The sequence below is a fragment of the Streptomyces sp. NRRL WC-3742 genome (genome assembly GCF_000720635.1).
GTDB lineage: Bacteria > Actinomycetota > Actinomycetes > Streptomycetales > Streptomycetaceae > Kitasatospora.
Genome location: NZ_JOCF01000010.1, coordinates 1 through 56518 on the forward strand (window position 1 = coordinate 1; position 56518 = coordinate 56518).

54 protein-coding genes, 1 tRNA gene, 1 pseudogene and 1 riboswitch (1 of these 57 cut by a window edge) are annotated in these 56518 nt (G+C 73.2%); of the genes and pseudogenes, 22 read left to right on the plus strand and 34 right to left on the minus strand.

Annotation, left to right across the window (positions count from 1 at the left end):
- Both IH61_RS0108225 and IH61_RS49515 read right to left on the minus strand, forming a co-directional pair.
- Positions 1–1148 (minus strand): acyltransferase family protein (locus IH61_RS0108225; RefSeq protein ID WP_158844805.1); only part of this gene is annotated, 1148 nt, incomplete at its 3' end.
- A 237-nt stretch (positions 1149–1385) separates the two neighbouring features.
- Complete coding sequence (locus IH61_RS49515) at positions 1386–2504, minus strand: glycosyltransferase (RefSeq protein WP_031067209.1); 1119 nt, start codon at positions 2502–2504, stop codon at positions 1386–1388.
- Between the two features lie 289 nt (positions 2505–2793).
- Here IH61_RS49515 and IH61_RS42700 point away from each other — a divergent pair, with 289 nt between their 5' ends.
- Entirely contained in the window at positions 2794–3339 is a 546-nt protein-coding gene (locus IH61_RS42700; RefSeq protein WP_031067211.1) for a hypothetical protein, read from the plus strand.
- A 529-nt stretch (positions 3340–3868) separates the two neighbouring features.
- On the opposite strand, the gene IH61_RS0108240 is transcribed toward IH61_RS42700, so the two are convergent.
- Both IH61_RS0108240 and IH61_RS0108245 read right to left on the minus strand, forming a co-directional pair.
- The gene (locus tag IH61_RS0108240) at positions 3869–4507 is read right to left on the minus strand and encodes a response regulator (RefSeq protein WP_031067214.1); all 639 of its coding nucleotides are present in this window, start codon (positions 4505–4507) and stop codon (positions 3869–3871) included.
- Positions 4504–5682 (minus strand): sensor histidine kinase, encoded by a 1179-nt coding sequence (locus IH61_RS0108245; protein ID WP_051836545.1) that lies wholly within the window; start codon positions 5680–5682, stop codon positions 4504–4506. The genes IH61_RS0108240 and IH61_RS0108245 overlap by 4 nt, the downstream gene beginning before the upstream one ends.
- Before the next feature lie 385 nt (positions 5683–6067).
- Here IH61_RS0108245 and IH61_RS0108250 point away from each other — a divergent pair, with 385 nt between their 5' ends.
- From IH61_RS0108250 to IH61_RS0108280, 7 genes are all read left to right on the plus strand, one after another.
- Positions 6068–6628, plus strand: a complete 561-nt coding sequence (locus IH61_RS0108250; protein WP_031067218.1) for a GlcG/HbpS family heme-binding protein — start codon at positions 6068–6070, stop codon at positions 6626–6628.
- Positions 6629–6831: 203 nt separating this feature from the next.
- A complete protein-coding gene (locus IH61_RS0108255) occupies positions 6832–7260 on the plus strand; it encodes a YunG family protein (RefSeq protein ID WP_051836551.1) in 429 nt (142 codons plus the stop codon).
- Between the two features lie 143 nt (positions 7261–7403).
- Positions 7404–8288: an NAD(P)-dependent oxidoreductase gene (locus tag IH61_RS0108260; protein WP_031067224.1), complete on the plus strand. Its 885-nt coding sequence runs from the start codon at positions 7404–7406 to the stop codon at positions 8286–8288.
- A 162-nt stretch (positions 8289–8450) separates the two neighbouring features.
- Positions 8451–9032, plus strand: coding sequence for a flavodoxin family protein (locus tag IH61_RS0108265; RefSeq protein ID WP_031067226.1), 582 nt, complete (start codon positions 8451–8453; stop codon positions 9030–9032).
- 205 nt (positions 9033–9237) lie between these two features.
- Positions 9238–10329 carry an LAETG motif-containing sortase-dependent surface protein gene (locus IH61_RS0108270; RefSeq protein ID WP_031067229.1) on the plus strand — a complete coding sequence of 364 codons (1092 nt, stop codon included), beginning with the start codon at positions 9238–9240 and terminating at the stop codon, positions 10327–10329.
- A 123-nt stretch (positions 10330–10452) separates the two neighbouring features.
- Positions 10453–11673, plus strand: a complete 1221-nt coding sequence (locus tag IH61_RS0108275) for a hypothetical protein (protein WP_051836623.1) — start codon at positions 10453–10455, stop codon at positions 11671–11673.
- 79 nt (positions 11674–11752) lie between these two features.
- Positions 11753–12526, plus strand: coding sequence for a MerR family transcriptional regulator (locus IH61_RS0108280; protein WP_031067233.1), 774 nt, complete (start codon positions 11753–11755; stop codon positions 12524–12526).
- 71 nt (positions 12527–12597) lie between these two features.
- Here IH61_RS0108280 and IH61_RS0108285 read toward each other — a convergent pair whose 3' ends face one another.
- A complete protein-coding gene (locus tag IH61_RS0108285; RefSeq protein ID WP_234327077.1) occupies positions 12598–13707 on the minus strand; it encodes a helix-turn-helix domain-containing protein in 1110 nt (369 codons plus the stop codon).
- Between the two features lie 240 nt (positions 13708–13947).
- Here IH61_RS0108285 and IH61_RS0108290 point away from each other — a divergent pair, with 240 nt between their 5' ends.
- Together IH61_RS0108290 and IH61_RS42705 are read left to right on the plus strand one after the other, a co-directional pair.
- Positions 13948–14625 carry an RNA polymerase sigma factor gene (locus IH61_RS0108290; protein WP_234327078.1) on the plus strand — a complete coding sequence of 226 codons (678 nt, stop codon included), beginning with the start codon at positions 13948–13950 and terminating at the stop codon, positions 14623–14625.
- Positions 14622–15986 carry a hypothetical protein gene (locus IH61_RS42705; RefSeq protein ID WP_051836553.1) on the plus strand — a complete coding sequence of 455 codons (1365 nt, stop codon included), beginning with the start codon at positions 14622–14624 and terminating at the stop codon, positions 15984–15986. The genes IH61_RS0108290 and IH61_RS42705 overlap by 4 nt, the downstream gene beginning before the upstream one ends.
- A gap of 51 nt (positions 15987–16037) precedes the next feature.
- On the opposite strand, the gene IH61_RS0108300 is transcribed toward IH61_RS42705, so the two are convergent.
- Together IH61_RS0108300 and IH61_RS0108305 are read right to left on the minus strand one after the other, a co-directional pair.
- A complete protein-coding gene (locus IH61_RS0108300; protein WP_031067246.1) occupies positions 16038–17537 on the minus strand; it encodes an aminopeptidase P family protein in 1500 nt (499 codons plus the stop codon).
- 126 nt (positions 17538–17663) lie between these two features.
- A complete protein-coding gene (locus IH61_RS0108305; protein WP_078910933.1) occupies positions 17664–19169 on the minus strand; it encodes a PP2C family protein-serine/threonine phosphatase in 1506 nt (501 codons plus the stop codon).
- A 638-nt stretch (positions 19170–19807) separates the two neighbouring features.
- Between IH61_RS0108305 and IH61_RS0108310 the strand changes: the two genes are divergently transcribed.
- The gene (locus IH61_RS0108310; protein ID WP_031067253.1) at positions 19808–20443 is read left to right on the plus strand and encodes a bifunctional DNA primase/polymerase; all 636 of its coding nucleotides are present in this window, start codon (positions 19808–19810) and stop codon (positions 20441–20443) included.
- A gap of 197 nt (positions 20444–20640) precedes the next feature.
- On the opposite strand, the gene IH61_RS0108315 is transcribed toward IH61_RS0108310, so the two are convergent.
- The 4 genes from IH61_RS0108315 to IH61_RS0108330 all read right to left on the minus strand — a co-directional run bounded on the left by IH61_RS0108315 (position 20641) and on the right by IH61_RS0108330 (position 24944).
- Positions 20641–21624: a DUF5926 family protein gene (locus IH61_RS0108315; protein ID WP_031067256.1), complete on the minus strand. Its 984-nt coding sequence runs from the start codon at positions 21622–21624 to the stop codon at positions 20641–20643.
- 138 nt (positions 21625–21762) lie between these two features.
- Positions 21763–22197: an ATP-binding protein gene (locus tag IH61_RS0108320; protein WP_324607588.1), complete on the minus strand. Its 435-nt coding sequence runs from the start codon at positions 22195–22197 to the stop codon at positions 21763–21765.
- 396 nt (positions 22198–22593) lie between these two features.
- The gene (locus IH61_RS0108325) at positions 22594–23418 is read right to left on the minus strand and encodes a glycerophosphodiester phosphodiesterase family protein (protein WP_234327079.1); all 825 of its coding nucleotides are present in this window, start codon (positions 23416–23418) and stop codon (positions 22594–22596) included.
- 104 nt (positions 23419–23522) lie between these two features.
- A complete protein-coding gene (locus IH61_RS0108330; RefSeq protein ID WP_078910935.1) occupies positions 23523–24944 on the minus strand; it encodes a purine-cytosine permease family protein in 1422 nt (473 codons plus the stop codon).
- Positions 24937–25084, minus strand: a riboswitch (TPP riboswitch). Its footprint overlaps the gene before it by 8 nt.
- A gap of 233 nt (positions 25085–25317) precedes the next feature.
- On the opposite strand from IH61_RS0108330, the gene IH61_RS0108335 reads away from it, so the two are divergent.
- Together IH61_RS0108335 and IH61_RS0108340 are read left to right on the plus strand one after the other, a co-directional pair.
- Positions 25318–27228, plus strand: coding sequence for a S1C family serine protease (locus IH61_RS0108335; protein WP_234327080.1), 1911 nt, complete (start codon positions 25318–25320; stop codon positions 27226–27228).
- A gap of 80 nt (positions 27229–27308) precedes the next feature.
- Positions 27309–27396: transfer RNA gene (locus tag IH61_RS0108340), tRNA-Ser, on the plus strand.
- A 139-nt stretch (positions 27397–27535) separates the two neighbouring features.
- Here IH61_RS0108340 and IH61_RS0108345 read toward each other — a convergent pair.
- From IH61_RS0108345 to IH61_RS0108440, 21 genes and pseudogenes are all read right to left on the minus strand, one after another.
- Positions 27536–28915 (minus strand): tyrosine-type recombinase/integrase, encoded by a 1380-nt coding sequence (locus tag IH61_RS0108345; RefSeq protein ID WP_031067269.1) that lies wholly within the window; start codon positions 28913–28915, stop codon positions 27536–27538.
- Positions 28916–28973: 58 nt separating this feature from the next.
- Complete coding sequence (locus tag IH61_RS0108350) at positions 28974–29165, minus strand: helix-turn-helix transcriptional regulator (RefSeq protein ID WP_031067275.1); 192 nt, start codon at positions 29163–29165, stop codon at positions 28974–28976.
- 172 nt (positions 29166–29337) lie between these two features.
- Complete coding sequence (locus tag IH61_RS0108355) at positions 29338–30603, minus strand: DUF3631 domain-containing protein (RefSeq protein WP_031067277.1); 1266 nt, start codon at positions 30601–30603, stop codon at positions 29338–29340.
- A gap of 79 nt (positions 30604–30682) precedes the next feature.
- Positions 30683–31552, minus strand: coding sequence for a DUF3631 domain-containing protein (locus IH61_RS0108360; protein ID WP_051836558.1), 870 nt, complete (start codon positions 31550–31552; stop codon positions 30683–30685).
- Positions 31549–32487 (minus strand): bifunctional DNA primase/polymerase, encoded by a 939-nt coding sequence (locus IH61_RS0108365; protein WP_031067283.1) that lies wholly within the window; start codon positions 32485–32487, stop codon positions 31549–31551. Before IH61_RS0108365 ends, IH61_RS0108360 begins: the two co-directional genes overlap by 4 nt.
- Positions 32488–32547: 60 nt before the next feature.
- Positions 32548–32910, minus strand: a complete 363-nt coding sequence (locus IH61_RS0108370) for a hypothetical protein (RefSeq protein WP_234327093.1) — start codon at positions 32908–32910, stop codon at positions 32548–32550.
- The gene (locus IH61_RS48300; RefSeq protein ID WP_234327081.1) at positions 32907–33956 is read right to left on the minus strand and encodes a hypothetical protein; all 1050 of its coding nucleotides are present in this window, start codon (positions 33954–33956) and stop codon (positions 32907–32909) included. The genes IH61_RS0108370 and IH61_RS48300 overlap by 4 nt, the downstream gene beginning before the upstream one ends.
- A gap of 298 nt (positions 33957–34254) precedes the next feature.
- A pseudogene (locus tag IH61_RS48305) lies at positions 34255–34485 on the minus strand (DNA cytosine methyltransferase); the annotation flags it as partial.
- A complete protein-coding gene (locus IH61_RS48310) occupies positions 34482–35063 on the minus strand; it encodes a hypothetical protein (RefSeq protein ID WP_051836564.1) in 582 nt (193 codons plus the stop codon). The gene IH61_RS48310 and the pseudogene IH61_RS48305, both read right to left, overlap by 4 nt.
- 117 nt (positions 35064–35180) lie before the next feature.
- Entirely contained in the window at positions 35181–35621 is a 441-nt protein-coding gene (ssb, locus tag IH61_RS0108385) for a single-stranded DNA-binding protein (protein ID WP_051836566.1), read from the minus strand.
- A 10-nt stretch (positions 35622–35631) separates the two neighbouring features.
- Positions 35632–35814: a hypothetical protein gene (locus IH61_RS0108390; protein ID WP_031067294.1), complete on the minus strand. Its 183-nt coding sequence runs from the start codon at positions 35812–35814 to the stop codon at positions 35632–35634.
- Positions 35815–35827: 13 nt separating this feature from the next.
- Positions 35828–36238, minus strand: a complete 411-nt coding sequence (locus IH61_RS40565) for a hypothetical protein (protein ID WP_037971973.1) — start codon at positions 36236–36238, stop codon at positions 35828–35830.
- A 37-nt stretch (positions 36239–36275) separates the two neighbouring features.
- Positions 36276–36464 carry a hypothetical protein gene (locus IH61_RS0108400; protein ID WP_031067297.1) on the minus strand — a complete coding sequence of 63 codons (189 nt, stop codon included), beginning with the start codon at positions 36462–36464 and terminating at the stop codon, positions 36276–36278.
- A gap of 204 nt (positions 36465–36668) precedes the next feature.
- Entirely contained in the window at positions 36669–38789 is a 2121-nt protein-coding gene (locus IH61_RS0108405) for a hypothetical protein (RefSeq protein WP_031067300.1), read from the minus strand.
- Positions 38790–38878: 89 nt separating this feature from the next.
- Complete coding sequence (locus IH61_RS0108410) at positions 38879–40594, minus strand: hypothetical protein (RefSeq protein WP_031067303.1); 1716 nt, start codon at positions 40592–40594, stop codon at positions 38879–38881.
- Positions 40595–40685: 91 nt separating this feature from the next.
- A complete protein-coding gene (locus IH61_RS0108415; RefSeq protein WP_031067305.1) occupies positions 40686–41108 on the minus strand; it encodes a hypothetical protein in 423 nt (140 codons plus the stop codon).
- 18 nt (positions 41109–41126) lie between these two features.
- On the minus strand, positions 41127–41513 hold the full coding sequence (locus IH61_RS0108420) for an RNase adapter RapZ (protein WP_031067307.1): 387 nt from the start codon (positions 41511–41513) through the stop codon (positions 41127–41129).
- A 20-nt stretch (positions 41514–41533) separates the two neighbouring features.
- Entirely contained in the window at positions 41534–41743 is a 210-nt protein-coding gene (locus IH61_RS0108425) for a hypothetical protein (RefSeq protein WP_031067311.1), read from the minus strand.
- A 17-nt stretch (positions 41744–41760) separates the two neighbouring features.
- Positions 41761–43260 carry a DUF2637 domain-containing protein gene (locus IH61_RS49520; RefSeq protein ID WP_051836567.1) on the minus strand — a complete coding sequence of 500 codons (1500 nt, stop codon included), beginning with the start codon at positions 43258–43260 and terminating at the stop codon, positions 41761–41763.
- 101 nt (positions 43261–43361) lie between these two features.
- Complete coding sequence (locus IH61_RS0108435) at positions 43362–43748, minus strand: WhiB family transcriptional regulator (RefSeq protein WP_051836569.1); 387 nt, start codon at positions 43746–43748, stop codon at positions 43362–43364.
- A complete protein-coding gene (locus IH61_RS0108440; RefSeq protein ID WP_051836570.1) occupies positions 43748–44014 on the minus strand; it encodes a hypothetical protein in 267 nt (88 codons plus the stop codon). Before IH61_RS0108440 ends, IH61_RS0108435 begins: the two co-directional genes overlap by 1 nt.
- A gap of 918 nt (positions 44015–44932) precedes the next feature.
- On the opposite strand from IH61_RS0108440, the gene IH61_RS0108445 reads away from it, so the two are divergent.
- The 7 genes from IH61_RS0108445 to IH61_RS0108475 all read left to right on the plus strand — a co-directional run bounded on the left by IH61_RS0108445 (position 44933) and on the right by IH61_RS0108475 (position 52400).
- Entirely contained in the window at positions 44933–45721 is a 789-nt protein-coding gene (locus tag IH61_RS0108445; RefSeq protein ID WP_031067321.1) for a GntR family transcriptional regulator, read from the plus strand.
- A gap of 2 nt (positions 45722–45723) precedes the next feature.
- Positions 45724–46476, plus strand: a complete 753-nt coding sequence (locus IH61_RS0108450; protein WP_031067323.1) for a glycosyltransferase — start codon at positions 45724–45726, stop codon at positions 46474–46476.
- 284 nt (positions 46477–46760) lie between these two features.
- A complete protein-coding gene (locus IH61_RS0108455) occupies positions 46761–47588 on the plus strand; it encodes a MerR family transcriptional regulator (protein ID WP_031067325.1) in 828 nt (275 codons plus the stop codon).
- A 73-nt stretch (positions 47589–47661) separates the two neighbouring features.
- On the plus strand, positions 47662–48855 hold the full coding sequence (locus IH61_RS0108460) for an MFS transporter (protein WP_031067328.1): 1194 nt from the start codon (positions 47662–47664) through the stop codon (positions 48853–48855).
- Between the two features lie 132 nt (positions 48856–48987).
- Positions 48988–50352 carry an FAD-binding oxidoreductase gene (locus tag IH61_RS0108465; protein ID WP_031067330.1) on the plus strand — a complete coding sequence of 455 codons (1365 nt, stop codon included), beginning with the start codon at positions 48988–48990 and terminating at the stop codon, positions 50350–50352.
- A gap of 465 nt (positions 50353–50817) precedes the next feature.
- A complete protein-coding gene (locus IH61_RS0108470) occupies positions 50818–51147 on the plus strand; it encodes a hypothetical protein (protein WP_031067333.1) in 330 nt (109 codons plus the stop codon).
- 491 nt (positions 51148–51638) lie between these two features.
- On the plus strand, positions 51639–52400 hold the full coding sequence (locus IH61_RS0108475) for a pyridoxine/pyridoxamine 5'-phosphate oxidase (RefSeq protein ID WP_234327082.1): 762 nt from the start codon (positions 51639–51641) through the stop codon (positions 52398–52400).
- Positions 52401–52416: 16 nt separating this feature from the next.
- Here the strand turns inward: IH61_RS0108475 and IH61_RS0108480 are convergent, their stop codons facing one another.
- On the minus strand, positions 52417–53391 hold the full coding sequence (locus IH61_RS0108480) for an EamA family transporter (RefSeq protein WP_078910937.1): 975 nt from the start codon (positions 53389–53391) through the stop codon (positions 52417–52419).
- 152 nt (positions 53392–53543) lie between these two features.
- Here IH61_RS0108480 and IH61_RS0108485 point away from each other — a divergent pair, with 152 nt between their 5' ends.
- Both IH61_RS0108485 and IH61_RS0108490 read left to right on the plus strand, forming a co-directional pair.
- The gene (locus IH61_RS0108485; protein WP_051836574.1) at positions 53544–54416 is read left to right on the plus strand and encodes a DUF1906 domain-containing protein; all 873 of its coding nucleotides are present in this window, start codon (positions 53544–53546) and stop codon (positions 54414–54416) included.
- A gap of 182 nt (positions 54417–54598) precedes the next feature.
- Positions 54599–56260: a long-chain fatty acid--CoA ligase gene (locus IH61_RS0108490; protein WP_031067344.1), complete on the plus strand. Its 1662-nt coding sequence runs from the start codon at positions 54599–54601 to the stop codon at positions 56258–56260.
- A 94-nt stretch (positions 56261–56354) separates the two neighbouring features.
- Here IH61_RS0108490 and IH61_RS0108495 read toward each other — a convergent pair whose 3' ends face one another.
- Positions 56355–56518, minus strand: partial view of a PAS domain-containing protein gene (locus tag IH61_RS0108495; RefSeq protein WP_051836576.1) — the end only. It continues 3271 nt past the right edge of the window; the window shows 164 of its 3435 coding nt (coding positions 3272–3435); its start codon lies beyond the right edge, outside the window; its stop codon occupies positions 56355–56357.

Consider the following 56518-nt stretch of genomic DNA (forward strand, 5'->3'; position numbering starts at 1 on the left):
GCGGTGGGGGGCTTCGGGTGGCGGGTGAGGGCCTGGTCGAGGTGGCGGCGGAGGGTGCGGCCGAGGGGCTTCTCGACCACGCGGTGGATGATCCAGGCCAGGAGGAGCATCGAGGCGGTGGTGAGGGCGAGCCGGCCCCACGGGCCGAGCCAGGGGGCGTGGGCGGTGAGTTCGCCGGCCATGGGCAGGCCGAGGCTCTGGTGGATCAGGTAGAAGGGGTAGGTGAGCGCACCGGCGGTCATGAGCCAGCGCCAGCGGATGCGGGCGAGGGGGCCGACGGTGGCCAGGAGCAGGAGGGCCAGGAAGGCGGTCAGCGCGGCGGCGGCGACGGTCCAGGAGCAGAGCGACTGGGAGCCCCATTCCCGGGAGTGGCCGGCCAGCCGGTTGGGGAGCACGGCCATTTCGTAGCACCAGGCGAAGCCGAGGACTACCCAGAGCATGAGGTTCTGCCCGAAGCGGTACATGAGGTAGACCGCGATGCCGGCGACGAACAGGCCGGCGTACTGGCTGAGGACGAGGTCGTCCAGGAACTTGCTCTTCGTCTCCGAGGTGATGAGTGCGGCGGCGAGCCAGATCACACAGAACCCCATGACCCGGTGGTAGGTCGTGCCGAAGGCCAGGAGGACGGCCATGAGGAGGTAGAAGTGGGCCTCGACGGCGAGGGTCCAGGCGACGCCGTCCAGGAGGCTCGCGTGGAGGGCGTCGGGGAACATCGTCAGGTTGGCCAGGACGACCCGGGGGTGGATCACCGAGGAGACGTCGTGGGTCTGCATGGGGATCAGCGCGATCCTGGCGACGATCAGGACGACGGCGGCCCAGTAGGCCGGGTAGAGCCTGGATATTCGTGAGGCGGCGAACTGTCCTGCCGTGCGTCCCCAACTGCTCATGCAGATGACGAATCCGCTGATGAGGAAGAACGCCTCGACGCCGAGCCAGCCGTACATCGACGCGTGGTGCAGCGGGTAGGCGAACTCCTTCGGGGACGGCCCCCACAGGGCGGGCGAGATCGCGCTCAGGTAGTGGAATCCCGCGACGGCGAGCGCGGCGATCAGCCGCATGCCGTCGAGGACGGCCAGCCGGGCTCCTGCCGGTGCGGGGTCGGGGTGGGCCCGCTGGCGGGTGGGCGGTGTCGCGGGCGCATGGAGCACTGGCGGGAGTCCGATCATGTCGACACGCCCGCTCTCGCCCGGGACCGCGGACGAGGGTCGTGGGCGTCAGAGAACTGTGCTGCCTCTCAGCCGTCGTGCGGGCACGCCACCCGCAGGCTGATCAACCGTGCGCTTATCTTATGACAGCCAAAATCGACGAAAGCCTGGGTGGCAGCACACCCGGCGCAGCCGAAGCGCGAGGGGGCCGCGGGCGATCCGCGGCCCCCTCGGGGCAGGTCAGGCCCGGCCGGCGAGGGCTTCGAAGGTCGGGACGAGCGAGGCCGGGGTGGGGAGGGCGAGGTTGTCGGCCTGGACGGACTTCGCGGTGGCCCGGAGCTCGGGGTCGTTGAGGAGCCGGTCGAGGGTGGCGACGTCGACGGTGTCGGAGGTGGAGCGCAGGGCGATACCGGCGGCGGTGAGGGCCTCGGCGACGATGAAGTTGTCGGCGCCCTGGGGGAGGACGAGCTGGGGCAGGCCCTCGTTGAGGCTGGTCAGGGTGGTGCCGGCGCCGCCGTGGTGGACGACGGCGTCGGTGTGCCGGACGAGCTCGACCAGCGGGATCCACGGCATCGGGCGGACGTTGGCGGGCAGCGTGCCGAGCGGCGAGATGTCGGCGTCGCCGACCGCGAGCAGGAACTCGGCGTCCACCTCGGCGGCGGCCTCGATCAGCCGGGTGACCCCGCCCACGCCCTCGACGCGGGCGACCACCGAGCCCAGGGTGACCAGGACTCGCCGCTTCTCGGACGGGCGCAGCACCTCGATGGGTACCACGCCGGTGCCGTTGTACGGGAGGTAGCGGGCGCGCAGCCCGTCCGGGTCGCCGCCGAACGGGCCGACGTTGATCGCCGTGGAGTCGGCAGGGCCGGCCACGCCGTGCTGCTCGTAGAGGTCGGCCTGGTGGCGGGTGAAGAGTTCGATCATCTCGCGGCCGGACGGAATGCCGTAGTTCTGCATCACCAGCGGGATCTTGAGCTTGGCGGCCACCAGCGGGGCGGCGGTCTGGAAGGTGGCGTGCACCAGCAGGTCGGCGCCCCAGCCGGAGGCGGTGGCGAGCAGGTCGTCCACGGTGGTGCGGCCGGCGTGCACGAAGCCGGCGGCGGCCAGGTCCTTCAGCTCATCGGTGGAGAGGCTGGCGTTGCCGTAGGTCATCGGGCCCTGGCGCCACTCGATGAACAGCTCCTCCAGGGTGCGGCCGTCGCCGATCTCGACGACGGGGAAGCCGGAGGTGGTCATCGGGTCCAGCGGGCGCTGCCCGGCGAACAGGACCTCGTGCCCGGCGGCGCGCAGCGCCTGGGCGAAGGGCACCATCGGGAAGACGTGGCCGGCCGAGGCCGGGCCGGTGAAGAGTATGCGCATGGTCGTCTCCTCCCGCGCCGGGTCGGGGCGCGGCGTCTGGGGTGTCTGTATCTGATGCGTGCATCGAATGGGTAACAGGGCAGTCTCACCCCGCTAAATGACGTTCCGTCAATTCGCAATCGATCACAATGGTCGTTAATCGGCCGTTCTGTGGCGGGACTTGTCATTCGGGTGAGAGTGTGCTCAAAAGGGTGGGTGGCGGCGGTGGAACTGCCCGTCTGCGGCCGCCGTCCAAGCAGTGACGGAATCCCTGCCCGGGTTGAACGCCGGGAGGAGTGCGGAGGGACCAGTGCAGTCAGGCGGCGCCGAGCTCAACCTCGGTTTCCAGGGCGGTCGTTGTGGAGGTACGTCCTACGGGGGAGCGCCGGGCCGCCCCGGCCGGCCCCCGGTCGGGAGGCTGGGCGCCGCGGAGCGCTGCGAGGCGCTGCTCCAGGAGACGCTGGACGCCGTCGAGCCGCCGCTCGCCTGGCGGGCGGGGGTGCCCGCGGCGGGGGTGCGGCTGCCGCGGCCGGGGCGGGAGTCGGAGCCCTGCTGGTACGTGGGCCGGGGGCGGGACGTGCTGACGGTGGTGTCGCTGCCGCGGCGGGCGGAACTGGCGGGGGCGGTGGAGCGGCACTGGCGCCGGCGCGGCTGGACGATCACCGGGCTGGGAGACGGGCCCGCCCGTCCGGGAGTCGCCGCGGCGACCGGGGACGGCTACCGACTGGCGCTCCGCTTCGGCGAGTTGGGCGAGGTGCGGCTGCTGGCCGGTTCCTCGGACGCGGCCTGTTCCGGGCACGGGCCCGTGGCGCTGCCCGAGGTGTGCTGCCCGTACTGGAGCGCCTCGGGATGGTGACGCTCGAGGCGACATCCGAGGGCTGAGACCGGGGGAGGCGCGGGACGAGTCCCCCCGGACCCGTCCCGCGCCGCCACGTCGCGCGGCTTCGGCACTGCCGCTCCCCCCGACTCCCCGGCAGCTCCCGCCGGCCCCCCTGACCGCGCTCTCCGGCGAGAGCGACCGCACAGGCCCCCGGCGAGCCCCTACCCCCCGAGGCGTCGTTGGATTCACGGTAACAAACCGCATGGTTGGTTTGTCAATAGCGATATCCACGAAACTTCCACAACCGCGCGGGCAGCTCCGGGAGCCGCGAAGGGCGCCGGGCCAGCGGGCAAACCCCGGCGCGGCCGTACGGCGTCAATCGGGCGGGCTCGACCGGCCGAGTGCGGCGCGTACGGAATCCGACACTCCGAGCATCATGTCAGCACGCACCGACACCGCGCGAGCACGGATGGGAACGGCGGGGAACGGCTGGGAAGGGCGGGAAACGGCGAGGAACAGCGGGAACGGCGAGGAACAGCGGGAAGCGGAACGGGAGCGGCAGACGTCAGCGCAGCAGCCGGCGCTCCTTGGCCACCGCCACTGCCCCCGCCCGGGTGTCCACGCCCAACTTGTCGTAGATCCGCCCCAGGTGCGTCTTCACCGTCGCCTCGCTGATGAACAGCGCCCGCGCGATCTCCCGGTTGCCGAGCCCCTGGGCGAGCTGTTCGAGGATGTCCTGCTCCCGCTCGGTGAGCTGCGGAGCGGGCGCCCGCATCTGCGCCATCACCCGGGAGGCGACCGGCGGCGAGAGGACCGTACGTCCCTGCGCGGCGGCGTGGACGGCGGCGAACAGTTCCTCCGGCCGCTCCGCCTTGAGCAGGTAGCCGGTGGCGCCGGCGGCGATCGCCCGGCTGATGTCGGCGTCGGTGTCGTACGTGGTGAGCACCAGCACGTGCGGCCCGCCCGGAGCGGCGGTGATCCGCCGGGTGGCCTCGACGCCGTCGATGCCGTCGCCGAGCTGGAGGTCCATCAGTACGACCTGCGGCTTCAGCCTGGCGGCCAGCGCGACGGCCTCCTCCCCGGTGCTGGCCTCGCCGACCACCGTGATGTCGCCCGCGCTGGCGAGCAGGGCGAGCAGCCCGGCGCGGACCACCGCGTGGTCGTCGCAGACCAACAGCCGTACGGGGGAAGGGACGCCGTTCATCGTTGCTCCGATCGCTGCTCCGTGCGCTGCTCCGTGCGCTGCCCCAGCGGGATGGCGGCGGAGACGACGGTGCCTTCGCCGGGGGCGCTCTCCACCGTCAGCGTGCCACCGAGCTGCCGCAGCCGGGCGCGCATCGCCGGGAGCCCGTACCCGCGACCGCCGCCGGAGCTGCCCGCCGCCGGGTCGAAGCCCTGCCCGTCGTCGGCGACGTCCAGCACGGCCTGGTCGCCGAGGAAGGACAGCGTGATCGCGGCGGCCGAGGCCCCGGCGTGCTCCCGGACGTTGGCCAGCGCGCCCTGGGCGATCCGCAGCAGCGCCGCCTGCGCGGCCGTGGGCAGCGGGACGGGCGCGCCGTCCAGGTGGAACCGGACGGGCAGGCCGCTTTCGGCCGACTCCCGCCCGGCCAGCGCCCGCAGCGCCTGCTCCAGGCCCCGGCCCTGCGCCAGTTCGGCCGGGGCGAGGTCGTGGACGAAGCGGCGTGCCTCGGCGAGGTTGCGGGCGGCCACCTCGGCGGCGGTGCGGACGTGGGTGCGGGCGGTCGCCGGATCGGTGTCCCAGGTGCGCTCGGCGGCCTGCAGCAGCATCTGCTGGCTGGAGAGGCCCTGCGCCAGGGTGTCGTGGATCTCCATCGCCAGGCGCCCACGCTCGGCCAGGGTGCCCTCCCGCCGCTCGGTGGCGGCGAGTTCGCGACGGGTGCGGACCAGGTCGGCGATCAGCGCCCGCTGCCGGGCGGCCTGCCGGGCCATGAACAGGAAGACGCCGGTGGCGAGCGCGGCCACGGCGGGCGGCAGCAGGACGAGCGTGGCGTCCGCGCCGCCGGGCAGCCGGATCTGGGCGACCACCACCAGCACCGTCAGGGCGGCGACCAGCGGGATCGCCGCCTTCCCGGGGAGGGCGCGCAGCGCGCTGTAGATCAGTGGGACGGCGCACCACGCGAAGCTCGGCGCGAGCAGGACCAGGACCACCCAGAGCGCCACCACCACCGCCAGCGGCCAGAGGCGGCGGCGGCCCGGTGCGGGCGGGTGGCGGTGGGCGAGCCAGGAGCCGGTGGGCTGGACGACGGCCAGGGCGGCGCTCAGCCCGATCACCCAGGGGACGAGGGGGCTGTCGGCGTGGTGGGTGAGGTAGCGGGTGAGCGCGGCGGCGAGCAGGAGGAGGAAGGCGGAGTCCAGCATTACCGCCAGCCGCCCGGCGTCCGGGTCCCCGAGCGCGCGGGGCCCGCTGGCGTCTCCTCCGGCAGCGTCTTCTCCGGAGGTGTGCTCGGCGGGCTCGGGCTGCGGCACGGGGTCTCCAGGACGAACGGCGGGCGCTCGGCGCCCTGACCAGCGCCGATCCCTCGATGGTGACCCGAACGGCCCGGGCGCGCATCAGCCGATCGGTTGACGGGTCCGTCGACCGTCCCGCTCGGACGGTCGCGCCGGACCGTCGATGCCCGGAGCCCGTACCCGGCCGGAGGATCGAAGCAGAGCCGGGCGGTCCCCCCCGCCGCCCGGCCCGGACCCCCTCCCCTCCACCCGTCGACCGCGCAGATCCGCCGAGGAGCACCCCGTGAAGAACACCCTGAAGAACACCTCCGTCCGCACTCGCGTGCTGACCGGTACCGTCGCCGCCGCCGCGCTCGCCGCCGCCACCGTGGGCGCCGTCTCGGCCAGCGCCGAGACCTCCGAGACCCCGGCCGCGCCCGCCGCCGTCAAGATCGACGTCCAGAACAAGAACCTGGCCCAGTCCACCGGGCTGAACCTCGACGCCGCCACCCGCGCCGCCCAGGCCACCCTGGACGCCGCGACCAAGGCCGGCCAGCACGTGTCCGTCGCCGTCGTCGACCGGGACGGCGTCGTCCGCGTCCTGCTGAAGGGCGACGGCGCCGGCCCGCAGGCCACCGAGTCGGCCCAGCGCAAGGCGTTCACCGCCGTCTCCTGGAACGCCCCGACCTCGGAGCTGGCCAAGCGCCTGGCCCAGGCCCCGAACCTGAAGGACATCCCGGGCACCCTGTTCCTGGCCGGCGGCGCCCCGGTGCAGTCGAAGGGCGCCCCGGTCGCGGGCATCGGTGTCGCGGGCGCCCCGAGCGGCGACCTGGACGAGCAGTTCGCCCAGGCCGGTGTCGCGGCGCTCGGCAAGTAGGCGCTGGGCCGGCAGGTAGGCGCTGGGCACGTAGGCCCTGCGGCCCCGGAGGCCCGTACCGCGCACGCGGAACGGGCCTCCGGGCTGCCGTCCGTCGAGCCCTCCACTCGTTCGGGTGAACGCCGGGAGGGTCGCCGCAGAACAGCGGGTGACCCTTCGAAAAGCCGGTGTCGTTGTCAGTGCCGCGTGGCAGGCTTCCCGGTATGACGGCGTGGACCCTCAACGACATCGAACGCGCGATCCGCTCCTCCTGGGACGTCGACACCTGTGCGCCCGAGGATCTGGCCCACTGGCGTCCCGACAACCCCGCCCGCGGCCAGTGCGGAGTGACGGCGATGGTGCTGCACGACCTGCTCGGCGGCGAGCTGATGATGGGCGAGGTGCACGTCGGCGGGGTCCGCACCGACCTCCACTGGTGGAACCGGTTCGCCACCGGCGTCGAGATCGACCTCACCCGCGAGCAGTTCGGGCCGGACGAGCACGTCAGCCCGGGCCGCCCGGTCGCCCGCCCGGCGCGCCCGGGCCGGCTCCAGGCCCAGTACGAGCTGCTGCGCCACCGCGTCGTCACCCAGCTGGAGCACGGCGCCGCCGCCTCGGACCGCACCTGGCCGCCCGCCCGCGCCGTCGCCTGAGCCCTGAACCTGACTCCTGAGCCTGGCCCCTACCCTTACCCCTTACCCCTGGCCCTGATCCTGATCCCTGAGACCGAGCCGCCCCGGCACGTCCGTCTGACGTACAGTCGGCCGCGGACCATCCGTGGGCGAAGGGGTGTGCGATGACCAGGCAGTTGATCGGCTTCGTGGGGCTGGGCGCGATGGGCCGGGGCATGGCCGGCAGTCTGCTGCGGGCCGGTCACGCCGTACGGGTGTGGAACCGCTCGCCCGAACCGGTGGCCGCCCTGGTGGCCGAGGGCGCCGAGGCCGCCGGCACGCTCGCCGAGGTGTTCGCCGCCGACATCGTGGTCTCGATGCTCGCCGACGACACGGCCTTCGAGCGCCTGCTGCTGGACTCCGGGCTGCTGGCCGGCGCCGAGGCCACCCTGCACGTCAACATGGCCACCGTCTCGCTCGCCCTCGCCGAGCGGGCCGAGGCCCTGCACGCCGAGCACGGCGTCGGCTACGTCGCCGCGCCCGTCCTCGGACGGCCCCCGGTCGCCGCCGCCGGGCAGCTCAACATCCTGGCCGCCGGTGAGCCCGCCCTGCTGGAGCGCGCCGAGCCGCTGTTCGCCGCGATGGGGCAGCGCACCTGGCACTTCGGCGACCGGCCGAGCCAGGCCAACACCACCAAGATCAGCGTCAACTTCCTGCTGGCCTGCGCGATCGAGTCCATGGCCGAGGCGTGTGCCCTCGCCGAGGCCAACGGGGTGCGGCCCACCGACCTGGTCGAGCTGCTCACCGGCACCCTCTTCCCCGGGCCGATCTACGGCGGGTACGGCGCGATGGTCGCCGAACGCCGCTACGAGCCGGCCGGGTTCCGGCTGCCGCTCGGGCTCAAGGACGTGGGCCTCGCCCTCGACGCCGGCGCCGCCTCGACCGTCCCGCTCCCGTTCGGCAGCGTCCTGCGCGACGCCTTCCTGGACGCGCTCGCGCACGGCGACGGGGACAAGGACTGGGCGGCCGTCGCCGAGGTCGCCCGCCGCCGCGCGGGGCTGCCCGCCTGACGCGGGCCGACACACGCCGGAAACAGCCGGAATAAGCGGCGCGCGACGGCTGCTCGCACCTCCGACCGTCCGATGAGGACAGTTCCACGAGAACCGTCCGGTGAGGACCGTCCGACGAGAACGGTCCCACCAGGACCGTTCCACGAGACCGGGGGAGTACCGATGACCGATCAGCCGTCCGCCGCCGCTCGGGCGCCGCGCAGTTTCCTGTTCCTCGACGCGAGCACCCGCGAGGAGGGCAACACCGTGCGCCTGGCCCGGCACGCCGCCGAGGCGAGCCTGCCCGCCGGGGCCGAGCAGCGCTGGCTGCGACTGGACGACCACCCGTTGCCGCCCTTCGAGGACCGGCGGCACGACGGGGACGGCGTCTACGCCGAGCCGACCGGCCACGCCCGTACGCTGCTGGACGCCACCCTGGCCGCCACCGACCTGGTCTTCGTCGCGCCGGTGTACTGGTACGCGCTGCCCACCAGCGCCAAGCTCTACCTCGACCACTGGTCGGGCTGGATGCGGGTGCCCGGGTTGGACTTCAGGCCCCGGATGGGCGGGCGCACCCTGTGGGGCGTCACCGTCCTGGCCGGTACGCCGGAGAAGGCCGAGCCGCTGGTCGGCACGCTCCGGCTGTCGGCCGAGTACATGGACATGCGCTTCGGCGGCGTGCTGATCGGCAACGGCAGCCGGCCGGGGGACGTGCTGGGCGACGAGCGGGCGCTGGTCGAGGCCAAGTCCTTCTTCGCCGGCTGACCCTGGGCAAAAGCCCTTTCGCCGGACGGAGTTGGACGTATCGGGCACCCCCGCGCCGCCCGCGGGCCGTGGAACGCAACCCGCCTTCCTGAGTGGCCGGAACGTTCGGTACTCTCCTCGAACTTCAAGCTTCGCGGGGGGCGTAGCGCCTGTCGGGCCACCCTTCCGCGCCCGGGCCTCGCCCGGACACTTCCGTGAGGTCTCCTTGTCCATACGTCGCAGTCTCGCCCTCGTAGGCGCCGCCGCGCTCACCTCCTCGCTCGTCCTGGCCGGCGCTCAGGGCGCCGTGGCCGTGGGCGCCACCGCCAGCCCTTCCGCCGCCGCTCCGCAGGCCGACAAGTCGGCCGCCTCGAAGCTGAACCTGTCGCTGGACGGCGTCCCCGGCTCGTTCATCGCCGGTGGCAAGGGCCGCATGTTCACCTACGAGGTCGAGAACAAGACCAAGCACGACTTCGTGCTCTACCCGCTGCTCAAGTTCAAGAGCCGTGCGGGCGAGCTCCACCCGACCGACCTCAAGGTCGAGTACCAGCTGCCCGGCGAGGACTGGCGGACGGCCGTGGTCGCCCCCGACGCGAGCGGCAGCAAGAAGGACGCCGTCCTGATCCTGCTCGGCGGCCTCGACGACAGCGGCAACCCGCAGCCCGACGCCCTGCTGGGCCTGAACCGCGGCAAGACCCTGAAGATCGACATCCGGGCGACCTTCACCGAGGACGCCCCGCTCGGCAAGGCCGGTGTCGTCCCCGCCGCCTACTCGGCACAGCTCGACGACGACACCCACCTGCCCGTCGACAACGGCAACCTGAGCTGCGAGGGCGGCTCCCGGTTCGTGATCAAGGCCCAGGGCGACGGCGGTGGCGGCGGCAAGCCGAGCCCGACCCCGACCCACTCCGGCAAGCCCAGCCCGACCCCGTCGCAGACCGGGACGCCGACCCCCAGCGGGACGACCACCCCGACGGAGACGGTGACCCCGACGCCGACCCAGAGCGCCACCAAGACGCCCACCACTCCGGCGACCACCCCGGCGACCACCCCCTCCCCGGCCGCGAGCACCACCGGCGACGCCGGCGGCCCGATCGACTTCCCGGTCGAGCCCCCGGTCATCACCCCGCCGAAGCTGCCCGCCGACGCGGTCACCAAGGCCAAGTCCAAGGCCGACGCCGGCGACAAGGCCCTGGCCCAGACCGGTGGCGGGGACAACACCACCGTGATCGCCGCCGCCGGTGCCGCCGTCCTGGCCGCCGGTGCCGGCACCCTGGTGGTCCTGCGCCGTCGCAAGGCTTCCGGCCAGCAGGGCTGATCCAGCGCCCCCCGTCCGCGACCCCCGCTTCACAGGAGCGGGGGTCGCGGACGGCACAGACCGTTCTCCGCGGTCACATAGGATGTCCGGCCGAGGGGGGCGGATCGGCGGGGAGAGGTATTGGTGCGGGGAGCACGCACGGCACGGACCACCACCGACTACGAGGCGGCGACCGGGCGGATCGCGGGGCTGCCGCTCCGTAGACACCACGTCCTGCTGGTCGCCTGGACGGTCCTGTGGTTCCTCCTGGTAGAGCCCAGCGGGGGCTTCTCCTGGCACTACCTGCGCCAGGGCGAGCAGCTCCTCTTCTCGGGCCAGCCCGACGGCGGACTCTCCCTCTACGCCCACCACCCCGAGCTGCAGATCGGCCCGGTCAGCCTGGCCGCCGCCCGGCTCACCGCCCCGTTCTCCCCGCACACCGGCGAGCTGCTCGCCGAGGCGGTCAGCGCCGGGCTCGGCCTGGTGATGCTGGTCCTGATCGGCCGCACCGCCGCCCTCCACTACCTCGGCACCGGCACCAACCACCGCCGGCTCCAGCAGCGCCTGCTGATCGCCGGGCTGGCGTTCATCCCCATGTGGGTCGAGGTCTCCGTCCGCTTCGCGCACCTGGACGACGTCCTCGCGCTCTTCTTCACCACCCTCGCCGCGCACGCGCTCGCCCGCGGCAAGCCCGTCCAGGTCGCGCTGTTCCTCGCCCTGGCGGTGGACTCCAAGCCCTGGGCGATCGCCTTCGCCCCGCTGATCCTCGCCCTGCCCCGGCGCACCTGGCTGCGCGCCGCGCTCTGGTTCTGCCTCCTGGTGGCCGTCGCCTGGCTGCCGTTCTACCTGGGCAACCTGGACACCTTGGCGGCCGCCAAGTTCACCATCCCCAACCAGCCCGCCTCCGCGCTGCGCTGGTTCGGGGTGACGGACCCGTCCACCCCCTGGTGGGACCGCCCGGCCCAGTTCGCGCTCGGCATCGGCCTCGGCTGCTTCGCGGTGTGGCGCGGCCGCTGGCCGGCCGTGGTGCTGCTCGGCGCGGACGCCCGCATCCTGCTCGACCCGAGCGTCTACACCTACTACACCGCCTCCATCCTGCTCGGCACCCTGCTCTGGGACGCGATCGGCCAGAAGCGGCTCGTCCCCTGGTGGAGCTGGATCGCGCTGGCCGCGCTGTACGGGGGCACACTGCTCCTGCCGACGGACTCGGCCCGGGGCTTCGCCCGGCTCGCCTTCGTGGTGGTCTCGGCGCTGTACGTGCTGTTCTGGCCCACCCAGCGCACCCGCCGCCCGCGCCCGTCGGCGGAGGGCGCGGGGACGCGCCGGGGCGCCCGCCGCCGCGAGCGCGTGCTCGTCGACGCCTGAGATCTCCCGGGAAAAGGCGGCTTGACCCTCACGCGACGTGAGGCGCGAGGGTGGAGCCAGCGACGAAGGGAGGAACCCCATGAGCAACGAGGGCCACTCGGTCGGCGCCGTGGCGAAGATCGCCAAGGTGACCGTCCGCACCCTGCACCACTACGACGAGATCGGACTGCTGTCCCCCGCGGGCCGCACCCGCGCCGGCTACCGCCGGTACACGGACACCGACCTCGACCGGCTGCAGCAGATCCTCTTCTACCGCGAACTCGGGTTCCCCCTGGAAGAGATCGCGGCGATCCTGGACGACGGCTCGGTCAGCCCGACCGAGCACCTCCGGCGCCAGCACCAGCTGCTGACCGACCGGATCAGTCACCTCCAGGAGCTCGCCACAGCCGTCGAACACGCCATGGAGGCACGCAGGATGGGCATTCAGCTGACCCCGGAGGAGAAGTTCGAGATCTTCGGCGAGGGCTACCAGGAGAGCTGGGAGCAGGAAGCCGAACAGCGCTGGGGGAACACCGAGGCGTGGGCCGAGTCCCAGCGCCGCACCGGCGGCTACGGCAAGGCCGACTGGCAGCGGATCCAGGCCGAGATGACGGAGCTCAACACCCGTCTGGCCGCCGCCGTCACCGCGGGCGAGCCGGCCGACGGCACGCTCGCCGTCGACCTCGCCGAGGAGCACCGGCAGCACATCTGCCGCAACTTCTACGACTGCACGTTCACCATCCACCGCGGACTGGCGAGCCTGTACGTGTCGGACCCCCGGTGGACCAAGACGTACGAGGACCTCGCCCCGGGCCTGGCGCAGTGGCTGCACGACGCCATCGTCGCCAACGCGGACCGGCGCGAGCAGGCGTGAACCCGCTCGAGCGGGCGTGAAACGGGCCGCTCAGGCGTGAAGCCGCCCGAGCAGGGGTTGAACCGGGCCGCTCAGGCCACCCCGCGCCCGAAGGAGCGCCGGTAGGCGGTCGGGGAGGTGCGCATCACCCGGCCGAAGTGGTGGCGGAACGTCGCGGCGCTCTCGAAGCCGACCGCTGCGGCGACCTCCTCCACCGTCCCCTCCGGGGCCTCCAGCAACGGCAGGCTGGCCGCGATGCGCTGGGTGACGACCCAGCGCATCGGGCTGGTGCCGTTGCGGGCGGTGAAGTGCCGCAGGTACGAACGGTCCGACATGCGAGCGGCCGAGGCCAGCTGCGAGATGGTCAGCGGGGACGCCAGGTGGTCCAGGGCCCACTGCATGCTGCGGACGATCCCGTCGTCCTCCGGCTCCACGGCGGGCACGGCCGCCTCGATGAACTGGGCCTGCCCGCCGTCCCGGTGCGGCGGCACCACGAACCGCCGGGCCACGCTGTTGGCCACCTTGGCGCCGTGGTCCCGCCGCACCAGGTGCAGGCACAGGTCGATCCCGGCGGCGCTGCCCGCGCTGGTCAGCACGTCGCCGCCGTCCACGTACAGCACGTCCGGGTTGACCCGCACGGACGGGTGACGCTGCTGCAGCAGCTCGGCGTACCGCCAGTGGGTGGTCGCCTCCTTGCCGTCCAGCAGCCCGGCGGCGGCCAGCGCGAAGGCGCCCGAGCAGATCGACACGATCCGGGCGCCGCGCTCGTGCGCCGTCCGCAGCGCCTCCACCAGTTCGGGTGACACGCCCCCGCTGAACGCGTTGCGCACCCCCGGCACCACCACCGTGTCGGCCGCCGCCAGCTCGTCCAGCCCGTGCCGGGCCGTCAGGGCGAAGCCGCCCACCGCGTCCAGCGCCGTGCCCGGCCGGTCGGCGCACACCTTCAGCCCGTACCAGGGCGCCGCCAGCAGCCCGCCCAGCTCGGGTCGCGCCAGGCCGAACACCTCCACCACCACGCCCAGTTCGAACGGCGCCATGCCCTCGAAGGCGTACACCGCGACGTCGTGCACGGGCTCGGGACGCCGCCCGATGGTGACGGCCACCGGCCGGGGACGGGAGCCGGCCCCCGCGCCGTTCTGCTCGGTCGCCTCGGTCGCCTCGGTCGCCTCGGTCGCCTCGGCTGTCCGGGCCATCCCTGCCATGCGGAAACCCCCTGCTCACGGGTGGCGGAATCCCGGTGAGTGTAGCCCTCGCGGCCACCCCGGAAATCTTCTTCGAATCCGCCCGCAACCTCGACGGCCGCCGTACGTCCATCAGTAGGGGGGCGAAGGAAACCGGGCCGGGAGCGGCTGCGAGGATCTCGCCGATCATGTTCGCGATCAAGGGGTCCGACGGTCCGGCGCACGACGCCGTCACCGTCCTGGGGGAAAGCGGAACCGAAGATGTCCATGGTCATGGGGCCGATCTCCGCGCCGGGGTGGGCGCGCGGCTTCTCCGTACGCGGGACGGTAGCCGCGCTGTTCGGCGTGCAGGAGGCCGGCGAGCCGGTCACCGGCGCGACCACCGACCAGCAGGCGGCGCAGCGTCGTTCCGGGTTCCGGCTGCTGCGCGGCGGTCGCAGGCCCACCGAGGAACGGCCCACCCTGACCGACCTCTACCACGCCCACCGCCTGGGCCTGGTCCGGATGGCCGTCCTCCTCGTCGACCACCAGGACCTCGCCGAGGACGTGGTGCAGGAGGCGTTCACCCAGCTCTACCAGCGCCACGGCGAGCAGCTCGACGACCTCGACAACGCCCTCGGCTACCTGCGCACCTCGGTGGTCAACGGCGCCCGCTCGATGCTGCGCCGCCGCAGGACCGCCCGGGAGTACGTGCCCCCGCACGAGGCCGACGCCCCCTCCGCCGAGGACCACGCGGTCCTCAACGACGAGCACCGCCGCGTCCTCGTCGCCCTGCAGGAATTGACCTCCCGCCAGCGCGAGGTGCTGGTGCTGCGCTACTGGTCCGACATGTCGGAGGCGCAGATCGCCGAGACCCTGGGACTCTCCCGGGGCGCAGTGAAGTCCACCGCCAGCCGGGCGCTGGACGCCTTGGAAAAGCACCTGGAGAAGGTTCGATGACCGACAAGTCCGTTCCCCCGAACGGCGATGACGGCGGTTCGGCCGAGACTCCGACCGAACGGCTGCTCCGCGAGGCGATGAACGCCCGGACGTCCCTGATCACCGCCCACGACCTGCGCCCCGCCGCGCCCCCGAAGTCCCGGATCCGGCGGCTGCGCCCGGTGTACATGGTCACCGTGCCACTGCTCGGCCTCGCCGCCGCCGCGGCCATCGGCGTGGTCACCCTCAAGGGCAGCCCCGTCGCCGACCACCGCACCCCACCCCCGGCCGCCACCACGTCGGCCTCGCCGACCCCGGTCCCGAGCACGAGCCCGACGGTGACCCCCACCCCGACCTCGACCCAGACGGCCACGGAGACCCCGGCCGGCAGCCCCGAGACGGCGGTCCCGGAGGCCGACCCCACCCCGGCGGGCACGGCGTACACCTTCCGGGGTGTGAAGCTGAGCATCCCGGCCGGCTGGCGGGCGGCCCCCACGGACCCGGCGAACTTCCACCTGTGCCTGCTGAGCCCGGGGGCGCCGAAGAACGCCACCGAGCGGGACTGCCAACCGTACGGGGTGGATCTGGCGGTCTTCGATGCGGAGTCGGGCATCTGGCCGACGACCGGCGACCTCGACGACCTCGGTGGCTGGGGCCATCAGCCCTACTGCCCCGTCTGGGGGAATCCGCACTCGGTGGTCGGTGGTGAGCTGGACTACGGCTCCGCCCCCGTGAAGAGCACGCCCACCGTCTCCGGTCGCGCCGCGCGCAAGTCCCAGTGGCAGGCGAGTTGCGGCGGGGTGACCTTCAAGTCGCAGTTGTGGGCGCTTCCCAAGGATCAGGTGTTCGTCTCGGCGGTCGGCCTCAAGGCCGACTACCAGGAGGACCTGCAGTCGATCGTGGACAGCCTCGACGTCAGTGGCCACCCGGCGCCGTACTCGAACACCGTCAGCGTGACGCTGACCGGTCTCAGGCCCGGACAGCAGGTGACGAACGACGGCACGCCCGTGGAGTTCACCGCGACGTTCAAGAACACCGGAACCAAGAAGGTCACCGGGGCCAGGGCCGTGGTCAGCATCCGCAACTACCCGGGCTCGCCGCCCGGGCGGCTGCCCAAGGGGACCGTGGACTTCCAGGACGGCACGACCTGGAAGTCCGTCAATGCCCTCGGCGCCTTCTCCGGCACCGATCTGAACGTCAATGCGCCGGTCGACCTTGCCCCGGGGCAGAGCGTCACGATCAGCTACCGGCTGAAGCTGGCTCCGGAGGACGGCGCGGGCACCCTCCCGGTCAACGTGACCCTGGTCGTTCCCGCCCCCGACTCCGGAAGCTACACCGTGCCCGGTGACACCCTCGTCAACGTCCAGGTCGTCACCAAGTAGCACGCGCGAGAAAGGCCCGGCTCCCTCAGGGGCCGGGCCTTCCTTCGCAGGTCAGGCCAGGGAGGCCATCCAGGACTCGATGTCCTCGGCGCGGCGGGGCAGGCCCGCGGAGAGGTTCTCGTTGCCGTTCTCGGTGACGAGGATGTCGTCCTCGATGCGGACGCCGATGCCGCGGTACTCCTCGGGCACGGTCAGGTCGTCCTGCTGGAAGTACAGGCCCGGCTCGACGGTGAGCACCATGCCGGGCACGAGCAGCGCGTCGACGTGCTCCTCGCGGCGGGAGTGGGCGCAGTCGTGGACGTCCAGGCCGAGCATGTGGCCGGTGCCGTGGAGGGTCCAACGGCGCTGGAGGCCCAGCTCCAGGACCTTCTCGACGTCGTACACCGAGGCGTCCAGCAGGCCCCAGGCGAGGAGGCGCTCGGCGAGGACGCGCTGCGAAGCCTCGTGGAAGTCGCGGAAGCGGGCGCCCGGCTTCACGGCCGCGATGCCGGCCTCCTGGGCGTCGTACACGGCGTCGTAGATCTTGCGCTGCAGGTCGTCGAAGCGGCCGTTGATCGGCAGGGTGCGGGTGACGTCGGCGGTGTAGAGGGTATGAGTCTCCACGCCGGCGTCGAGCAGCAGCAGTTCGCCGGGGCGCACGTCGCCGTCGTTGCGGACCCAGTGCAGGGTGGTGGCGTGCGGGCCGGCAGCGGCGATGGTGCTGTAGCCGACGTCGTTGCCGTCGACGCGGGCGCGGCGCCAGAAGGTGCCCTCGATCCAGCGCTCGGAGGTGGCGACGGCCTGGCCCAGCTCGCGGACGACGTCGGTGAACCCCTTGACGGTGGCGTCGCAGGCGGCGCGCAGCTCGCCGATCTCCCACGCGTCCTTGACCAGGCGCAGGCCGCTCAGGAACTCCTTGAGCTCGGCGTCCTTCTCCTCGTCGGTCGCGTCGGCGAGCGCGGCCTCCAGGCCGGCGTCGTAGCCGCGCACGATGCGGGTGGGCACGGCGGAGTCGGCGGCGAGGGCGGTCAGCTCCTCGGAAGCCGTGCGGACGTCGCGGGCGGGCAGGCCGAGCAGCTGCTCCTGCTCGGCGAGGCTGTGCCGGCGGCCGACCCAGAGCTCGCCGTGGCCGTCCAGCCAGAACTCGCCGTTCTCGCGGTTGGAGCGGGGCAGCAGGTAGAGGGCGAACTCGTGGCCGCTCTCGCCGGCGGGCTCGGCGACGAGCACCGCGTCCTCGGTCTGGTCGCCGGTGAGGTGCACGTACTCGCTGGCGGCGCGGAAGGCGAAGTCGCAGTCGTTGGAGCGGACCCGCAGGTTGCCGGCCGGGACGACCAGGCGCTCGCCGGGGAACGCGGCGGAGAGCTTCGCGCGGCGTTCGGCGGCGTACGGGGCCTGGGCGACCGGGGCGAGGCCGTGCAGCTCGGTGTCGGCCCAGCCGGACTTCATCGAGGCGGACAGCTCGTCGGAGATCTCGCCGTAGAGCCCGTTCTTGCGGCCCTTGAACGTCTTCGGCTCCTCGCCGCCCTCGGCCTCGGGGTTCTCGGCCAGTGCGGGGGTGCGGTCCTCGGTCACGTACAACGCCTCCTTGGGGGTGGTACCGCCGCCCTCGGGGGGAGGTGTCGGATCGCGACACGCGCGGGCGGCCGTGCGTTCCATGGTACGGACGCGCGACCGCCCTTTCGTTCCGGGTTCGAACCCTCACTCGAAGCGGGCCGCCAGCAACATCAGGTCGTCGGTGGCCGGCGCGGAGTCCGGGGCGGGGCAGACGGCCAGCAGGTGGGCGCAGAGCCTGGCCGGGTCGATCCGGACGTCGCGCGGGGCGTCGGCGGCGGCCCGGCGCAGGTTGGCCTGCCCGGCGTGCAGGGTCGGGCCGCAGCGGCGGGCCAGGCCCTCGGTGTAGAGCAGCAGGGTGTCACCGCGCTCGGCGGTGAACTCGACGCCGGGCGCCTCCCAGCAGGCCAGCATGCCGAGCGGCGCGGAGAGCGAGGTCTCGACGAACTCGGCGCCCGCCCGGCCGACCAGGATCGGCGGGCAGTGCCCGGCCCCGGCGAGGGTGATCCGCCGCTCGGCGGGCTCGACCCAGGCGTAGACGGCGGTGGCGGTGCGGGTGGGTTCGGTGGTCTTGAGCAGCAGCTCCAGGTCCCCGAGGACGGAGACCGGGTCCTCGCCCTCCAGTACCGCGTACGCCCGCAGCGCCGCCCGGACGCGGCCCATCGCGGCGGCGGCGCCGGGCGCGGAGCTGGGGCCCGCACCGGGGCCGTCGCCGGAGACGGAGCCGACGGTGAGGCCGATCGTGCCGTCCGGCAGCGGGATGGCGTCGTACCAGTCGCTTCCGCTGGAGCGCTCCAGGCCCGCGGGGACGAGCCTGGCGGCCAGGCGCAGCCCGGAAGTCTGCGGGAGGTGGTCGGGCAGCAGGCCCCGGCGCAGCGCCTCGGTGGTGCGCAGGGTGCGGTCGGCCTCCAACTGCTTGGCCAGCAGCGGGGCGGCGAACTCGCAGTAGAGCCGGGCCATCTCGCGCCGGCACTCGCTCGGGTCGGCGGGGCCGTCCCAGAACCAGACGGCGGCGGCGAGCGGGCCCTCCTCCTCGGTGGCGAGCGGCAGGCCGTAGCAGCCGCCGAGGCCGAGGTGGACGGCGAGTTCGCGCAGCCGGTCGCCGGTGGTCGGGTCCTCGCCGAGCTCGGGGGAGTACAGCTGTTCGGGCCGGTCGCGTTCGCGCAGCAGCCGGGCGAGCAGGCTCTGTTCGGTGGGGACGGTCTCCAGCGCGCCGAGGCTGGCGCGGTCCAGGCCGAGGCCGACGGGCTGGCCGGGGCCGCCGCCGGGCGTGCGGGTGACGAGGACGCCCCGGCGGGCGCCGAGCAGCGCGGCGACGGAGGCGAGGACGGCGTCCAGCGTGGCGGTGAGGCCGCGGGCGCGGGCGAGCCGTTCGGTGTGCTCGTGCAGGCTGGTGATATCGGACAGGCGTCCGGCCAAACGGTCCTGCAGGGCCGCGGACCGGTCCGTGCGGTCGTCCGCGCAGTCGGGATCGTCCGCGCAGTCCGGATCGTCCGGATCGTCCGGGTCATCCGGATCGGCCGGGGTGTCCGGGCCCTCCGGGGTGTCGGCGGCGCCGGGGAAGCTCGGCGGAGGGTCGAGGACGGTGAGCCCGCCTGCGCCGGCGGGCTCGACCGGCTCGGGGGGTGTCGTCGGCGGGTGGGAGTCGGTCATGCCGCCACTCCTGACGCGGTGCTACGTGCCATGCGAAACCCCCAGATAAGGCCAATGTGGAGCGAGTACGGCCTTAGGGCGCGTTTCGCCTCGATTCGCTACTACTCGTCATTGATCGACAGCAATGCCACCACTTCTACACAGGCCATTCGGGGCATGTCCAGATCCGGGACGAGGCGGATGGCCGGTTCCACGGGGTTCGCGACCCGGACGGGGGGCGCGCACGGTTCGTGTGCGCGCCGGGCGGGCCGTGAGGCATGGAGCGGGCCGGTGACGGGCAGAACCGCAGGGACGGTCCGGGCGGCCGTCCGGATCGTATGTCCGTGCCGCCCGACCGCCGGGCTGGCCGGAAGTCTCTCACTCGTACGGTGGAACCAAGCGCGCCCGGGCGGCGTCCATCCGGGCGCATACGGGATTCTCGTTCCAAGGGCTGTTCCAGTGCGCGGCCCCTCTCAAGTCGTGCTCCGCCCCTGCCCCACGTCGCAGCCGCGCCGCCCGCCGTGCCGACCCTCCCCCAGCCTCCGGCCGGGGGGACCCCCAACCGCCGTACCGGTTCCGGGGCCGTGCCACGGGCCGAGCGACGAGTTCCGAGGGGTGTCGGCGGGGCGAACCGAGCGGTCAGGGAAAGGACGAGCGCCATGCGTGAGAACCCGGAGGACCGGTCCGACGAGAGCTCCACCCGGCTGGTCGCGGCCCTGACGGCGGCCGTCGACCACCGCTGGCCCGTGGTGCCGGGCGCGGTACTGCGCGGGCGCCGGTGTTCCTGCGGCGACCCGGACTGCGTCGTCCCCGGCGCGCACCCGCACGACCCGTCGCTGCTGACGGCCACCACGGACGCCCGGATGGTGCGCTGGTGGTGGGAGCGGCAGAGCCCGGACGCGCCGGTGCTGGCCGCCACCGGCTCGGCGGTCTCGGCGGTCAGCCTGCCGGCGGCGGCCGGCGCGCGGGCGCTGGTCTTCCTGGCCGCGCTGCGGCTGCCGCTCGGCCCGGTACTGGCGATGCCCGGCCGCTACGCGCTGCTCGTGGCGCCGTACTCGCTGGACGCGCTCGGCGAGATGCTCGCCCAACTGCCGTGGGTGCCCTCGTCGTTGCGCTACCACGGGACGGGCGGCTTCCTGCCGCTGCCGCCCGGGGGGGCCGCCGGGAGGGTGCGCTGGGTGCTCGCGCCGAGGCCCGCGAAGGGGGGCGGGGTGTGGCTTCCGCAGGTGGGGCCGCTGCTGGGGGAGTTGGTGGAGGCGACGGCCAGGATGGACAGCGGGCGCTCGGCGTACTGAACACGCGGCGGCACCGGTCGGGCCGTTCCGGAAAAACAAAAGATCCGGCCGCTGGCGACGGGGGATGCACCAGCGGCCGGACTCTTTAGACAGTAACAAGGATCGGCGCCCGCGCCAATTTCCAAGACGCCCTCCACGCCCGGAAATTGCGCTTCCCACGCGACAATGTGACGCGTATCACCCCGATCCCGCGCGCCTTAGTTCAGGGTGACCTGACGGTTCACCAGGTTCGCCCGGGCGCGCCGCTCCTCGGCGGTCAGCGGGGTCGGGGCGGCGAGTACGGCGGCGAGGCGCTCGGCGAACTCGGCGGCCGGCTTCTCGCAGTCGGCGGCGGTCATCTCCAGCGGGAGGTCCCACACCGGGACGGTCAGGCCGTGCGCGCGGAACGAGCCGACGAGACGGGTGTCCGCGCCGAGCGAGGCTTCGCCGGCGGCGTTCAGCCGGGCCAGCGCGTCGAGCAGCTGCTCCTCGGGGACGGTCATCACCCAGCGCAGGTGGTTCTTGTCCGGGGTGCCGCACCAGTAGGCGGAGTCGACGCTGCTCAGCTTCTCGGTCGGGATGGCCGAGGCGTTGGCGCGCTCCAGGGAGGCGGCGACCTCACCGGTGGCGGTCTCGGCGTCCTCCAGCCAGAACTCGAAGCCGGTGTGCACGACGGGCGTGAAGGCGGCGGAGGCGTCCAGCAGGTCCTGCAGGCGGCGCCCGCCCGGGACGGTCCGGCGGGCGGGCACGGGGGAGCCGGGCTCGGTGGCCAGGGCCAGCTCCAGGGCGTCCGCCAGGTCGCGGCTGAGGTCGCCGGAGGAGGACTGGGTCTGCAGGCCGAGCAGGATCGAGCCGTCCTGCCGGCGCAGGGCGGGCCAGGCCAGCGGCAGGACCGTCGCCAGGGTCACCGACGGGACGTCACCGGTGGCGCCCTCGGCCACGCCGGCGGCCAGGGTCAGCGGCACCGTGGCGGCCGGCACCAGCTCGCGCAGCGCGACCCAGTCGGCCTCGCCCGACAGGCCCTCGAACGGACGGTGCACCAGCTCCTGGACGGCGTGCGAAGCCTCGCGGCCGTGGCACGCCTTGTACCGGCGGCCCGAGCCGCAGGGACAGGCTTCGCGGGCCCCCACCACGGGGACCTCGCCGGTGACGGCGGTGGTGGACTGACGCTGCGGCGCCTTCTTGGCGGCCTTCTTGCCCATGGTGCGGCTCTCCCGGGGACGGTGGTTCTGATCCCGGAGAGCCTACTGACGTATTCCGTGCGCACGGGAACGCGCCCGCGCGGGCCCGGCGTTCCAGGGGGCGCGCACCCGGTGGTGCGCGCCCTTTCCGCTATCGGCTCACGCGCTGCGCGCGTCGCCCTCGGGGGTGCGCCGGGCGTGCCGGGCGCGGGCGGGCAGCGCCGCCCAGACCGTCACCTCGCCCGGCGCGTCGCGCACGCCCCAGTCGCTCGCCAGCTGGTCGACGATGCTCAGACCGCGGCCGCCGCGCGAGGTCAGCGAGGGGTTGGCCGGAAGCGGCCGGGTGGCCGCGCCGCCGTCGGTGACCTCCAGGGTGAGCACGCCGTTTGCGTGCATCTGCCAGCGCACCAGCACGCCGCCGTCCGGCTCGTCCCGGTGCTCGGCCCCGCTCTCCGCGTCGTCCCGCCCGCCCTGCGCGGTCCGCGTCCTCGCCGGGACGCCGACCAGCACCTGGTCGACCACCTCGGCCCGGGCACCCCGGCCCAGGGCCGGGAGCGGGCCGAGCGGACGGGCGTACCGACACGCGTTGCTCAACAGTTCGGAAAGGATCAGAACGGCATCATCGATGACCGGTTCAGGTATCTGCCGGTCGCCCAGATCTCGACGCAGCCGGCGCCGTGCGACCCCGACACTCGCTGGGCCGTGCGGCACCGCCATGGTCGATGAAGTCGGCACTTCGCGCGCCACCATCAACGCCACCCCCGGACCTCCTTCAGCGTTTGCCGAGGGAGAGATGCCCCTTGGTAATGCGTTGGAAACGGCCCCTCGGCGATCCCGCGAGTCCATTTCGAGTACTGCGACGAACGGTGAACCTGAGGTCATTCCCCGCTCACCCTCCGTCGCCCGCGCGCAAGAATTCCGGCAATAACGTGCCCGGAAGGTTTGATTGCCGAACAGAACGCTCAGGATCCGGTGGAGCCGGGCCGGGTGTCAGCGGCCGAGATGTGCCAGAACCTCCGCCGGGCGGTTGGTGATGATCGCCGACACGCCCAGTTCCAGGCACAGGTCGACGTCGGCGAGCTCGTCCACCGTCCAGACGTGCACCTCGTGTCCCAGCTCGCGCAGCCGCGGTACCAGGTTCGGCTTGGCCTTGATCAGGTCGATGCCCGGGCCGGCGATCCGCGCCCCGCCCGGCAGCGGCCGGCCCTCGCGCAACTGGCCGATCAGCGGCAGCATCCGCTCGATCAGGAAGACCCGGCGGTAGTCCGGCGCGGCGGCGGCCACCCGGTTCAGCGCGATCGAGGAGAAGCTCATGATCCGGGCCGACGGGCGGTCGCCCTCCTGCACGGCGCCGATCTTGAACCGCTCCAGCATCCGCAGCAGCTCGGCCTCGACGCGGCCGCGGAAGCGCACCGGGTGCTTGGTCTCGATCGCCAGGTCCACCGGGCGGCCGCAGTCCACGACCAGCTCCAGCAGGCGCTCCAGGCGCAGCACGCCGCGCACCTCGGGGTCGATGCTGGGGCGGCCGGTCTTCCAGGCGCCGAAGTCGTACGCCTCCAGCTCGGCGAGCGTCATCGCGGAGACGGTGCCGCGGCCGTTGGAGACGCGGCCGATCCGGCGGTCGTGCACGCACACCAGTTCGCCGTCGGCGGTGACCCGGACGTCGCACTCGACCGCGTCGGCGCCTTCGTCGAGCGCGCGCCGGTAGGCCGCGAGGGTGTGCTCGGGCAGGGCGTGGGAGGAACCGCGGTGGGCGATCACCTGGACGGGCTGCGCGGAGCGCGCGGCCGCCGAGGGCAGGTCTTGGCTGGTCACGGCCATAACGATAGGCGGCCGAGGTGACGCGGAGGCGAAGACGGTCCCAATCCGGGGGGCCGTCTTCGCCTGCGCGTCACTCCTGCGCGTCACTCCTGCGCGGCTCAGAGCGCGGTGCGTCGTCCGGTGCGGTGGGCGAGCGGGGTGAGGGCCCAGGTGACCAGGGCGGGCACCAGGAAGGCGAACAGCGAGGCGGAGGTCCACTGCTGCGGGGTGAAGTGCAGGGCCTCCCGGGCCGAGGCCCAGAAGTCCGTCCACCAGTCGGCGACCTGGGTCGGCGCGATGAGCTGGTAGACGGCGAAGCCCAGCAGCCACGGCAGCAGCATCAGCCAGCGCGAGGGCGCGTCGGCGGAGAGGTTCCAGCCGTGGCGGCCGGCGCCGAGGAAGTAGTCCACGGCCAGCACCGCCAGCAGCGGCACGAACACCGAGCCGATCAGGCCCAGGAAGTTGGTGTAGGTGTCGGTGAAGCGGTCGATCCGCAGCGCCAGCACGGTGATCAGCACGCCGATGCCGCCGCTGAGCACCCGGCGGTCCACCTTCGGCAGCAGGTTCTGCACCGACATCGCCGTCGAGTACACGTTGGCGAAGGACTGGTCGGTCTCGCGCAGCACCAGCACCAGCAGGAACAGCCAGCCCGCCCAGACGCCGAGGAAGGAGTCGAAGATGCGGTTCGGGTCGCCGTCCGACTGCAGCAGCGCCATCAGGCCGAGCACGTAGCACCAGACCTGGGCGATCGTGTAGCCGGAGAAGCTGCCCCAGAACGCCGAGCGCGGGGTGCGCGAGTGTCGGGTGTAGTCGGCGGCCAGCGGGACGAAGGAGATCGACACCGCGATCATCGCGTCCGTGGCGCCGAGGAAGCCGTGCCAGTTGCCGGCGCCCGGGTCCGGCACGCCCTGACGGCCCAGCTGGACGGTGAGGTACACCATCGCCACCGCCACGGCCCCGGCCACGAAGCGGCGCAGCACCGCGATCGAGCCCAGCGGCCAGATCGTCAGCGCGGTGGTCAGCGCGCCCGCGAGCAGCACGAACAGCCAGCGGTAGCCGTCGGTGTGGGCGACGGTCTGCGCGCCCGCCGCGATGGTCAGCAGCTCGAACACGCCCCAGCCGATGCACTGGACGATGTTCAGCACCGTCGGCAGGTACGACAGCCGGGTGCCGAACAGGCCGCGCAGGGTGGCCATCGCGGGCGCGCCGGTGCGGGCGCCGATCAGCGCGGCCACGCCGAGCATCGCGGTGCCGACGGCCGTACCGACGAGTATCGCGGTCACCGCGGCGGCCAGGGACATCTCGCTGCCCTTGGCGCCGAGCACGGTGGCGGCGGTGGAGAAGCCGATCAGGCTGACGCCCAGGTTCATCCAGAGCGCGAAGTGGTCCCGGAAGCGCAGCGTGCGCGGCGGCTCGGTGTCCAGGACGAGCGGGGCCTCGACGCGCTCGGGGCGCTCCAGGACCGCCGTCGAGGCGGGGGATTCGGGGAAGTCCCCGGACGAGGGCGCGCCCGAGGAAGAGGATGACGAAGCAGGCGGCATGGCCGATACTCCCTACGCCGGCATTACCCGGACAGGTTCCGGCGGTCAGCGCCCCCTCGACGGTTCGCCGACGGTGCTGTGGCGTACGGTCGACATGCGCACTCTCAGCCTGGTGGGTCCAAGCTCCCGCGTGTCAGTTCGTGGAGCGACAGGCTAACCGGCAGGTGGGTGAACGCCAAGGCCAGGGGGTGCGCGGTCCGCATCGCGGACGGTTCCGACGGGGGCGGGGGAACCTCCGGCCGTCGGTCCTCCGTCCCCGCAGGTCGGTGGCGGTTAAGGATTCTTATGCGTTCTTCAGCGGGGTCCTTACGGCGATCGAATCGCCGGTGCGAAAAACTATGGTCCTTGGTTCTGTCAGCTATGGAGGTCGTCCGTGAGCACCGAGCGCGAGGTTGGGCCCACCGGGCCGCAGGGGGAGCAGCCCTCGGGCGGCCGGGGAGCGGGCGGTCACGTTCCCGACGCCCCTGCGCAGGGCGAGCACAAGCCGACCATGGCGTTCAGCCGCGTCCCGGACCCGGCGGCGGCCGAGCCCGCCGCTGAGCCCGCCGCTGAGACCGTCGAGGACGGGGGCTCCGAGGACGGCGGGCACAAGGGGACCATGGTGTTCAGCCGCGTCCCGGACCCCGCCGCGGCCGAGCCTGCCGCGGAGGCCGCCGCTGCCGCCGGTGCCGCTGCCGAGGCCACCCCGGCCGACGGCGGGCACAAGCCCACCGTGGCCTTCACCAAGGTCCCCGCGCCGGAGGCGCCCGTCGCCGAGCCCGTGGCCGCCGCTGCCGAGCCCGCCGTCGACCCGGCCACCGGCTACCTCGACGCGCCCCCGCCCGTCCTGCCGCCCGTGGCGCCCGCCGCCCCTGTGGCGCCCGTGGCCCCCGCCCAGGCCGCGCCGGTGCTGCCGCCGGTCGGCAACCCGTACGCCACCCCGACCCACGGCGTCCCGGCCGCCGGCGCACAGGAGCCGTACGGCACCGCGCCCGTCGCCCCCGGCGCGCCCGCCGTGCACGGCCACCACCCCTTCGGCTCCGGCCAGCCGCTCGGCGGCTGGGGCGCCGGCCCCGACGCCACCGCCGGCGGCCCGGGCCACCCCGGCGGCCCGCAGGGCCCGCTCGGCTACCCGGCCGAGTACGCCGGCGGCCCGCAGGGCCCGAAGACCCCGGGCAGGAAGCGCGGCGGACTGGTGGCCCTGATCGCCGCCGTCGCCCTGGTCGCCGGTGTGGCCGGCGGCGCCATCGGCGTGACCGTCGCCCGGCACGACGACAGCGCCGGCAGCAGCGCGAACGACCACCGCAGCACCACCATCCAGGCCGGCAACACCCAGAAGAACGAGCCCGCCGCCGGCTCGATCGCCGGGATCGCGCAGAAGGCGCTGCCCAGCGTCGTCACCATCAAGGCCGTGGGCAACGGCGAGTCGGGCACCGGCACCGGCTTCGTCTTCGACACCGAGGGCCACATCCTCACCAACAACCACGTGGTCGCCCCGACCCTCCAGGGCTCCGGCGGCAAACTGACCGTCAAGTTCGCGGACGGCACCTCCTACAGCGCCTCGGTGCTGGGCAACGCCTCCGGCTACGACGTCGCCGTCATCAAGATCGACAACCCGCCGAAGGGCAAGCTGACGCCGCTCCCGCTGGCCGACTCCGACAAGGTCAACGTCGGCGACACCACCATCGCCATCGGTGCGCCGTACGGCCTGGAGTCCACCGTCACCAGCGGCATCGTCAGTGCCAAGGACCGCCCGGTCGCCTCCGGCGACGAGACCGGCTCGCAGGCTTCCTACATGAACGCCCTGCAGACCGACGCCTCGATCAACCCCGGCAACTCCGGCGGCCCGCTGCTCGACGCGAGCGGCGCGGTGATGGGCATCAACTCGGCGATCCAGTCCAACGCCTCCGCCAACGGCCGGGCCGGCAGCATCGGCCTCGGCTTCGCCATCCCGATCAACCAGGCCAAGTGGGTCGCCGAGACCCTGATCAAGACCGGCAAGCCCGTCTACGCCAAGCTCGACGTGCTGCGCAACGACGACTACAAGGGCGACGGCGCGCAGATCCAGACCCGCGACATCCAGGGCCAGGCCGCCGTCACCCCCGGCGGCGCCGCCGACAAGGCCGGCCTCAAGCCCGGCGACATCATCACCAAGCTCGGCGGCGCACCGATCGAGAACGGCCCCGCCCTGGTCAGCCGCATCTGGACCCACAAGCCCGGCGAGACCGTCGACGTCGAGTACACCCGCAACGGCCAGCCCTTCAACACCAAGGTCACCCTCGGCACCCGCGAGGGCGACGCCTGAGCCCCCCCGATGACCGCCGACCACCGCTGAAACGGTGTGCACCGAACCCCGCCGGACCCGTTAGGCTGACCTCCGCCTGTGGAGAGCTGCCCGAGCGGCCTAAGGGAACAGTCTTGAAAACTGTCGTGGCGTGACCCGTCACCGTGGGTTCGAATCCCACGCTCTCCGCTGATGGGGAACACCCAGCCCAGGGCGGGTATCGGCTAGCAGCCGATACCCGCCCTTTTCGATTTCGTCCCAGACTGTCCCACCTGAATCCCAGGTCTGGTCAGTGTGTGTGGGCCAGTTGTGGGCCAGATTGGCGGGCCTACTCCTCGCCGTACTCCTGGTCCAAGAACCGCTCGATCAGGGTGTTGGACCGGTCTTTCCGGCCGTCGAGCACCTTCGCGTAGAACTTGAAGAGCACCGTGATGCTGTGGCCAGCACGGTGCGCGACCTCCGCCGGGTCTACGCCAGCCGCTAGCCACCCGGAAACGCAGGTGGCCCGCAAGCTGTACGGCACCTCGGCGAACGGAGTGGCCACCTGCGCGGCGGTGAGCACAAGCTTCCGGGCCTTCTTCCAGACCTCCGAGGTCTCCTTGGTGCTGACCAATCCGCCCCCAGCGGCCTGGAAGAGGCGCCCGTCGAGGCCGAGTCCGAACTCCGCCACGTGCTCGCGCAGCATCTGGACGAACACCGGGGGGATCGGGATCTCCCGGGTGGCCTTGCGGGGGCGATGCTTCAAGCCGCGCTCCTCGTGAGACTGCCCGTCGTCGGTCCACCGCGACCCGACCCGAGGCGAGCTGCCGGGCGCCACGATGAGACCCCATCCCGTCTCCGGGAGGGTGCAGTCGACCAGACGGAGGTGCGTGACCTCCGCCGGGCGCATGGCGGCCCAGTTGGTGCAGCCGTAGTACGTGGCCAGGTGGCGCCCGCGCAGGCCGAGTGTCCGGACTGCTTCGATCAGGTCCCGCGCCTGGCGCGGCGCGGGGACGTACCGGAAGTCGATCTCGTTATCCGTCTCCGGTGGGTCCCACTTCACGGACTTCAACGGGTTGGCTGTGAGGAGCTTCCGCTCGATCGCGTACCCGATCGCGCCGCTGAGGGTGGAGTACTTGCGCTTGATGGTGTTGTCCGCCGCGCGCTTCCCGTTCAGCTGCAAGGTAATGGCCGTCAGAGCTTCCCGGAGGGTGTCCGAGTCCTCCAACTGCGGTACGGGCACCGACTTTTGAGCGAGCCAGGCGAGCGCGTCCGAGAACTTCTCAGGGATCTCGCCCTGGTGGTCGGAGAAGTTGAACGCCCAGCACGAGAGGGCCCTCCGCAGCACCCTCGCTGGCGGAGCCCCACGGTGATCAGTGACGAGCGCTGGAGTGATCGTGGCCAGCCCGTCCGCCCGCGCAGCGCGTTCTTTTGCGGAGGACCCGGGCCAGGTGATCTCGGCGTACCTCTTCGCGTGGTCGAACCACGAAACCTGATTCTGCTTCTGTGTCAGTTCGCGCAACTCGGACGCCGGCAAGCCGGTCTCGACGTCGAACTCCTCGCCGTTCTTCATCGCGGTGCGGAGTTCGGCCAGCCTGCCGGTGGCGAGGGTCTTGGTGACGTAGCTCTTCGAATGCGGCTTCGACCCAACCTTCCAGCGCAGCTCAAAAGGCTTCTTCCGGTTGGCTCGTTGACGGATGGTGTACAGCTTCACGTCGTACGTCAGCACGTGCTCTCCAGACAGGGGCCCCGGCAAGGCCGGGGCCCCTCAGGCGTGGATTGGGTGGTCAGGCGGCGGTCGTGTGCTCCAGATCGGCCCACCAGGCATCGAGGTCGGAGCGGCGGACGCGGATCTGGCCGTTGGGCAGCTTCAGGAGCGTCGGCCCCTTGCCGCGGGCGACCATGCGGTAGAACGCGCTGCGGGACATGTTGATCTCGGCGAGAACAGCGGGGAGCTTCAGGTGTTCCTGCTTGGGCATCGGCTTCTCCGGAGATCCGACTTGGCGGGGCCTGGCCCCTTCCTTCTCTGGTATCCGCTACTGCCGCTACTGCCGCTACCTCCCTGGTCAGGGGCATGTTTTTGGTAGCGGATTGGGTAGCGGTAGCGGATTGGTGCCGCTCCCGCCGGGGCGGGCGGGAGCGGCGGGCGGCTTACGGCGCGGCGGCGGCCTGGGCGGTCGGTTCGGCCTCGTGTAGCGGATCGGTATCCGCTACCTCCGGCGTATCCGCTACCGGATTCAGGTGCCTGACCTGCGCGGTAGCGGCAGTAGCGGCAGTAGCGGATTCCTGGGAGCGAAGCGGACGGGGCGGGCAGTACCGCAGCCACGCGTCGGCGAGGTCGGCGGCGTAGTAGCCCTTGGCGCTGCTCTTGGGACCGGTCTTGATGCTGCGGGGCTTGATCGGGTCGTTGTCGGCCTTGACGTAGTCGCCGAGCATCTTGGCGAGGGCGCGGGCGGTGATGGGCTTGCCGTCCAGGTCGGCCCACGGGGCGTCGTCGAGCTCGGCAAGCTTGCTCAGCAGGTCGGAGCTGAGCATCCGCTCGGCGCCGCCGAAGATGTCCCGCAGGTCGGCGAGGAGGCGGATGCCCACCGAGCCCTTGTCGTTGGCCTTGGAGGCGGTGACGAGCTGGACGCAGGCGGTGCGGGCGCGCTCGGGCCAGTGGCCGCCGGCGGCGTCGGCGACGGCGAGCAGCGGCTCCCATACGTCGGCGGGCCGGTCGCTGATGCCCTCGGGCAGCACCGGCCACACGTCGTGGAGCTGGTCGCGGACGCTGGCGGCCCACTCGGCGAGGCGGTCGCGCAGCTTGTGCCCCTCCGCCTTGTGAATGCGCTCGCGGTAGGGCTCGACCTTCTCGTTGGGGGCCCGGCGGCGCATCCGGATGATGACGGAGCGGCTCATGATGGTGTCGGGCAGGTCCCCGAGGCCGCCCATGGCGAGGGCGGCGTAGACGGGGAAGGGCTGGACGGTCTGGTTGCCGCCGTCGCCGACGCAGCGCAGGACGACGCCGGAGCGGCGGTGGCCGGAGTTGATGAGGCCGCGCAGGTCTTCGTTCCCGGTGGCCTTGGGGCCGAAGACGGTGTCGATCTCGTCGAACAGCACGGTGGGGCGGGCGTCGGCGTCGGAGACGGTGCGGAACAGCGCGGCCGGGCTGACGTCGGTGGTGAGCACCGGGCGCGGGGCGATCGTCTCCATGATCTCCAGCGCGCGGGTTTTGCCGGAGCCGGGTTCGGGGCTCAGGAAGGCGATGCGGGGGGTGGACTCGAAGCAGTCGAGCAGGTGGGTGTGGGCGTCCCACAGCACGACGGCGGTGTAGGCGGCTTCGCTGGGGAAGACGTTGAAGCGGCGGTGGAACGCCTCGACGGCGTCGAGGACGGCGGCGCCGTCGATGGTGGTGACGGGCGGGTTGGGATCGGTCATGCTGGCCTCTCCGGTTCGGTAGGGCTGGACAGAAGCGGGCCGCCCGTCTTTGGCGAGAGGGCGGCCCGCTTCGCGCGGCTCAGACGGCGCGGTCACCGGTGGCGGTGAACTCGCGGGCCGTGTCGACGAGTTCGAGGCAGGCGGTGCGGGCGCGCTGGGGCCAGTGGCCGCCGGCGGCGTCGGCGACGGCGAGCAGCGGCTCCCACACGTCGGCGGCGCGGTCGAAGACGCCCTCAGGCAACTCGGGCCGGGCGTCCGTGACCTCGTCGTGCACCCGGTCGGCCCAGGCGGCGAGGCGGTCGCGCAGGATGTGGCCCAACACCTGGTGGATGCGCTCGCGGTAGGGCTCGACGACCTGGTCGCAGGCCCGGCGACGCATCCGGATGACGACGGCCCGGCTCGTGATGCTGTCGGGCAGGTCGCCGAGGCCGGCGAGCGCGATGGCGGCGTAGGCGGGGAAGGGCCGCACGGTCTGCGCGTTGCCGACGCCGACGCAGCGCAGGACGACGCCGGAGCGGCGGTAGCCGGCGTTGATGAGACCGCGCAGGTCTTCGTTCCCGGCGGCCTGCGGGCCGAGCGCGGTGTCACTCTCGTCGACCAGCACGGTGGGACGGGTGGCCCTGCCGCTGATCGAGCGGCCGAGCGCGGCAGGGCTCATGCCGGTGGCGTCCACCGGGCAGGGCACGAGGTCACCGATCACGGCGAGGGCGCGGGTCTTGCCAGTGGCGGGTCCCTGGGACATGAGCGCGAGGCGCGGGGTGGACTCGAAGGCGTCGAGCAGGTGGGTGTGGGCGTCCCACAGCACGACGGCGGTGTAGGCGGCGTCGCTGGGGAAGACGGTGAAGCGACGGTGGTGGGCCTCGACGGCGTCGAGGAGGGCCGCGCCGTCCTCGGAGCCCGGGCGGGCGGTGGTGAAGAAGCTCTTAAGGGGGGAGGAGGGGAGGCTCATGCGGCGTCTCCAGTCGGGTTGTTGGCGATGGACCAGTTCAGGGCGTTGGTGATGGTCGCGTCGGCCTCACGCGCGGTCAGGCCGGCCGTCTCCGCCGCCCCCTTAAGAGCGCCCTCAACCTCGGCGCGGTCGAGCTTGCCGTTGGCGACGAAGCGGCCCAGGGCGCGGGCGGCGCGGGTGAGGGCCCAGTTGCGTGAGCCCTCCGGGGCGCCCGCGACGTTCGCCGTCTCGTTGCGCAGGGCGGCATCCACGTAGGCGGGCCGGTTGCCCTGCCGCCAGGAGTCGAGCCGGAACGGGGTGGTTGAGGGCCTGGGCTGTGGGGTGAGCAGGCGGGTGATCCAGTCGGGCAGCGGCGCCGGGTCGCCGCCGCGTCCGACCTCGTAGCGGCGTCCGTCGACGACGCTGCCCGCAGCGACGACGTAGCCCCCGCCCGCGCGGGTGTCGATCAGCCACCCGAGCCCGGACCCGTGGTGTCCGGCGGTGTTGCGCAGCTCGACCTCGGCGGGGGCGGTGAAGTACAGGTGCAGGCCCCCGCTGGGGGTGGTGACGGTGTAGGTGCCGTCCGGGAACGGCCGGTGGTTGCGCTGGGACAGCGCGAACAGCACGTCGAACCCGTTCTCCACCTGCTCGTCGGCCCACTCCGGGGGCGGGGCGGCGCCGGGCTTGGGGGTGTCGAGGTCGATGACGACCAGGCCGGACGGGCCGGTCGCGAGGCCGACCCCGTACGGCGCGTGCGACCAGGTGCGGCGCACGGTGTCGGGGTCGAGGGTGGCGCGCTGCTCCCATCCCTGGTGGCCGGTGGTGCAGGGGCCGGTGCGGGGGCAGGTGGCGGAGGCGTGCAGGGCGGGGCGCTTGCTGTGGGGCAGCAGAGGGAAGACGCGCCAGCCGCGTTCGACGGCGTTGAGGGCGGCGTTGAGCAGGGGGTTGCCGGTCACGGCGGTTCCTTCGGCGGGTTGGGCCCGGGGCCGGGGGCGTTCGGCCCCGGGCAGGGAAGGTCAGAGGTCGAACAGGGTGTCCGGCTCGGTGGCCGGGGCGGACGCGTGGCGGGCCGCGATGGCGGCGCGGCGGGTGGCGTCGTGGCAGGTGGGGCACCAGGCGGCGAGCGAGCGCTTGGGCAGGGCGGCGGCCTGGTGGGAGGGCAGCAGGAGGCCGTGCGGGTCGGCGGGGGCGGCGAGGAGGCGGACTGGCCCGGTGCCGTGGCGGTGGCCGTAGCCGCCGTGGACGGCGGGGCAGCGCCCGCCGTCCTTCTCGTGGTTCTTGCCGCAGGTGCCCCGGCACTGGCATCGGCCGGCGGCGGCCGCGAGGACGGCCTGCCACAGGCCCTGCTGGTCGCCGAGCGGCGGGGTGCGGGCGGTCACGACGCCCATCCCGTGGCCAGCTCGTTCCCGGTGATGGCCTCGACCAGGGCGGAGACCAGGAGTTCGGCGACGTTGGAGGTCACGGCGTTGCCGAACTGGCGGACCTTCTCCCGCTTGTTCCCGATCACCACGTAGTCGGGGGTGAAGCTCATCGCGGCGCCGATCTCGTGCGGCTCCAGCATCCGGAACAGCACCTCGTCCACGTCCGCCGTTCCCTGCTGGCCGCCTGCGGCGAGGCCGTAGCGGTCGCGGGTGGTCAGGGTGCCGACCGGCTCGCCGACGGGGCGGGCGGTGCTGTTGCCGTAGTACGGGGTCAGCAGCGCCGACCAGTCGACGGCGGTCGAGCCAGGCGGCAGGCTGAGGCCGTGGTGGTTGCCGGAGGCGGTGACGGTGGCGAGCGCGTCCAGGACCGGGCGGGCGTCGGAGCCGCCGCCGCGCAGTTCGGCGATGAACGGCAGCCAGGCCAGGCCGGTCTCGTTGCGGGCGGTCTGGGTGCGCATCGGCTCCCCGATCTGCCCGGCGGCCTTGCCGTCGCGGCCCTCGGTGGGCACGAGCAGCGGCGGCACGGCCAGGCCGTCGTTCTCGCGGGTGGTGCGGGTCGGCGCGGGGACGGTGACCGGGGTCGCCTCGGTGCGCCAGGTGCCGCCGGCCGGGGCGAGCAGCGGGGCGCCGTACTTGCGGATTCCGGCGCGGATGCGTTCGCGGGTCGCGGCCGCGTACGGCGTGAACTTGCGTCCGGGCTTGCCGTCGCCGATCCGGCGGCCGGTCAGCGACCAGTCGATGATGCTCGCGGCCGGGACGACGGGCGGCTCGACGACGGCGTTGCGGCAGGCCACGTTCGGGCAGCGGTAGACGTACTGCTGGCGGTAGCGGCCCATGTCGGCCCCGGCCCGCTTGAACACCTGCACCGCCCGCACCGTCTTGTCGCAGCCCTCGCACCAGGCCAGGGGCCTCAGCCACTTGTCCCAGTCGGGGTCGTGGCCCAGGTCGGCGCGCCAGTAGGCGAGGTAGAGGCGGTCGCGGGACTGCGGGGCGACGGCGATCACCGAGGGGCGGGCGGTGCATGGAGTTCAGGGCGATCAGGCGGGTGCGGTAGCCGGGGCCGACCTGCCGGATCTCCTGGACGAAGGCCGACCAGAGGTCCCAGGCGCGCACGTCGATCACGTTCTCGACGACGCCCGCGAGGACCGGCTTGCCCCGGGCGGCCATGGCCTCCAGGTAGCGGGGGACGTCCCACATCAGGGCGCGGGAGCGGTCGGTGGCGGCGTCGGGCAGGGTCTCGCCGAACAGGTCGGGCTGTCGGTCGAAGTCCCGCTTCACCCCTCGGGCGTTGGACCACTTCGGGCACTCGGGGGAGGCCCAGAACAGGTCGGCGGCGGGGAACTTGGCGACGTCGGCGTCGTGGAGGTCGCCGAGGAAGTGGTCGGCGGCAGGGAAGTTCGCGGCGTGGCTCGCGATGGCCTTGTCCCAGTGGTTCGCGGCGAGGACGGGGGTGACGCCGGGGACGGCGGCGGCGCCGGTGCTGGAGCCGCCGGCGCCGCAGAAGAAGTCGATGTAGGTCAGGCCCGTGGTCACCGGCCACCCCCGGACAGGTCGTTGACGAGGTGGGCGTGGGCGTTGGCCCAGACGGCGAGTTCCTCGACCACGGACTTGGCTTCGATCGTCATGATCGGGCCCGGCTCGGCGGTGCCGGGTTCGATCAGCAGGTGGTCGGGCACGGGCAGGAGCAGGGTGGCGGTGGCCAGGAGCAGGGCCTTGTCGGCGTACGGCTCGATGAGGCGCCCGAAGCCGCGCTCGGTGCCCCACGGGTCGGGCTGCCAGTCGCCCAGGCGGTGGTCGGGCCGGTGGGCGAGCGCGGAGTGCCGCAGGGGCACCTCGACGCGCAGGGCCACCTCGTTGTGGGCGGCGGGGACGACGGTGACGGCGTGCAGGTCGGGGCGGATGCGCACGTAGCCGGGGGACATGACGGGGCTGGTGGCGATCTGCCAGGCGCTGCACGCGAACTCGGCGGCGGTGAGCGGCTGTCCGTCCTCGTGCAGCAGGCGCTTGTTGCGGGCGAGGTAGGCGCCGTAGCGGGAGTCGCCGTTGGAAGCGCGCTCGCGGTCGTGGACGTCGTCGACGACGGCGAGCGTGCCATCGGTGAACTGGGGCATGCTGGAGTCCTCTGGTCTCTGAGAGGGGATCGGACGGGCCCCGCAGCAGCCGGACGACCTTGCCGGGATGGCCGTCTGCTGCGGGGCTCATTTGTGCTGTTCGGGGTTGTGGTCCGGCTAGAACGGCGGCTCGGTCGAGCCGTCGGCCGGGGCGCCGCCCCACTCGGTCCCGGGGGCGACGGGAGCGGGGGCGTCGGTGGACCACGGGTCCGTCTGCCGCGTGGCCGGGCCACCGCCGTTGCGCTGGGTCTTGGTGACCTTGGCGGTGGCGAAGCGCAGGCTGGGGCCGACCTCGTCGACGTCGAGGCCGACGATGGAGCGGTTCTCGCCCTCGGGGGTCTGCCAGTTGTGCTGCACGAGGCGGCCGGTGACGACGACGCGCGTGCCCTTGGTCAGGGACTCGGCGACGTTGGTGGCGATCTCGCGCCAGGCGGTGGCGCGCAGGAACAGCGCGGTGCCGTCGCGCCACTGTCCGGTGGCCTTGTCGTAGGTGCGCGGGGTGGAGGCGACGGTGAAGCGGGCCATGGCCACGCCCTGCGGGGTGAAGTCGGCGTCCACGGTCGGCCTTTCAGACGGTAGGTGTGGTCGGCTCGGGCTGCGGGGTGAGTGCGTGCAGGGCGTCGGCGATGGCGAGGAGGGCCAGCAGGTGGGCGTGGTCGGCGGGCGGCAGGGAGCCGTACTTGGCGTAGACGCGGGCGAGGTCGTAGTGGCTCGCGTCGGGGAGGCCGGGGCAGTCGAGGGGGTTGGTCAAGGCGGCTGTCCGTTCAGCGGTTGCGGTTGGTGACGTTGACGTGCACGTTCACGGCGCCGTGGCCGCCCCCGCCGCCGGTGCCACGGAGTTTGGCGACGCAGTAGGTGCCGGCGCCGATGGCGACGAGGCCGCCGAGGCTTCCGGCGGCTGCGGACAGGGCCTGGGCGGCGTAGCCGATGCCCAGTCCGGCGGCGCCGAGTCCGATGCCGCCGGCGGCGAGGCGGGCGGGCCACGGGTCGCGGGCCGGGATGACGAGGGTGGGCGGCTGCGGGACGGGCGGGTAGGCGTAGGCGGGGTAGGGCTGCAAGGTGGCGCCCTGGTGGAGGGCGGGCGGGTGGGTGAGCGGGGCGGTGGCGTACAGGGGCTGGCCCTCGGCGGTGTAGAGCACCGGGGCGGGCGCGTGGGTGTACGGGCTGTGGTCCACGGTGCTTCTCCCGTCGGGGCTGTGCGGGGGTGGGTGGTCAGTGGCCGGAGACGATCCGGGTGAGCGCGGTGAGGAAGTTGTTGACCGGGTCGGCCATGCCGGTGGAGGCGAGGGTGAAACCCGAGAGCCACAGGACGGCGGCGGTGGGCAGGGAGACGCGGCGGCCTCGGATGAGGACGGCGGAGAGGATCGCGAAGACGACGGTGACGCTGAGCGAGACGATCACGGTGGAGCCTTCCTGGGAGGATCGGTGACGGGATGTCGGTGCCGGGCGGCTTGTCGTCTTGCTTGTCGCGCGGCTTGTCGCTTGTCGCTTGTCGGCTGTGGCTTGTCGCTTGTCGCCTCGCAGGTCAAAGGGGGGTCCGGGCCGTCGGAGCGGCTCCAGACCCCCCTCTCCGACGGAATGGGCGACAGGCGACAAGCGGCCGGATCAGCCCTCGGCGGAGGGCCGTCCGGCGTGGGTGCGGTGGACGTAGCGGGTCTTGGTCCCCGACCCGGTCCGCACGACCTCTCCCGTCTCTGCCCACTCCTTCAGCCAGCCGTTGATGGTCTGGCGGGTGGTGCCGAAATCAGGCTTGAGGATCTTCTCCATGGCGGAGGCGCCGGTGCCCTCGGGGCCGGCGGCGCGCAGCAGTTGCAGGGCGGCGTCCTTGGCGTCGGGGGTTTCGGGCGTCGGCTCGTCGCGGCCGGTGGACCAGGTGGACGGGTCGGCCCAGTCGGTTCCGGCCGGGGTGGTGCCGGGCTCGGGTGCGGGAGGCAGGAGCCAGATCGACTCCAGTTCGTCCTCGGGTGTGGCGGCGGGCTTGTCCCATCCGGCGGTGGCCTTCCAGCCTCCGGCTGGGGCGGCGCTCTTGCCCGGGGCGGTGGCCGTGCCGCCGGACGCCGGGCCGGTGGGCGCGGCCGGGGTGGCGGCGGCGGTGACGGGTTCGGCCCACAGGTGGCCGCAGCGTTCCATCAGCCAGCGGTCGGTGTAGTCGGCGCCGGCGGCTTCCAGGGAGGGGGCGTCGAGGGTGGGGCGGCGGCGGGCGGTGAGGGCGCTGATCTCCTCGATCATGTCGGGGGTGATGCGGGGCTGGCGGGCCTTGGCGGGCTGCTTGCCCTCGGTGCCGACCAGCACCGAACCGGGGCCTGAGAACGAGTCCTCGGCGCGCAGGGCACGCCAGCCGAAGAGGTGGCCGAGCTCGGAGTCTTCGAGGGCGCCGGTGGCGAGGCGGTTGGAGGCCATCTTGCGCACGAGCGGGTCGGGCATGACGTCCTGGGTGACGCGCAGGACGGAGATGACGGCGCGGATCGCCATGGCGCGGGCGATGCGGACGACTTCGGAGATCCCGGCGAGGATGGCGCGGGCCTCGCGGGTGGCGGCGGCTTCGGCGCCCTCGTCCATGACGATGACGATCTCCGGGATGGCCGGGCTCACGGGGAGCTTGTCGTCGTTGGCGTCGCGCATCGCGTCCTGGTAGGCGGACTTGCGGGTCTTGGCGATGCGGACGGCGGCGGCGAGCATGCGCTTGGCCTCCTCGACGGTGGAGGCGACCCAGTCGACGCCGGGCACGGGGATGTCGGCGTTTGCCCAGGGGGAGCCGTCGCGGCCGAGCTGGGCGTCGCGCCAGGCGTTGAGCCAGGGCAGGCCGATGGAGCCGCCGTTGAGGTCGATCACCCACACCAGCACGTCGTTGGTCTGGTTGAGCCGGGCGATGAGGGTGTGGAGCCAGTTCGTCTTGCCGGTGCCGGTGGGGCCGGTGGCGATCGTGGACGCCTGCCGCAGGTCCATCTCCGCCCGGGCGCCGTCGGACAGCAGCGCGATCGGGATCAGGTTGTTGACGGTGGTGACTTCCTCCATCTCCTCGACGGGGAAGAGGAGCGCGTCGGTCAGGACGCGGGTGGTGACCTGGATGATTACGCGGCGCCGGGAGATGCCGGGCATGACCTGGAGGCCGCAGCCGTCGGGCAGGTCGAGGTCCGTGCCGAGTCCTTCGGCACGCTCCGCGATGGAGCGGCGGGTGGTGCCGCCTTCGGGGAGTTCGAGTTCGAGGGTGTAGCCGGCGCCGGAGGGCCAGTGCTCGATGCCCAGCACGGTGACCTCGACGCCGCAGACGCGGCGGATGCGGTCGGTCCAGTCGGCGGCGAGCTGGCGGCGGGCGCCGATCAGCAGCAGGTGGGTGCGCTTGGCCTGCTCGACCTCCTCGTGCGCGGCGAACGCGGCGCCCAGGGTGCCGGCGGCGATCCCGGCGGCGGCGAGCGTGCCGAGCTGGGGCCACTGCCAGGGGCCGCCGTGGGCGAGCGCCCAGGACGACCAGCCGCCGGCGGCCATCCAGCAGGTGCCCCGGAAGGCGAGCGTGGCGCCGGTGAGCTTGCGGCGCAGGCCCGCGCCGAGGGTGCCGAGTGTTCCGGCGGCTCCGGCGGCGAGCGCCCATCCGGCAGGCATGCCGGTGGCGTGGCCGAGCGCGGTGGTGGTCAGGGCGCCAGCGGTGGCGTTGAGGGTGCCGGACAGCAGGCCGTGTCCGGCGCTCCAGTCGAGGCGGGGGCCGGTGTTCTTGCTGGTCTTGGTCATGGCGGCGGTCTCCAGCCGGGAAGTGGGGCCGGGCCGTCCACAGGGTGTGGACGGCCCGGCCGGGGTGAAGGGGTGCTGGGGAGAGGCGGTCAGACGTTCCACTTCCGCTCGGCCTCGATGCCGTTGCGGGGGCTCTCGTGACGCTCCAGGTCGTCGGCGTGGGCCTGGCGGAACGTCGGGGCGACCTCCTCCAGGGCCTGCACGACGCGGCCCATCGCCTGGTAGCCCTGGCTGATCTCCTCGACGACGACCGGCTCCAGCGGCAGCTGCTCGGCGGCCTTCTCCGCCAGGACCCGCAGGACCTCCTGGAGGGTGGCGTACGCGACGGGCAGCTCGTCCGCGAACGCCCCGAACTCGATCATCGTCTCGGGGTCGAAGGTGGTCGCGGCCTGCAAGAGGACGTCGGCGGCGGAGCTGAGGCTGAACGTGGCGGCGGTGCCGTCCAGGGGCGTGGTCACGGCGGTCTCCTTCACGGTGGGCTTGCCGAGGGTGATCGGGTCGGCGGTGCGGGCGGGGTCGGGGCCGATGCGGGCGAAGGGGCTGGCCGTGACGAGGGTCCACGCGATGGGGGCGCCGTCTGCGGTGGCCGGGGTCGGGGTGGGGCGGCCGGGGATGTTCACGGTCTCGGCCGGGACCGGCACCTGCTCCGTCCCGGCCCCACCGGCGGTGGCGGCGGGGTTGGGGGTGCCGAGGATCGCGGCGTCCCTGGCCTCACGTGCGGCGCGGGCGCGCTCGCGCATGCGCTGCCAGACGCGGCGCATGTGGCCACTCACCCGGCCGGGGTGACGCCAGTTGAGAAGCAGGGCGGAACCGAGGCCGACCAGACCGGTCGCGGCGGCGGCACCGGCCATCCGGGCCCGGTAGCGCACCGCCGAGCGCCGCAGGGCCTTGGACTGCACCGGCGTGACGGCGCCGCCCGAGCTGCCGGAGGCGCCCCGGGGGCGGGCTCCGGCGCCGGTCGCGGGGTCGATTCCGGCGGCGCGCTCGGCCCTGGCCTGGCCCTTGGCGACCCGCTTGGCGGTGCGCTCGGCGATCCTCGCCAGGCGCTGGTCGCGGCGCATGTCCTGCCCCGGCCGGGGGCGGTCGTCGAGGCCGGGCAGGCGGGAGGCGACGTTGGCCAGGGTCCGGGCTGCGGCGGCGGCCGGGCGGTGACGCAGCGGCCCGCCCGTGCGGGCGCCGCGCGCGGCGGTGCCGGCCTGTCCGGGGACGTGGTGACCGGTACCGGGGTGGCGGGCCCCGGCGTGTTCGGTGGCAGGGGGGATGGTTCCGGCCGATCGCGACACGGCGGGTCCTTTCCGGCTCTCAGGGTGGTGGGAGGAGGAGGCGGCGGCCCCGCCGTGGCGCCCGGCCGCGCCGGGAACGGGCCGGGGGCTGGCACCGTGCGAGTTGCCCGGCGAGCCGTAACGCCCGCTTGCCTGGCCGTAGTTGTGGCCGGAGGTCCGGGAGGCGAGCGGGCGGCCGGGCTGGGCGAAGGCACCACCCACGCTCGCTCGCTGTGAGGCGAGGCGGGCGGCCGGACCGCTGGCGGAGCGGTTGCGGGCCCTGCGGGCGAGGGCGCCGAGCGCGGCGGCACCGGCGACGCCGGCCACCGCTACGGCGGCCGGGCCGCCGAGAGAGGCGGCGCCCGCACCGGCGGTGCCGAGCGCGTTCGCGACGGCCACCGCCAACGGGACGCCCGGCACCGCACCCGGCTGCGACGCCGGGAGCGCCGGGGACTGCTTGGACTTCGGGGCCGGGTTGGGGGGTGGCTGGTTCTGAGGTGCGGGAACGACCTCGACCAGCGTCGAGGCGACCGGTTCGGACATGATGGGCGCTCCGGTTCTCTGCGGAGGACGGAGGGCCCGGAACCGCCGACAGCTTGCAGGCGAGGCGGCGGTTCCGGGCCGTTACGGCTGTTCAGAGCCGGTACGGCTCCAGCGAGAAGAACAGGAGGACCGCCCCGGCCAGTTCGGGCCGCTGCCGGTCGATCTGCGCCCGAATCTCCTTGTAGGCGCGCTGGCGGTCCGTGCCCGGCGCGGCGGTGTAGCCGCCCTCGAAGGTGAGCGTGTTCAGGCCGTTGGGGATGGGGCGCTGGAGCGTGATCATCCAGGCGTGCGTGGGCTCCCCGCCCGGAGCCGTGCGGGGAGCGGGGGCGGCCTCGTCGGTGGCGAGCTGGGCCATGAGGATCTCGGCGCTCGCGACGTACTCGCGCAGCGCGGCCGTGCGCTGCGCGCTGCTGGTGGCGGCGGTGTACTTGGCCTGCGCGGCGTCGCACGCCTTGACGGCGGCGCGAACGGCCTCCGGGTCGGTGGGGTTGCTGGAGTGGGTGGACGGCCCCATGCCGGGCCTCCTTCGGTGTCAGCGGTCGATGACGGGTTTGGCCAGGTCGCGGTGGGTGAGCCGGACACGGGTGCCGGTCTTGGCGAGGCGCCGGGCGAGGACCATGGCGACGGTGGCGGCGCGGTGGCGGCCGCCCGCGCAGCCGACCGCGATGGTCAGCGGCGCTTCGGCCGGGCCCGTGTCGAACGCGTCGGCCAGCAGTGCGGCGGCGCTGATCAGCTCCCGGATGCCCGGGGTGTTCAGCACGGCGTGGCGCACCGGCAGGTCGTTCGCGCTCTGGTGGCGCAGGGCCGAATTGACGTGCGGGTCGCGGAAGTGGCGGCGCAGGTCGATGGTCAGGTGCGCGGTCGGCGGGGCGCCGTGCAGGTAGCCGAACGAGACGACGTCGATGCTGGTCACAGCCATGATCGGGGCCCCCTTTGATGTCAGCGGGTGTGCTGGATCAGGGAGCCGAGCAGCTCGGGCCGGCTGGTCGCGCCGAGCGAGACACCGGCCGAGGTGAACAGGTGCCACCAGCGCACGGCGCCAGCCGCGTTGCTGGTCTGGGCGCACATGAAGCCGTGGAGCGGGAAGACGTCCACGACGCGGGTCTGGGCGAACTCCGGCGCCGGGGCCGGGATGTGGTCGGTGCTCATGGCGGGGATCTCCCTGTTCAGATGGTGAGGGCGTGGGGGGTGTAGCCGGAAGCGAGCAGCTCGGCGGCCTCGGTGCGGCGCCCGGAGGCGGTGGCGAGGGAGACCTCGAGGGCCTCGGCGATCGACTGGAGGCTGACGGCCTCGGGGTTGCCACCGGCGGCGAGGATCATCCGGGCGACGCGCCGGTTGGCGCGGGCGGCGGGGGTCAACTTCGCCGCGTCCTCCGCTTCGACCGCGCGCCGCTCCGCTTCAGCGGCACGCGCACGGGCTTCAGCGGCCCGCAGCCGAGCCGCCTCGATGGCTTCCTCGGCGTCGGCCTGGGCGCGCTTGGCCGCTGCCGCGTCGCGCTCGGCTTCGGCCGTACGGCGGCCTGCTTCAGCGGCGGCCTCCTCGATTTCAGCGGCAGCCTTGGCCGTTTCAGCGGAACGCAGGCGGGCGGCCTGCGCTGCCTGCTCGTCCTCGGCGCGGGCCCGCTCGACAGCGGCGGCCTCGCGGTCCGTTTCAGCGGCACGGCGCCGGGTTTCAGCGGCGACCTGCTCCGTTTCAGCAGCGCTTCGGTCGGTTTCAGCAGCGCGCCGACGGGCTTCGGCTGCGTCCTGCTCGGCTTCGGCGGCGGCCAGTTCCTCCGTCGCCTGGTCGAGCCGCTCGGCGGCCTCCGCCTCCCGGCCGGCGGCCAGGGCCCGGGCCTGCGCCTGGGCGCGGGCGGAGGCCGTATCGGCGTCGACCTCGTACCCGGCGGCCTCGACGCGGCCCGCCGTACGCAGGCTGGAGATCCGGGCGTCAGCGGTGCGGGCCTCGGCCCGGGCGGCGACCTCGGCCTCGAACGCGGCCTGCCGGTCGGCCCGCAGCCGGGCACTCTCCTCCGCCTCGATCGGCAGGGCCAGGGCCTCATCCACGGAGAGCCCGAAGCGCTCCATCGTGAGGGGAAGACGCTGGTCAGCGGGCGCCTTGCGCCAGTCACCGCCGTGCTCGCGCTCCAGCATCACCCGGTAGACGAGCCGCTCACGCTCCAACTCGACCGCCCGGTCGTAGGAGGCGATGCCGTTCAGCCGCATCCGCCGGTACATCCGAAACGACGGCCACGGGGCGAGCAGCCAGCGGTGCACGGGCACGCCGTCGCGCTGGTGGCCGGCCTCGATCCGGGTGATCCGGATGACCAGGCGCCGCCCGGCCTCGACCACCGCCACGAACATGATCGGGATGACTGCGTGCATCGCCGTGCCGGTCGGGTTCTTCAGTAGCGGCCCGGCGGAGGCGGCGTTGAAGTAGATCGTCGCGCCGGTGAAACCGTGGGCCAGCAACCTGAGCATCGGCCACGGGGCGCGCTTGCGGATCAGGTGCAGGTCCATCGCCAGCAGGGCCACGATCCCGGCGTCCACACCGACTGGGAACGCGTAGCTGAAGTCCCCGAACCCGTGCCTGAAACCGAGGTCCCGCAGCGCGTTGTAGGAGCCGCTGAAGCCGATCCCGGCGAGCACCGCGCCGCCGACTGCGGCGAGGACCGTCAGGCCCAGCATCAGAGCGTTCGCGCTGTTGGCCCGCGTGGTCGAAGCGGCCGGCCGCGCCGTTGAAACGGTGGCGGCCGGGGTTGAAACGCCCGTGGGCGCCGCCATCGTCGTCACGCGGCACCCCCGGCGTTCACCCGGGCCCGGGAACGGGCCGCCCGCCGCAGCACGCTGTTGCGCTCGCGCTCGTTGAGGCCGCCGAAGATGCCGTGCGGCTCCCGGCGCTTGAGCGCGCCGTCCAGGCACAGCAGGCGCACCGGGCATCCGGCGCAGATCATGCGGGCGCGCCGCTCGGACCACTCGGCCGCAGCCCGGGCGGCCTCCATGTCCTCGGCGTCCTCGCCGACCTCCGGATAGAACAGGTCGGCATCGGCACCGGCGCAGGCGGCCCCGGGCAGGTCGCCGTCCGGGGCGGGCCGGTACTCGGCAAGTCGGACGGCCAGCGGACGGCCGGGCCGGTGCGGGGCACGGGTGCCAGTGAGGTAGAGACGGCGAATCATCAGGCAGCCGCCTTCCAGGTCAGCACCCGGCAGCGCTCGGCGGTGCGCATCAGCGCGGACGCGAACCGGGCCTCCGGCCCGTCCAGGTCCCGCAGGATCTCCCGCGCGGCGTCGAGCCGGGCCAACCGGTCCTCGTCCGACTCATCCGCGCCGCCGGCGAACAGCTCGGTGTCGACACCGAAGCCGTAGTCGGCGCCGGTCCCGAAGGCCAGCTCCGCGAACTCCTCGGGAGTCGCGGCCTCCTGGCCTGCAACAATCAGTCTCATGGGTTCACCTCGTCCAATCGGGGGGTGAGCCCGCAGGGCCGCCGCGCGATCCTTGGCCGGGAGCGCGGTGGCCCGACTCACGCGGGCCCAGCAACTCGTCGAATCACGAGCAGCCACGGAACCCGACGCAAGCTGGCCGCCACAGAAGCGGTCGGCGCGCGCCGGGGACCGTGATCGCTGGTAAAGCGACCGGAAGCGGTGAGCCCCGCCCGCTGGTCAGCGGCGGGGCCGGATACAGCTCTGGCGCATGCCCATGGGCGCGCCCTCCTCAGGTCGAAGCCCCTGGCGGGGCTGCGGGTTGGGGGTTGCCCGTCCTACGGGCGTCAGGTCTCTCGGGCCTGGTCCGGTGCTTCATCGCTGCTCAGCACCAGCAGGGCGGCGCACTCCCCGATCGGGGCGTGCTGCGTGGCTCGCAGCCGCCGACGACATCACCCGGTCGTCACGGGGGCGGTCTTCACCCGCCACGTGCTTCGAGACTCCGCTGGTCCACTCGGCTCGCCCCAGCCGTACGAATCGGCCTGGTCAGCGTCCGTCCGTCCCCACACCCCCGAAGGGATGGCACGCCACTGCGTAGGGGGAGAGCACGTGTCGCGGTGGTTCAACTCCCCGGCGGACCGAAGTCCCCTAGGTGCCTTCCGCGACCGCCGCCCTCGCGTCGGTCTCGCACGATCGATATGAAGCCGGCGCCTCTCGGCGGACGGCGATTCTCAAGGAACTGCACTTCCCTGGCAGGCCCTCGCGAGCCAACTTCCGGGCGCATTCGTGCAGGTCAAGCAAGCCCTAAAGTCATGTTGAGGACTTGTCCTCAACTCCTCTTTAGGAGCTGGGAATGACTATGACGGGTTCTCAGGAAGTCGTCAACTCCTCTTGAGGACTTATCCTGGGCGAGTCACACACCGAGGGACGGCGGAGGCCACCATGGCGAAGGTGTACGAGCGCATCGCCGACGCGCTGCGAGAAGAGATCCGCGCAGGTCAGCGCAAGCCTGGCGAGAGGCTTCCTGCCGAGACGGCGCTAGCGGACCAGTTCGGAACGAGCGTGCCAACCGTGCGGCAGGCGGTCGGTGTCCTGGAGGCCGAAGGGCTGGTCGAGAAGCAGCACGGCCGGGGGACGTTCGTCCGGAAGGAATCGACCAAGGTCGTCCGGGACGGTGCGCGTCACCAGTGGGAGAAGGACCGGGCGCGTCAGCCCGAATCCGAGCGGCTCAAGACCGGAGCGACCGAGCGTGACACCGGTCTGAGCATTAACGACTTGGCCTTCTCGGCGACGTACGCGCAGGTGCCGGCAGTAGGAGAGCTTGCGAAGGAGTTCGGCGTGCCTGAAGGCACGATGTTGCTCCGCAGGACGTACCGAACCAGGAATCGGGAGGAGCGAACGCCGCTCAACCGCGCGGAGTCCTACCTGGTACTCGACATGGTCGCTAGCAACCCTGACCTGCTGCGTGAGGACCAGGAGCCGTGGCCCGGGGGCACCCAGAATCAGCTCTGGACGGTGGGAATCGAGCTGGACCGGATCGTAGAAACGTTCCGGGCCCGGCCGCCCACACCGGAAGAGGCGGAGGAACTGGGCCTACCAGTGGGCGTGTCGGTGATCATCTGCCGCAAGGTCAGCGTCGACATTAACGACCGGGTAGTCGAGGTCTCCGACGTCGTCCTGCCTGGTGACCGCACTGTGCTGACCTTCACGAGCAAGCTGACAAGGTGGTGAGCATGACCAACATCGTGACCGTCATTACGGCGGTGCATGGACCGTCGGCGCCGTTCCTGGCCGATGCCTACAAGTCGCTTGTCGACCAGCAACTTCCCGATGGATGGGGCTGGCAGTGGGTGATTCAGGAGGACGGGGAGACGGGCACGGTCGTGCCGCATGTCCCCGACGACCCTCGGATCAGCTTCGGCCAAGGCCGCCACGGGCGCGCCGGCGTGGCCCGGACTCTGGCGCTGTCCCGCGCCGAAGGCGACTTCGTCAAGGTCCTGGACGCTGACGACATGCTGACCCCGGGCACCCTGGCCCGTGATCTGGCCGCACTGAGCAACCCCGGAATCTGCTGGACCACGTCCCGCGTGCTCGACCTTCTGCCGGATGGCTCCACAGTCGGGTTCGACCAGGACCCGCCGGAAGGTCCGGTCGAACGTGGCGCCGTGCTTGAGCACTGGAAGGCCCACGACTTTCGCGCCCAGGTGCACCCCGCGACACTGTGCGTCCGCCGGGACCTGCTTCTGGCACTCGGCGGCTGGATGGCACTCCCCGCTTCCGAGGACACGGGCCTTTTGCTCGCCCTGAACGCGGTGAGCCGAGGATGGTTCAGCGCCGATACCGGCCTTCTGTACCGCAAGTGGCCCGGACAGAGCACCAGCCAGGCCGCGCACGTGCATGCAGGAGAGCGGTCGGCGCGTATGGCGGTGGTCGAGGCCCGTGCGCGCGCACTCTCGGCGCTTGCAGGGTGGCGGGTCGACAGCTGAACCCGATCTTGGGCCAACTGTGGGCCAGGGCTCACAGTTGGCGCCATTGATACGGTGTAGTTCCTGGTCAGGGTCGGTGCGGGCGGCGCGACGGAGTTGTTCTTGAAAACTGTCGTGGCGTGACCCGTCACCGTGGGTTCGAATCCCACGCTCTCCGCTGACAGGGGAACACCTGCTCAGGGCGGGTGCCGAGACCACTCGGCACCCGCCCTCGGTGTTTTCCGGGGGCTTCGGCGGGCGGGGGTTGACCCTGACACCGTGGGAGGCGGTGGAGTGGAGGCACCATGTTGAACATCGGAGACTTCGCCAGCCACGGCCGGGTGTCGGTGCGGATGCTGCGCCACTACGACGCGATCGGTCTGCTGCGGCCCGCCCGGGTCGACCCCGTCAGCGGGTACCGGTCCTACGAGGCCGCCCAACTCGCCCGGCTGAACCGGGTGATCGCGCTCAAGGAGCTCGGCTTCACGCTGCAGCAGGTGCGCGCCGTGCTCGACGAGCAGGTGGACACCGCCGAGTTGCGCGGGATGCTGCGGCTGCGCAGGGCCGAACTCGCCGCCGCCATCGCGGTGGACGAGCGGCGGCTGGCCCGGGTGGAGGCGAGGCTCCGGACGATCGAGAGCGAGGGGAACATGTCCGAGCACGATGTGGTCGTGAAGCCGGTTCCGTCGGTGCGGGTGGCCCAACTGACCGGGGTGGCCGCGAGTTACGAGCCGAAGGACGTCGACCTGGTGGTCGGCCCGCTGTTCGAGGAGCTGTGCCGCCGGGTCGCCGAGGCCGGGATCGAGGAGACCGGCCCGTCCGTCGCCCGTTACGAGGACGTGCCGCAGGGCGACGGCTCGGTGCTGGTCCGGGTCTGCCTCCAGGTCGCGTCCTCGGTGAAGCCGGGGGCGTACGGGTTCGACGTGCTCGACCTGCCGCCGATCGAGGAGGCGGCGACGATCGTCCACCACGGCTCGATGACCGAGTCCGTGGGCAGCTTCCAGGCGCTGGCCCGCTTCATCGAGGCGTCCGGCTACCGCTCGGCGGGGTACGCGCGCGAGCGCTACCTCGAGACGCCGGACGACATGTCCAAGTGGGTCGTCGAGCTCCAGGAGCCCGTGGTCCGCGTCTGACGGCCCGGCAGCGTCGGGCGGCGTCGGGCGGCGCTTGCCCTCGACCCGGTCGAGGGTCCTAGCGTCGCCCGGCGTGACCACCGCTGCCTCCCTGCCCCGCCCGTACCTGCTCTGGCTCTCCGGGGTCCAGACCGGGCTGCTGGGCGACGCCGCGCTGTACTTCGCCCTCGGCTGGGCCGCCTCCGCGTACGGGGGAGGGGCGGCCGGGCTGGTGCTGACGGCGATCACCGTGCCGCGCACGCTCCTCGTCCTGTTCGGCGGGGCGGTGGCCGACCGGTACGGCGTCCGGCGGGTGCTGCTCGCCGGGGACGCGGTGATGCTGGCCGCCACGCTGCTCCTCGCGGCCGCCGTGGGCCGCCTCGGCACTCCGCTGTGGCTGCTGGTCGCGGCGGGGGCGGTGATCGGCGCGGTCGACGCGTTCTACCTCCCGGCGAGCGGCTCGATGCCGCGACGCCTCGTACGGGACGAACTCCTGTCCAGGGCCCTGGCGTTGAGGCAGGCCGGCGGGCAGATCGCGGTCCTGCTCGGGGCGCCGCTCGGCGGTCTGCTGGTCGCCTCCGGGGGGCTCGCCGGTGCGGCCCTCGCGGACGCGGCGAGCTTCGGGGCCGTCCTGCTGGCCGTGCTGTACGTGCGCCCGGCAGGTGCGGAGGGGCCCGCGGGCGGTGCTTCGCCCGGGCTGCTGCGGGAGGCTTCCGGCGCCGTCCGCCTCGCCCTGCGTGACCCGCTGCTGCGGGCCGCGCTCCTGCTCACCGGCGCGGCCGCCGGGGGCCTGCTGCCGGTGGTGTCCCTGCTCGGGCCGCTGCTGGCCCGCTCCCACGGGTGGGGGGCGGGCGCCGCGGGCCTCCTCGGGGGAGGGCAGGCGGCCGGGGTGCTGGCGGTGGCGGGCCTGGTGGCCTGGCGCGGCGCGCTGTCCCGTCCGGGCGTGGGTGCCTCGGCGGGCCTCGCTGTGGCGTCGGCGGGCACGGCCCTGCTGGGCCTCGCCGCCGATCGGGCGATGGCGGCCGTCGCCGCCGTCGTGATCGGTCTCGGCTCCGGGCTGTTCGCCTCCCACCTCGGCCCGCTCGTCCTCGGTGGGGCTCCGGTTTCTCATCTCTCGCGTGTGCAGGCGCTGTTGACGCTGGTGCAGAGTGCGGGGCTGATCCTCGCCAACCCCCTTCTGGGCCGCCTCGCGGACGCCACGGGACCACAACTCCCCACCCTGATCTGTGCCTTGCTCACCCTGGCGGCCGCCGTCCGAGCGGCGCGGATGCCAACTGCCGCTGGCTGAGGGCGACATGACCCGGGCGCCGCACCCGGGGACCCCTGCAGCGCGACCGGCCCGCCGCCGGGCGCACTTGCCCGGCTCCGGGCCCCGGGGCAGAGTGCCGGTGTAGTGGCGGGCGGTGGAGCGGAGGCGGCGATGGGTGAGCTGGTGGAGCGGCTGGAGCTCGGGCTGCCGGACGGGGCCGTGGTGGTGGACCCGGACGTGACCGCCGCGTACCGCCGGGACATGGCCGGGTTCTGCGAGGCCGGCGAGCCCGCCGCGGTGGTGTTCCCGGAGACGGTGGAGCAGGTGCAGCACGTGCTGCGCACCGCCACCGAGCTGCGGGTGCCGGTGGTGCCGCAGGGCGCCCGCACCGGGCTGTCGGGGGCGGCGAACGCCGTCGACGGGTGCATCGTGCTGTCGATGGTGAGGATGAACCGGATCCTGGAGCTGGACCCGGTGAACCGGATCGCCGTGGTCGAGCCGGGCGTGGTGAACGCCGAACTGTCCCGGGCCGCCGCCGAGTCGGGCCTGACCTACCCGCCGGACCCGTCGAGCTGGGAGTCCTGCACGATCGGCGGCAACATCGGTACGGGCGCGGGCGGGCTCTGCTGTGTGAAGTACGGCGTCACCGCCGAGTACGTGCTCGGCCTGGACGTGGTGCTGGCGGACGGGCGGCTGCTCTCCACCGGGCGCCGCACGGCCAAGGGCGTGGCCGGGTACGACCTGACCAGGCTGCTGGTCGGCTCGGAGGGCACGCTCGGCGTGGTCGTCCGGGCGGTGCTGGCGCTGCGGCCCGCCCCGGCCCCGCAGCTGGCGCTGGCGGCGGAGTTCCCGAGCGCGGACACGGCGGGGGCGGCGGTGTGCGAGGTGATGGCGCAGGGCCTGACGCCGTCGCTGATGGAGCTGATGGACGCGACCACCGTGCGGGCCGTCAACGAGCTGGGGCGGATGGGCCTGCCGGAGTCGACGCGGGCGCTGCTGCTGGTGGCCTTCGACGGGCCGGACCGGGTGGCGGAGCTGGAGCGGACGGCCGGGCTCTGCCGGGCGGCCGGGGCGACGGAGGTGGTGCCGGCCGAGGACCGGGCGGAGTCGGAGCTGCTGCTGGAGGCCCGCCGGCTGGCGCTGCCCGCGCTGGACCGGCTCGGGACCACGATGATCGACGACGTGGCGGTGCCCCGCTCCCGGCTGGCCGCGATGCTGAACGGGGTCGAGGCGATCGCCGAGCGGCACGGGCTGACCATCGGGGTGGTCAGCCACGCCGGGGACGGCAACACCCACCCGATCGTGATCTTCGACGCCTCGGACGAGGAGCAGGCGGCGCGGGCCCAGCGGTCCTTCGACGAGATCATGGCGCTCGGCCTGGAGCTGGGCGGGACGATCACCGGGGAGCACGGGGTGGGGCTGCTCAAGCGGGACTGGCTGGCGCGCGAGCTGGGCCCGGTGGGGCTGGAGCTCCAGCGGCAGCTGAAGGCGGTCTTCGACCCGCTGGGAATTCTGAACCCGGGCAAGATGGTCTGATTTTCCTCCCGCCCAATTTTCTGATCTTCTCTCAGCTTCCGAGGGCGACCTTTCGGGAGTGACTGAAAAGTCGACATGGAAGGGTGGTCGAACTTTTCAGGGGCGCATTCACGGGTGGGCCGCGCCCCCGTGGTGCGCCGAGCGGTTCGTACGGTCTCCAAGCGCCCTCGCCAGGGCGTCGCGCCGGGCGCACCGGAGGCCACCGTCCGGGCGAAGTCCCAGGCCGCCGACGGTGTGTCGCCGCGCTGTCCGGTTCCGTCGCCGTTATGCGCCGCCCTGGTGGATATCACGCGAACGGGCGAAATCCGCCGTCGCGGCTAGTGCTTTGTCGATTTGTTGCGGAAGTCTGTCCCTCGGCGTCGCAGCCGCAGGTGTTCGTCTGGCCGGCGAACTCCCGCACATCGCGCTCGGAATCGGGCGAGATAAGAGAGATAAGCACGATAAGCAGCTTCTTGGAGGCTTCTGATGGCTCGTATCCACACCCGCCGGATGACAGGGTTCCTGCTCGCCGTCCCGCTCGCGGCGGGTCTGCTGCTGGCGGGCGCCGGTGCCGCCGCCGCCGACAACGGCGCGGCCGCCGGGGCCGGCTCCAACGCCGGCGTGGTGTCCAACGTCGGCACGGGCAACGTCTTCGGCGGGCTCGACGGCAACTACGTCTCGACCCAGCAGACGGCCACCGGTTCCGGTGCGTCGAACCAGAACAACACCGTCGCGGTGAAGGACAACGCGGGCAACGTCCTGGCCGGCCAGGGCAACAAGAACATCAACGTCATCTTCGCGCCGGTCCTCCACTGACCTTCCCCGGCACCACCGACGGCGGGGGCGCCGGAGGTGGGTGACCGCGGGTGAGCTGAGCATCCGCGGAGGGGCTCGACAACAGTCTCCGGGCGGCACGACCGCCCGGGCTCGGGTCACGTCGGAAGACGACGACGAGCGCATGACCGGCCGGCGGAAAGGGTCACCGCGAAACCGGCCTCGTGGGCGGTGCCGCCATCGGCACCGCCCACGAGTGCGTCCGGAGCCGGGAGGGACGCACCCCGCGTCCGGAAACCGCCCCCCGGAACCGGCTCCAGGGACCGCCGCCGGAAACCGCCGCCGGAAACCGCCGCCGGAAACCGCCCCCCGAAACCGCCGCCCACCAGCGGGGACCCGGCCACCGAGGGCCCGCGCCCGGTGCCGTCGGCCCACGGCGGTACGGTTGCGCTCCGACAGCGCACCACGAGCCCGGGCCGGCAGTCGGCCCGGCCGGGTGAGGCGACCGCGGCAACCGGAGGGAAGGGCGCGCCATGGCGGCGGAAGAGGAGAGCCTGACCGGCCCCGGCGGGGCCATGCCCGCGCCGGACGCACGACCCCAGCAGCCCGAGCGCCCCACCGGCTCGGGCACCGTCCCCGAGCTGCTGCTCGGCCGCCCGCCGATGGCCCGCCCGCTGCCGTCCTTCGACACCGAGGCCCTCCCCGAGGAGCCCGGCCCGCTGTTCGTGGAGTGGCTCGCCACCGCGCTGGACGCCGGGGTGCTGGACCCGCAGGCGTTCACCCTCTCCACCGTCGACGAGGACGGCATGCCGGACGCCCGGGTGCTGGTGCTGCGCGACGTGGACGCGGTCGGCACCGGCTGGAACTTCTCCATCACCGCCGACAGCCCCAAGGGCCGTCAGCTCGCCGCCCACCCGGCCGCCGCGCTGTCCGTCTACTGGCCGCAGCTGGGCCGCCAGGTGCGGGTGCGCGGCAGCGTCGAGCGCGCGGCCGACCTGGTCGCCGCCGCCGAGTTCGCCACCCGCTCGCCCGCCGCCCGGGCCGCCGAGCTCGTCGGACGACAGAGCGAGCGGATGACGGCCCTCGAGGAGTACGACGACGCGCTCGCCGCCGCCCACCGCCAGCTGGAGGCCACCCCGGACGTGGTCGCGCCCGGCCACGCCGTCTACACCCTGTGGGCGCACGAGGTGGAGTTCTGGCAGGGCGAGGCCCGCCGCCGCCACGTCCGGGTGCGCTACACCCGCACCGGCCCCGTCCGCACCCCGGAGTGGACGCGGATGCTGCTCTGGCCGTGAGCGGCGCCGGACGCTCCTACCGCCGCCCGGTCAGCGTGGCCCCCACGCTGGCCGCGACCACGCAGGCGATCCCCGCCAGCTGCGGCGCGCCGAGCAACTGCCCGAGCACCACCAGCCCGACCAGCGCGCTGACCGCCGGCTCCAGGCTGACGAGCACGCTGAACACCCGCTGGGGCATCCGCCGCAGCGCGGTCATCTCCAGCGCGTACGGGATCACCGGCAGCAGCAGCGACACCCCGGCGACGGCGGCGAGCAGCGCGAGCGGTGAGGCGCCGGGCGCGGTCAGCCCGTCCCGGGCTTCGCCGAACCCGAAGGGCGCGAGCGTCAGCGCACCGGCGGTCATCGACACCGCGAGCCCCTGGAAACCCTCGAAGACGGCGCCGACCTTGTCGGTGAACAGGATGTACGCCGCGTAGCAGGCCGCCGCGCCGAAGGCGAAGAGCAGGCCGACCGGGTCGAGCCCGCCGCCGCCCTCGCCCTCGCCGAGCAGGGTCAGCAGCGCGACCCCGCCGGCGGCGAGCAGCGCCCAGAGCAGATGGCTGGCGCGCCGGGCGAAGACCAGGGCGACGGCGAGCGGGCCGAGGAACTCGATGGTCGCGGCGGTGCCCATCGGCAGCCGGTCGATCGCGCCGGCGAACAGGAAGGTCATCCCGGCGGAGGCCATCCCGAGCAGGGTGGCCGCGGCGAGGTCGCGCGGGCGCTTGCCGCGCAGCCTGGGCCTGGTGACGGCGAGCAGGATGACGGCGGCGAAGCCGAGCCGCAGGAAGGTCGTGCCGCTGACGCCGAGCGGGCCGAACAGCGGCTTGGACAGGGCGATGCCCGTCTGCACCAGGAACATCGCGGTCAGACAGAGAAGCGGCGCCGGGATCCTCTCCGGGCGCCGCGGGGCCTTGCCGAACCTCCGGCCGGTGGGTCGGCCGGAGTGCGCGCCCGGGGGAGCGGCGGTGGCCGGCGTCGGTGCGATGGTTTCGCCGGGGTGGGAGGTGGGCATAGTGACGAGTTTGCCGTAAGGAGTGACAAACGGGCAAGCTCGTTACCAGAATCGGGACGGATGCGGACGGGTGCGCCCGAAAGGGTGGACTCGGCAGGGGCTCACGGCGTGGCTTCAGTAATCGTCGGATGGTCCGTCAGTATCAATGGCCGGTGCGCTATCTCCGCCCAGCGGCCCTGCTCGCCGCCTCCCTCGTGCTCCTACTGGCCACCGACGGGACGGGCGGGAGCGCCGAAGCCTCCGCCCCGGCCGCCGTCGCCCTCCCCCGCATCCGCACCGTGAAGCTGCCCGACCGGGCCGGCCCGCCCAAGGTCCGCGACACCTGGACCGGCCCCGCCTTCGACGCCTGCACCGCCCCCACCCTCGACACCCTGCGCGCCTGGCGCGGCGCCTCCCCGTACGGGGCGCTCGGCATCTACGTCAGCGGCTCCCAGCGCGGCTGCGCCCAGCCCCGGCTCACCGCCGACTGGGTCCGCCAGGCCCGCGCCATGGGCTGGCGCTTCCTCCCCGTCCACGTCGGCCTCCAGGCCCCCTGCGCCGACCCCACCCACAAGCCCAGGCGGATCGACCCCGCGAAGGCGGCCCGCCAGGGCCGCGACGAGGCCGGCGAGGCCGTCCACGCCCTGCGCTCCCTCGGCTTCGCCCAGGGCAGCCCCGTCTACCTCGACATCGAGTCCTACCCCATGCGCGACCCTGCCTGCGGCCAGGCCGTGGTCGAGTTCACCCTCGGCTGGACCCAGGCCCTCCACTCCGCCGGCTACCGCTCGGGCTTCTACTCCAGCCTCGACTCCGGCATCGCCGACCTCGCCGCCGCCGCCCGCGCCGGAAGCACCCCCCTCCCCGACGCCCTCTGGTACGCCCGCTGGGACGACCACCCCGACACCACCGGCTCCGGCCGCCTCGACCCCGACCTCTGGCCCGTCCACCAACGCGTCCACCAGTACCGGGGCAACACCGAGGAGACCTACGCCGGCGCCACCCTCACCATCGACCGCGACCAGGCCGACGCCCCCACCGCCGACTGACGGCGGGTCGCGTTCCGAGGACGGCGGGACCAAACCGGGGCGAATCCGTGATCGGTTCAACGGGGGCGGAGGGCTGACAGGGGGCGGGCGGGGCGGCACAATCGGGCACGTCCGCGTGCATTACCGATCGGTAGGGGTGCTCGCGGGAGCTGTCGCCAGTGCCGCCAGGTCAAGGAGGACCCTTGTTCAGCACGATGCAGGACGTCCCGCTCACCGTCGCCCGGATCCTGGAGCACGGGTCCACCATCCACGCCCGTTCGACCGTCACCACCTGGGACGGGACCGGTCCGGTCGTGCGGACGTACGCCGAGGTGGGTGCCCGGGCCGCGCAGTTGGCGTACGCGCTGCGCGACGAGCTCGGGGTCGTCGACGACGACCGGGTGGCCACCCTGATGTGGAACAACGCCGAGCACCTGGAGGCGTACCTGGCCGTCCCCTCCATGGGGGCCGTGCTGCACACGCTGAACCTGCGGCTGCCCTCGCAGCAGCTGTCGTTCATCGTCAACCACGCCGCGGACCGCGTGATCATCGTCGACGGCAGCGTCCTGCCGCTGCTCGCCGCCGTCCTGGGGGACCTGGCGCCGACGCTGAAGCACATCGTGGTCAACGGCCCCGGTGACCGCTCGATGCTGGCCGGCTTCCCCGGAGCCGTGCACGACTACGAGGAACTGCTCGCCGGCCGGCCGGTCACGTACCCCTGGCGCACCGAGATCGACGAGCGGCAGGCCGCCGCCCTCTGCTACACCTCCGGCACCACCGGCGAGCCCAAGGGCGTGCTGTACAGCCACCGCTCGGTCTACCTGCACTGCCTGCAGGTCAACACCGGCGACAACTTCGCCTTCACCCCGCGTGACACCGCGCTGCCGGTGGTCCCGATGTTCCACGTGAACGCCTGGGGCATCCCGCACGCCGCCTTCATGTCCGGCGCCAACCTGCTCATGCCGGACCGCTTCCTCCAGCCCAAGCCGATGGCCGAGATGATCGCCGCCGTCCGCCCGACCGTCAGCGCGGCCGTCCCCACCATCTGGAGCGGCCTGCTGGACGAGCTGGACGCGGGCGACTACGACACCTCCAGCCTGCGCATGGTGGTCATCGGCGGCAGCGCCTGCCCGCCCTCGCTGATGAAGGGCTTCGAGGAGCGCCACGGCATCCGGGTGCTGCACGCCTGGGGCATGACCGAGACCTCCCCGCTGGGCTGCTTCGCCCAGCCCCCGGGCGGCCTCACCCCCGAGCAGGAGTGGCCGTACCGGATCACCCAGGGCGTCTTCCCCGCCTCCGTCGAGGCCCGGCTGATCGGCCCGAACGGCGAGCGGATGCCCCACGACGGCGTCGCGGCCGGGGAGTTGGAGGTGCGCGGACCCTGGATCGCGGCGGCCTACTACGGCGGCGCCGGGCAGGACCCGGTCCGCCCGGAGGACAAGTTCTCCGAGGACGGCTGGCTGCGCACCGGCGACGTCGGCACCATCACGGCGGACGGCTACCTGACCCTCACCGACCGGGCCAAGGACGTCATCAAGTCGGGCGGCGAGTGGATCTCCTCGGTCGAACTGGAGAACGCCCTGATGGCCCACCCCGAGGTGGCCGAGGCCGCCGTGGTCGCCGTCCCGGACGAGAAGTGGGGCGAGCGCCCGCTGGCCACCGTGGTGCTGCGCCCGGGCGCGACGGTCGGGCTCCGGGAGCTGCGGGCCTTCCTCGCGGAGCGGATCGCCTCCTGGCAGCTGCCGGAGCGCTGGTCGATCGTCGAGTCGGTGCCGAAGACCTCGGTCGGCAAGTTCGACAAGAAGGTGATCCGCGCGAGCTACGCGGCGGAGGAACTGGACGTGACGGTGCTCGGCAAGGAGTAGCCCGGACAGCGGGAGAGGCCCCGGTTCCACGTGGAACCGGGGCCTCTCGGCACGTGAGCCCGCGTCAGCTCACGTCAGCTCACGGCAGCCCGCGTCATCCCGCGGCGGCGACGCCCGCCTCGCCCATGGCGCCGATCCGCCCGAGCAGGTCGACGATCCGGGACTGCACGTCCTCGCTGGTCGAGCGCTCGGCGAGGAACAGCACCGTCTCGCCGGTGCGCAGCCGGGGCAGTTCGCGCGGGTCGAGGTCGACCGAGG

Coding starts and splice junctions, on each gene's coding strand:
- IH61_RS49515 (WP_031067209.1), bottom strand. CDS start 2,504: ATGCGCATACTCTTCACCGGCCCGGCCTCGGCCGGCCACGTCTTCCCG.
- IH61_RS0108240 (WP_031067214.1), bottom strand. CDS start 4,507: ATGAACGGCGTCCCTTCCCCCGTACGGCTGTTGGTCTGCGACGACCAC.
- IH61_RS0108245 (WP_051836545.1), bottom strand. CDS start 5,682: ATGCTGGACTCCGCCTTCCTCCTCCTGCTCGCCGCCGCGCTCACCCGC.
- IH61_RS0108255 (WP_051836551.1), top strand. CDS start 6,832: ATGACGGCGTGGACCCTCAACGACATCGAACGCGCGATCCGCTCCTCC.
- IH61_RS0108260 (WP_031067224.1), top strand. CDS start 7,404: ATGACCAGGCAGTTGATCGGCTTCGTGGGGCTGGGCGCGATGGGCCGG.
- IH61_RS0108265 (WP_031067226.1), top strand. CDS start 8,451: ATGACCGATCAGCCGTCCGCCGCCGCTCGGGCGCCGCGCAGTTTCCTG.
- IH61_RS0108280 (WP_031067233.1), top strand. CDS start 11,753: ATGAGCAACGAGGGCCACTCGGTCGGCGCCGTGGCGAAGATCGCCAAG.
- IH61_RS0108285 (WP_234327077.1), bottom strand. CDS start 13,707: ATGGCAGGGATGGCCCGGACAGCCGAGGCGACCGAGGCGACCGAGGCG.
- IH61_RS0108290 (WP_234327078.1), top strand. CDS start 13,948: ATGTCCATGGTCATGGGGCCGATCTCCGCGCCGGGGTGGGCGCGCGGC.
- IH61_RS42705 (WP_051836553.1), top strand. CDS start 14,622: ATGACCGACAAGTCCGTTCCCCCGAACGGCGATGACGGCGGTTCGGCC.
- IH61_RS0108305 (WP_078910933.1), bottom strand. CDS start 19,169: ATGACCGACTCCCACCCGCCGACGACACCCCCCGAGCCGGTCGAGCCC.
- IH61_RS0108310 (WP_031067253.1), top strand. CDS start 19,808: ATGCGTGAGAACCCGGAGGACCGGTCCGACGAGAGCTCCACCCGGCTG.
- IH61_RS0108315 (WP_031067256.1), bottom strand. CDS start 21,624: ATGGGCAAGAAGGCCGCCAAGAAGGCGCCGCAGCGTCAGTCCACCACC.
- IH61_RS0108330 (WP_078910935.1), bottom strand. CDS start 24,944: ATGCCGCCTGCTTCGTCATCCTCTTCCTCGGGCGCGCCCTCGTCCGGG.
- IH61_RS0108350 (WP_031067275.1), bottom strand. CDS start 29,165: ATGCCCAAGCAGGAACACCTGAAGCTCCCCGCTGTTCTCGCCGAGATC.
- IH61_RS0108355 (WP_031067277.1), bottom strand. CDS start 30,603: ATGACCGATCCCAACCCGCCCGTCACCACCATCGACGGCGCCGCCGTC.
- IH61_RS0108360 (WP_051836558.1), bottom strand. CDS start 31,552: ATGAGCCTCCCCTCCTCCCCCCTTAAGAGCTTCTTCACCACCGCCCGC.
- IH61_RS48310 (WP_051836564.1), bottom strand. CDS start 35,063: ATGCCCCAGTTCACCGATGGCACGCTCGCCGTCGTCGACGACGTCCAC.
- IH61_RS0108405 (WP_031067300.1), bottom strand. CDS start 38,789: ATGACCAAGACCAGCAAGAACACCGGCCCCCGCCTCGACTGGAGCGCC.
- IH61_RS0108410 (WP_031067303.1), bottom strand. CDS start 40,594: ATGTCCGAACCGGTCGCCTCGACGCTGGTCGAGGTCGTTCCCGCACCT.
- IH61_RS0108415 (WP_031067305.1), bottom strand. CDS start 41,108: ATGGGGCCGTCCACCCACTCCAGCAACCCCACCGACCCGGAGGCCGTT.
- IH61_RS0108420 (WP_031067307.1), bottom strand. CDS start 41,513: ATGGCTGTGACCAGCATCGACGTCGTCTCGTTCGGCTACCTGCACGGC.
- IH61_RS0108425 (WP_031067311.1), bottom strand. CDS start 41,743: ATGAGCACCGACCACATCCCGGCCCCGGCGCCGGAGTTCGCCCAGACC.
- IH61_RS49520 (WP_051836567.1), bottom strand. CDS start 43,260: ATGCTGGGCCTGACGGTCCTCGCCGCAGTCGGCGGCGCGGTGCTCGCC.
- IH61_RS0108435 (WP_051836569.1), bottom strand. CDS start 43,748: ATGATTCGCCGTCTCTACCTCACTGGCACCCGTGCCCCGCACCGGCCC.
- IH61_RS0108440 (WP_051836570.1), bottom strand. CDS start 44,014: ATGAGACTGATTGTTGCAGGCCAGGAGGCCGCGACTCCCGAGGAGTTC.
- IH61_RS0108445 (WP_031067321.1), top strand. CDS start 44,933: ATGGCGAAGGTGTACGAGCGCATCGCCGACGCGCTGCGAGAAGAGATC.
- IH61_RS0108450 (WP_031067323.1), top strand. CDS start 45,724: ATGACCAACATCGTGACCGTCATTACGGCGGTGCATGGACCGTCGGCG.
- IH61_RS0108455 (WP_031067325.1), top strand. CDS start 46,761: ATGTTGAACATCGGAGACTTCGCCAGCCACGGCCGGGTGTCGGTGCGG.
- IH61_RS0108465 (WP_031067330.1), top strand. CDS start 48,988: ATGGGTGAGCTGGTGGAGCGGCTGGAGCTCGGGCTGCCGGACGGGGCC.
- IH61_RS0108470 (WP_031067333.1), top strand. CDS start 50,818: ATGGCTCGTATCCACACCCGCCGGATGACAGGGTTCCTGCTCGCCGTC.
- IH61_RS0108475 (WP_234327082.1), top strand. CDS start 51,639: ATGGCGGCGGAAGAGGAGAGCCTGACCGGCCCCGGCGGGGCCATGCCC.
- IH61_RS0108480 (WP_078910937.1), bottom strand. CDS start 53,391: ATGCCCACCTCCCACCCCGGCGAAACCATCGCACCGACGCCGGCCACC.